The organism is Runella sp. R5_40 (assembly GCF_057652295.1).
Map to the genome: position 1 here is coordinate 1 of NZ_JBYFCH010000012.1, position 57,671 is coordinate 57,671.

The window sequence follows — 57,671 nt, forward strand, 5'->3', positions numbered from 1 at the left end:
AAGATAAAAATGACTACCCAGCGGCCTTGAAAGCCTACTCAAAAGCATTAGAAATCAGAGAACGGCTCGCCCAAAGCAATCCCGAGGCGTATGAAATAGAACTTTGCAGAAGTATTGTGTTATTGGGCTTACTTCAAAAAGCAGATTATCAATCTGCTCGTCAAACAGAAATCAATGGTTATTTGGGGAGAGCCAAACAGATACTGCCCAAGTATCCAGATATTCCCCTTGCCCAAACGCTCATGGAGTATGTGAATGATTTGGAGGGCTACTTCAAAGCGGTGCAGTTGTACAATGAAATACAAACGGTTCAAAAGCAGTTAGCTACTCTAAAATCAAACTTAGAAAAAATCAAAATCAAAGAGCAAATCATTGAAAAATATCGGTATCTGGTGGCCAATGGATATCCAAAATTTGCCAATGAGTTGGGGAGTAGTTTGAGTAGCTTGGCATGGTATCAACTCTTTGAGAAGCAATTCAAAGTAGCCGAGCAATCCGCCAGAGAAGCCCTCAATCCCACTACTTTCAAGAAAACCGAAGATTACGATAACAAAATAGAATGGGCAAATACCAACTTAGCTTTAGCCTTACTCTTTCAAGGCAAATACACTGAGGCGGAGCAAATTTACCTCGCCCTTAAAGACAAACCCTACAACAAAGCCACTTACCGAGAAACCTTCTTGGCAGATTTAGATGAACTTGAAAAGGCGGGGGTTACGCATCCAGATGTGGCTAAAATTAGAGAATTGTTAAAGAAATGAGAACATGAAAAAAGCAATCTTATTCATCAGCATCATTTGTACTAACGCTTGTTTGGCACAAAACAACAAGCTCAATGGTTTTGTGGTAGAGCAAAGCAGCGGTTCTAAGCCCGTTTCACAGGTTAGTATTTCCTCTAATAGTGCAAACGTAACCCAATCTGCTACCGATGGGCGGTTTATCTTGGCTTACCAAAGCCTTGATGCGGGCGATAACATCAATATCAGGGTACAAAAAGAGGGTTGGGAGGTAGTCAATGAGAAAGAACTACAAACCGTCATCCCTTCCAATTATGTCGTTCGTCCACTCAAAATTGTGCTTTGCAAGGCGGGCACTATCAATCAAAATCGAATCAAATATTACAATGTTTCGGTCAACTACATCACAAAACGCTTTGAAGAAGAAATAACAAAGGCCAAAAAAGAAAATCAGAATTGGCAAGAGAAAGTACAAAAAATAGAAAAAGACAAAGAATTTCTTCTTTCACAAGCCAATGAGTTGGCAGAACGATACAGCCGAGTGAACTTTGATGATGTGAGTGCCATCGAAAAACAGGCATTTGATTTGTACCAAGAAGGCAAAATCAAAGAAGCCATTGCCCTCTTAGAAAGTGTGGACTCGGAGGCACTCATCCGCAAAGCCAAAGAAGCCAAGCAGAAATGGCTGAAAAATAAAGGCTCGACTATCCGCCAAGAAGAAAGAATCAAACCCATCCTGAAAGCAGACTCAACTCTCAAAAACAAACAATAATGAAAAAGGCACTATTGATTTTTTGCTTGTTGAGCAACTTCAAAACCATCGCTCAGATACAATTTAAGGGCATCATCACTGAACAAAATAGTGGCAAAAAGCCTATTGCGTTGGCAAACGTAAAAGCTGAATTTGCAAACCCTATTCAAAGTGACTCCAAAGGCAATTTTAATCTTAGGTTTCAAGGCAAAAACTTTGGTGATGAGGTTTCGATTCAAGCACAAAAGGATGGGTTTGAGGTAGTCAATTTCAAAGAAATGGTTGCCAAAATTCCTAAAAAGCAGGTAGCACCCTTCAAAATCATCATGTGCAAAGCGGGGTTAGTTGCCCAAAACCGAGTAAAATATTACGGAATTTCGGAGAAATACATCACTGAAAAATATGAGAAAGAGTTAGCTAAACTCAACCGCAGTACTGCTGGTTGGGAAGCCAAAGCAGAAAAATTGGAGAAAGATTTTAGAGCCAATCTTGAATTTGCCAAAGAACTCGCCGACAGATACAGTATGATGAATTTGGATGATGTAACCGCTATCCAACGCCAAGCCTTTAAGCTATTTGAAGAAAACAAAGTAGAAGAAGCCATCAAACTATTGGAAGGGGAAAACTACCAAGAGAACATCCAAAAAGTAAAAATAGAGCAACAAAAGATACAAGAAAACGCCCAATTGGCCGATGAAGAAATAGCCAAAGCCGAAGAAATTATCCAACAACAAATCAGCAAACTGATGTTCCAAGCTGACCTCTATACCCAAGATTTTCAGTTTGATAAGGCGGAGAGGACTTATGAGATTGCGGTGGAGGCTGATACGAGTCGAGCTGAGAACACTTTTAAATTTGCCGTTTTTCTTCAAAAACAAAACCAATATGACAAATCTATTCAATATTTTCAAAAAGCATTAAGATTAGTCAAAAGTGAACCCAATGTAGTTATGATTCAAAACAATTTAGGGCTTTTGTATAAAGATAAAAATAGCTACCCAGCTGCATTTAATGCCTATTCCAAAGCCTTAGAAATCTCTGAACGCTTGTCCAAAACCAATCCTTCTACTTACAAGCATTTGGTGGCGAGGACTCAAAACAATTTAGGAACTTTGTTTCAAGCTAAAAATGACTATCCAGCCGCTTTGAGTGCTTACTCGAAAGCCTTGGAAATAATAGAACGCTTTGTCCAAACTAATCCCGATACTTATGAGCCTTTTGTGGCCACTGCTCAAAACAATTTGGGGGTTTTGTATCAAGCTTCAAATGATTACCAAGCCGCTTTGATTGCCTTCACCAAAGCCTTGGAAATAAGAGAACGCTTCGCCAAAACCAATCCTGCTACCTACGAGCCTTATGTGGCTAATACTCAAAATAATTTGGGATTGTTGCATCAGGATAAAAATAATTACCCAGCCGCTCTGAGTGCTTTCTCGAAAGCCTTGGAAATCTATGAACGATTAGCCCAAACTAATTCTGCTGCTTACGAGCCTAATGTGGCCATTACGCTAAATAATCTGGGGGCTATGTATCAAGTTAAAAATGATTATTCATCGGCTTTGAAAGCCTACTCGACAGTATTAGAAATATATAAACGATTGGCCAAAACCAATCCTGCTACTTATGAGCCTTTTGTGGCCACTGCTCAAAATAATTTGGGGGTTTTGTATCAAGATTCAAATAATTACCAAGACGCTTTGAGTACCTACACCAAAGCCTTGGAAATTTATGAACGCCTTGCCAAAATCAATCCTGCTACCTACGAGCCTGATGTGGCGAGGACTCAAAACAATTTGGGGCTTATATATAATGAAAAAAATGATTACCCAGCTGCTTTGAGTGTCTATACCAAAGCCTTAGAAATTTATGAACGCTTGTCTAAAACCAACGCTGCTATCTACAATCCATATGTAGCAGCTTCTCAAAACAATTTTGGGGGTATGTATAAAGGCCAAAATAACTTCCCAGCCGCTCTGAATGCTTATTCAAAAGCTTTAGAAATCTATGAACGCTTGTCCAAAATCAATCCTGCTACTTACGAGCCATATGTAGCTACTGTTCAAAACAATTTAGGGGTTTTGTATAAAGCTACTAATGAATTATCCGCCGCTTTGAGTGCCTATTCCAAAGCCTTAGGAATCTATGAACGCTTCGCTCAAATCAATCCTGCTACCTACGAGCCTTACATAGCAAAGACTCAAAACAATTTGGGTGTGGTATATCAAGCTAAAAATGACTACCAAGTCGCTCTAATTGCATGCTCGAAAGCCTTGGAAATCTATGAACGCTTGTCCAAAACCAGCCCTGCGACCTATGAACCACACTTGGCTGGTACTCAAAACAATTTGGGAGTTTTGTATCAAGCCAATAATGACTACCCAGAGGCCTTGAAAGCCTACTCGACGGCCTTGGAAATCTATGAACGCCTCGCCAAAACCAATCCTGCGGTCTTCGAGCCTGACGTGGCTGTTACTCAAAACAATTTAGGGGTTTTATTTAAAGCTACAAATGAATATTCTTCAGCTTTGAATTCTTTCTCCAAAGCTTTAGAAATCCGTGAACGCTTGTCCAAAACTAATCCTGCAACTTATGAGCCTGATGTGGCGGGTACTCAAAACAATTTGGGGGTTTTATATAAAGCTACAAATCAGTATGATGCTGCTTTAAATGCTTTCTCCAGAGCTTTGAAAATATATGAACGCTTAGCCAAAACCAATCCTGCTACTTATGAGCCTTATGTGGCCACTTCTCAAAACAATTTAGGAGGATTGTATCAAGCTAAAAACGAATTCCCACCCGCTTTAAAAGCCTTCTTGACTGCTTTGGAAATCTATGAACGCTTAACCAAAACGAATCCTGAGGCTTATGAAATAGAACTTTGCAGAAGTATAATGTTATTGGGCTTGCTTCAAAAAGCAGATTATCAATCAGCATGGCAAATACAAATCAATGACTATTTGCAAAAAGCCAGACAAATTTTACCTAAATACAATGATGTATCACTTGCAAAATCTATTTTAGTGTATGTAGTTGATTTAGAGGCATATTTTAAAGCCTTGAAGTTGTACGAAGAAATACAAGCTGCTCAAAAGCAGTTATCAGCCCTCAATTCAAATTCGGAAAAGATAAATCTTCGAGAAAAAATCATCGACAAATACAGGTATTTAGTGGCTAACGGTTATCCACAAATTACTATTGAGTTGGGAGGTAGTTTAAGTGGTTTGGCTTGGAATCAACTTTTTGAAAAGCAATTCAAAGCAGCAGAACAATCAGCCAGAGAAGCGCTCAAACCCACTACTTTTAAGAAAAGCGAAGATTACGATAACAAAATAGAATGGGCAAATACCAACTTAGCTTTGGCCTTACTCTTTCAAGGCAAATACGCTGAGGCCGAGAAAATCTACCTCGCCTTCAAAGACAAACCCTACAACAATGCTACTTACAAAGAAACCTTCTTGGCAGATTTAGATGAACTTGAAAAGGCGGGGGTTACGCATCCAGATGTGTCGAAAATTAGAGAGCTTTTAAAAAAATAACCCATGCAAAACATAGACGTCTTCATCTCCCGCAAAAGTGCTGATGCACCCTACGCTCAAAAGCTGTATGAGTACCTCACGACGCAGGGTTTAACGGTTTTTGAGTCTGATAATACCCTCAAACAACTCGGCAATGCCGATTACATCAAAGCCATTGATGAGGCATTGGTCAGTAGTACGCATATGGTGGTGGTCGGGAGTTCTGCCGCCAATATCCAATCGTCGTGGGTAGAGGCGGAGTGGTTGTTTTTTCTCAATCGCAAGCGGTCGGGCAAAACATCGGGCAATCTGCTCACGGTGGCTACCAGTACCCTCAAATTGGAAGAGGTGCCACCCAGTTTGGCCAATTATGAGGTCATTCCGTACAACGAAAAGAACTTTCCTATTATTTACAATTACGTTCGTCAGCCCAATACGCCTGCCAAGCAAGCTCCTAAAAATCCCTTTCCCGCCGAGCGAGAAAACAAAGTACTACGTTGGGTCATTGGGGGTTTGGTGCTGTTGTTGGTAGCTGTGTTTGCTTTTTATTACGTCCAGCCCTACGATGCTACCTTCATTCTCCAACCATCCACCAATCTCCAAATCAACCGAGCATACCCTGCCTTCAACGGAGGCAAGCTCGCTGTGGTAGTCAATAATGAAGTAAAAAAAAGCCAAGTATTGGCCAATGGCGAAGTGATTTTTAAGCAACTGCCCTACACCACCAAAGGCGAGAAAGTAGCCATACGATTGGATAACCCCCACTGGAAAACCCAGCAAGACAGCATCGAACTTGATAAATCGGTTCGTTTGGCGATTGTGCCCAATGGCAGTTTGGGCGTTTTTAGAGGGCAAGTACGGCAAGAAGGCAGTGCCATCGCCATCCCTTTTGTGAGTATTCAAATTGACACCGATACCACCATTACCACCGATGCCCAAGGGGTATTCAATGTGGTATTGCCTCCCAAAATGCAAAAAGAGCAGTACCGTTTGCGGTTTTCTAAATCAGGTTTTGAACCCAAAGACACCTACCAAGATTCAAGTAATTATTTCCCAAACTCCAACGAAGCTATTTATACGTTGAGAAGAATCAAGTGATTGTCTGCAAAGCCCCTCAGCGAATACTACTGTCCCCAATCAGGGATTATCGAAGTGCGGATTTTTGAACAAAATACTTTTATACGTGGCTGAATCGTAGTATTTTTACCTACTTTCAGCCACGTATCTTTTAATCTGTATGAAAACGACCCTCATTGGACGAGAAAAAGAGCAAGCAATCCTACTCAAAGCCCTGCAATCGGACGAGGCCGAGATGGTGGCCATCGATTGACCGAAAAACGACCAACTGGCTCGATGCCTTTCAGTTGCTGATTATGTGCCTGGAAAAGAAAAACAAGGCGGGCCGCATGGTGGTTTTCATTGACGAATTGCCCTGGCTGGCTACGGCAAAATCGGGCTTTTTGAGTGGATTGAGCTTTTTTTAGAACAGTTGGGCTTCCAAAAAAAACATCGTGGTGGTCATCTGCGGTTCGGCGGCTTCGTGGATGATCCAGAAAGTGGTGGACGATAAAGGCGGCCTTCACAACCGCATCACGAGGCGGATTGACTTGCAGCCCTTCAACCTCTACGAAACCGAGTGCTATTTCAAAAGTCGGAATATTTTGCTGGACCGTTACCACATCGTTCAGCTCTACATGGCGTTGGGCGGGGTGCCGCACTACCTCAAAGAAGTAGAAGCGGGCAAAAGTGCCGCCCAAAACATAGACCAGATTCTGTTTAGACCCTCGGCTATTCTCCAAAACGAGTTTGAGCGGCTCTATCCCGCCCTTTTTGAGCATGCTGACAAGCACATTGAGGTGATTCGGACTTTGGCCAAAAAACGACAGGGCATGACCCGCCAAGAAATCATCTCGGCCTCTACCCTGACCGACGGCGGGGGTATCTCACGCATTTTGGAAGAGTTGGCGGTGTCGGGGTTTATTTCGGTGTATTTTCCTTTTGGCAAAAAACGAAAAGACAGGGTCTATCGCCTCACCGACGAGTTTTCGTTGTTTTATATACAGTTTATGGAAAACCGAGGCAACCGAGGTGCAGGCATTTGGCAGGAGTTGAGCCAAACGCCCGCCTACAAAAGTTGGGCTGGCTACACCTTTGAGAGTATTTGTATTAAGCACACCTCCCAAATCAAAAAAGCCTTGGGCATAGCGGGCGTATATACCGAAGCAAGCGGGTATGTGGGCAAGCGTGAGGGCGAAAAAGGCATTCAGATTGATTTGGTACTGGACCGCAAAGACCAAAGCATTAATATTTTTGAAATCAAGTTTTACCATACGCCCTGGGCCATCACCAAAGCCGAAGCCGACGAACTGGCCTACAAAAAAATGCAGTTCAAACGCCTAACCAGCACCCCGAAGCAGGTATTCCTGACGCTCATTTCGACGTTTGGCATACAGCCCAACAGCCACAGCATCGGGCTGATAGACAATAGCCTCAGCATGGACTGCCTCTTTGAGCCTGAGTGAGAAGGAGGAGTTTGATTTTTTGATAATTTGTAGAAAATATTAATCTAAACCGATATTATCCCATGAGCAACATCGAAGAAGCCAAACGCCGTATTAGAAAATGCCTTGAAAATCAGGAGACCGAGTTGGATTTGAGTAGTTGTAGTATTGAGTTTTTAAGTGAAATTCCCGACATTTTCAAATGTACTCATATAAGAGGTTTAGATCTTTCATTTAATTTCATTAGTAACATTGAACAAATTGGCTTGTGTAGTAAACTTGAAGGACTAATTTTGAATAACAACAGGGAAGGTTTGGATTTAAAAGGCATTGAAAACCTTTCAAATTTAAGTGTACTATCAATTTTTAATTGCAATGTTACAAACCTATTACCATTACAGCATTTAACAAATCTGATTGACATAAATGCAATTGAAAATAGGATAAATGATGTTTCACCAATCGGAAATCTTATAAATTTGAAACGTATTGAGCTTGCATCAAACTTAGTTGATAATATAAACCCCATAGTTAATTTGCCAAATATTGAAGTTATTGATATTAGGGGTAATCCAATCAAAGATTTTCGAGTACTCTTGACAGCAGAAAGATATAAAAATGGGGAACTGCACATAAAAGCTTATAATGGTGAAACATATTTAATTTTTGATGTCTTGCGTTCAGTTAGGGAGGGATACCCAGCTCTCAAAAAGTATTATGATACCATCAACCGAGAAGGTATAATCCAAAACGACCAACTCAAAGTCATCTTGCTGGGCAACAGCACGGCGGGGAAAACATCCTTGGTAAACTATTTGGATGAGGAAAAGAGGATATTCGATGAAAAGCAAACCACTACACACGGCATTTACACACCCAAAAACTTTCGGCTCAGAGAACAAGACCAAGAGCCTAAATTTAAGGTAAACATCTGGGATTTTGGCGGGCAAGACTACTACCACGCCACGCATCGGTTGTTTGTTACCCGTGAGAGTACCTACGTGCTGGTTTGCAACAAACACCTCGAAGACAAACCCGCCCAGGAACTCACCACCGAGTACATGCAAGTAGGCGAGGAAGTGCAGGCCGTGGAAGTCCCCGTGCAGCACTATCCCTACCGCTACTGGCTCCAAACGCTGGCTTTTTTGACCCAATCGGGTAAAATTGATGACCCTCAAAACCAACAAAAAGATAAAAGCCAACTGCCCAAGCTGTTTTTGGTAGAGAATAAATGCGGTATCGAACACGAACAGGTTAAGCATAACCAACGCATGAGGTTGGACGAAAAACTATCCCAAACCCTGCCTTTTGAGTTAGTGGGCGGGGATTTTTATCACATAGACATTGAGAAAGCGTACCAGTACCATTCTGGTAAAGATACCAGCGATGAGGCTAATGCGTTTCATCTGGCGTACAAGAAGTTTGAGAAACAACTCCTCCAAACCCTCCGTACCCAAATCGAAAACAACCGTTACGAAGTTCACGCCAATTTTCCCAAAATCAGGGACATTCTGGCTTCGATGGCGGCCTATATGCAGAATACCGAACCCTCAGATGAACTAAACGAGTATTTGTCAGCCAATAAAATCGCCCCTATCGAAAGTTACCCAAAACTGCCCGTGTGGATTAGCTACGACGAGTACCGAGACCTCGTAGAACGCAACAGTAAATCCAAATTTAAGGACATCGAGGGCTTTTTGCACACCTACCTCCAAAACCTCTGCGGGCGTATTTTTCATTTCAAAGACATTCCCAGTTTGGCCCACATCGTATTCATTGACCCCAACTGGCTGCACCAAACAATTTACAAAGTCCTGAACCAGAAGGTACTCGACAACAAAGGCGAGTTCACGATTCACGATGCCGATGCCGTCATTGATGGCAACATCATAGATGCGGCTACTTTCTTGGATGCCATGAAAGCCTTTGATTTAATCTTTGAAATACCCAACCAAGACCCCCAACGTTTTGTAGCTCCGCAGTACCTGCCCGAGGTATGTCCGCTGCACACGGCTGGTTTGTACTCCTTGATTGAAGACAACTACGACTTGGCCCTGACGTTGGAGTTTTCGTACTATTTACCCAGTTCGTTGATTTCCAGAATTATCAGCAAAAAAGGCCACCTCATCAAAAACCGACAGCAGTTTTTGTGGCGAAACGGCCTCCTCTACACCGACGAAAACCAAGTGAGTGTGTTTATCGAATGTAAACCCACCCAACGGAGAATTGACATCTCACTCAACAAAAAAGACAAAAACAAGGTACAGCAAACCCTGCGGGAACTGATGACATTGCTGGAAGAGAACTTCTCGGATGAGATAGCGGATGCTTACATTGTTTTGCCTACCATCAAAGCCAAAGCCAAGTGGAAACACCTTTTGAAATCGAAAGAAGGCAGGCAAAACAAAGTCAAAAACTACGATGAACAGGGCGAGTTGGTGGATGCGGAGCCGTTCTGGTTTTTGTTTCGGGAGTTTGAACGGAAGCCCCTCAACGTTTTTGTGTGTTACAGCCACGAAGACCAAACCGAGATGGAGGCGTTCACCCATGAACTGACCAAACAGCTCAACTCCTTTGAAAAACAACACGGCATCAAAATCAATAAGTTTACCGACCTCGAACTCAAAACGGGGATGTTGTGGGATACGGTTTTGCAAGACCGCATTGCTCAAAATGACGTGTTGATTTGTTTGTTGAGTCCTACGTTTTTTACGTCTTCGTACATCCAAGAGAAGGAATACGGTAAAATGAAGCAACTCGCTCAGCAAAATCCCAACAAATTGATTGCTCCGATTTACGCCAAATCTTGCTATATTTCGGAAGACAACGAAATCGCCAATTTGCAGTTTTACAAGCCCAAAAGTGAGGATTTTGGTTTGGAAAAAATCAAGAATTTTGCATTCAGCAACCTCCTTGACAAAGACAAAACCTTAATTCCCAACTACGTTTCAGCCTTTATCGAAGATATTGAAGCGAAGATGTTAGAGATTTGGAAAAGAAAATAATAATTACCCATGCCCCCCACCCACTACGACGTTTTCATCTCCCGCAAAAGCCAAGACGCCCACTTTGCCAAAGAACTCTATGACTTTTTGACCAGTAAGGGGTTGAAGGTTTTTGACTCACTCCATTCTTTACCTGAACTCGGCAATGCCGACTACCAAAAAGCCATTGATTACGCCTTGGATGCCTGTATACACATGATTGTGGTAGGTAGCTCAGTAGAAAACATTACCGCCTCTTGGGTAGAAGCCGAATGGCGATTGTTTATCAATGAAAAACGCTCAGGCTACAAAACTGGCAATATTTTATCAGTGGTAACCCACAATGTGACCATTAGAAGTTTACCCGCCAGTTTACGGTACTATGAAGTTGTGACATTAGAGAAAGCCAATTTTGAGCGGGTGTTGGCGTATGTGAAAACGCAAGAACAGCAACCAGAAAAGCCCCCAATAACTCCCAACCCAACAAGTAATCCACAAAAGAAGGAAAAAGGTTTTTGGGAAACGCTATTCTCTAATGATAATGACAATCATAATCCTCCCAAAACTGAGGTAAAAAAATGGGCTGATAAAGGTCGGGAAGCTCACTCAAAACAGGATTATGTGGAAGCCGTCAAGTGGTGTCGAAAAGCTGCTGAACAGGGTCATGCTACAGCCCAACATAATTTGGGGGTGATGTATTTCAATGGCAGTGGAGTAGAAAAGAATGAGGTGGAAGCCGTCAAGTGGTATCGAAAAGCTGCTAAACAAGGTTATGCTGGTGCCCAAAATAATTTGGGAGTGATGTATAAAGATGGTCGTGGCGTAGAAAAGAATGAGGTGGAAGCCGTCAAGTGGTATCGAAAAGGCGCTGAGCAGGGTGATGCTAACTCACAATTTAATTTGGGTTTGATGTATGCCACAGGAAGTGGGGTAGAAAAGGATGAAGTAGAAGCCGTAAAATGGTACAGAAAAGCAGCAGAGCAAGGAAAAGCCGATGCCCAGCATTTATTAGGATTAATGTATTACAATGGCAGTGGAGTAGAAAAGAATTACACAGAAGCCGTAAAATGGTACCGAAAAGCCGCTGAGCAGGGAAATGCCACAGCCCAATATAATTTAGGTACAATGTATTACAATGGCAGTGGAGTAGAAAAGAATGAGGTGGAAGCCGTCAAGTGGTATCGAAAAGCGGCAGAGCAAGGGTATGGAGGAGATGCAGCTGCCCAACATAACTTAGGATGGATGTATGCCAATGGCAGAGGCGTAGAAAAGAATGAAGTAGAAGCCGTCAAGTGGTATCGAAAAGCCGCTGAACAGGGCTATGCCAATGCCCAAAATAACCTAGGGGCATCGTATGAAGATGGAACAGGTGTGGCTAAGAACTTAGCCGAGGCTATTCGGTGGTATCAGTTAGCAGCCAGACAAGACGAAGAAACCGCTCAAATCAATCTCAAACGCCTCAACCAATCTTGGTAATCCCTCTATCTCCAACCCTGCTCTGCTTGCAACCTTAGAACAATAAAACAATAACTTCACCCAATTATGGTAGGTTTTGTTACAAAAAATCAGTAAAATAACCTATGTTTTGTTACAAAGCCCTATCTTTGTAACAAAAAACAGGCAACCATGACATTAGAAAGAAAGGTATTCAAACAGCTCTTGTCCTGGAAAATAGCCCCAACACGAAAACCATTGATTTTGAGGGGGGCACGGCAAGTGGGCAAATCCACTTTGGCCAGAGAATTGGGCAAAACCTACCCTCAGTTTATCGAAGTAAATTTAGAAAAGCAGGAAAATTTCGACCTTTTTGAAACCATTTCACTCCAAGATATCGTCGAGATTTTGTTTCTGAAAAACAATTTTTCGAGAACAAAAGAAACCTTGATTTTTCTGGACGAGATCCAAGAAAGCCCCAAGGCAGTACAACAACTACGGTATTTTTATGAAGAATTTCCTGAGATTCACGTCATTTCGGCGGGGTCGTTGTTAGAGTTCGCCCTCCACAAAATAGCGTCATTTCCAGTAGGTCGGGTAGAGCAAATAGCCATCCATCCTTTCGATTTCGAGGAGTTTTTGATGGCAATAGGGCAAACCGAAGCCCTGAATCAATGGCATAAGGTGCCGATCAATCATTTTGCTCACGGGGTGCTGCTGTCGCTGTTTCACCAATATACCATTATCGGTGGAATGCCCGAAATCGTGAAAAAATTTGTGGAAGACCAAAGCTACTCCAACCTCTCACCGATTTACAATAATTTATGGCAAGGCTACAAAGATGATGTCGAAAAATACGCTCAAAACGCCACCGAGCGGAGGGTCATCAGGCATATTCTGGAAACAGCACATTTTGAAAAAGATAGGATAAAGTTTGAAGGATTTGGCCAATCAAATTATCGGTCGAGGGAGGTAGGCGAAGCGTTCAGGTCTTTGGATTTGTCCAGGGTTATTCAGCTAATTTATCCAACCACTGCCACGGGTATCCCCATCTTGGCAGATTTGAAACGAAGTCCAAGGTTACAATATTTGGACACAGGGATTCTGAACTTTGCCATGGGCATTCAGGCCGAACTCATTGGTATCAATGATTTTAGCGATTTGTATAAAGGAAAGATTATCCAGCAGGTAGTGTCGCAACAATTACAAGCATTGCACCAAGAATTGCACTACAAGCCAACATTTTGGGTAAGAGAAAACAACAGTGGAAATGCCGAAATTGACCTTATTTATATTTTTCAAAGCGCAGTTTTTCCGATAGAAATAAAATCTGGAAAACAGGGAAAATTACGCTCTTTACATCAATTTGTTGAGCAAGCCGATTTTGGTTTTGGCATCAGAATGTGTGCCAACAATTTTTCGGTCGAAAAGGCTACCACGGCAAATGGGAAAAACTATACCCTGATGAATTTACCCTATTATTTAGCAGGAAAACTACCCGAATATTTGACGTATTTGATTGATAATGAGTAGGTTTTTCTAAACGCTACGACGAGTACCGAGACATCGTAGAACGCAACAGTAAATCCAAGTTTGAGGACATCGAGGGCTTTTTGCACACCTACCTCCAAAACCTCTGCGGGCGTATTTTTCATTTCAAAGATCTGATTGATGACATGCGGAGATAAAAGTAGTCCGAGAATTGGGTAAAAGAATCATTGCTATTCGCCCCAAAAGGAGCAATTACGTACCGCCTTTCATTAAAAAAGCCAATCCCGAATACATCTCCAATGACATTAGAACGGTGTATAAGGCTTTGAAGAAGTAGAAACAACGTTAGATTGAATAGACCATATTCTCAGAAAGCCACGAAACAGTCAATGCTACGAATTCTGAGAAGGTAAGTTCATCCATTGTCCATTTTAAGGAAGTACACAGTTCGGGTAAATCTTGCTGAAATCGTTGATAGTTCTCAAAAATGTAGCTACCGTGAGGCAGACTTCGGGTAGTATGCTCACTCAGCCAATCACGCACCGATTGAATCAGTTGTAGGCTGTCGTTGCGGTGGCTTTTGATGTCTTGTCCACCCAAATCGGAGATGAATTGTTTGTAGCGGAAGCCATCTGTATCTAAAATCAGGTATTTTTTCTCCTTATGTGATTTTCCACCGAACTGTTGGCAACCCATGAATAGCCCCAGTTCGAGCGGCATATTGAAACGAGGAAGCCCTTGGGCAGTTTCGATACGAGATAAGTCGTGGATGCCAAGTTTACATTCCCCCATCATGCGGACGATTTTTTGAATACGAATGTCGTTGGAATTATTGGATTCAAGAGCGCAACGAGCGATAAATCCACAGGCGTGGACTCCAAAAATCAGGGACTCAAAAAGGGGGTTATAAGTGGAATCAAATGGACAGTTGATAAAAACGCTCAGTGCGTAGTTAGGATTGGCTTTTTTCATCAAACACGTTTCTTCGACAAAGCCACTATCGCTTTTTCTACTTTACGAGCGAGGCTCTTTTTAACGGAGGGATTAGCTTTGTAAGGGTTACGCTCAACAGCAACGCCACTGAATGGTTTCCCATCGGTTTTGATTTCGATAAACTGCCTTGAATCCGCATCTCTCAGAATATAATGACCCGTGGCAGGGTTTAAAATCTGGCTACGACGACTTGTTGTTTTGGCTTTGACAGTACTCATAAAATCGCTTCATTTATTTTTACTAAAGATAACATTCGTTTTGCGAATAATATTTTAATTTGGTGAGAAATTTTGCAAGAATTGACTCTCGCACCCATGCCACCCACCCACTACGACGTATTTCTCTCCCGCAAAAGCCAAGACGCCCACTTGGCCAAAGAACTCTACGACTTTCTGACGGACAAAGGGTTGAAGGTGTTTGACTCTGAACACTCTTTGCCCGAACTCGGCAACGCCGATTACCAAAAAGCCATTGATCATGCCTTAGATTCCTGCAAACACATGATTGTGGTGGGTAGCTCCGTAGAAAACATTACCTCTTCCTGGGTGGAAGCTGAGTGGCGATTGTTCATCAATGAAAAGCGCTCAGGGTATAAGGCAGGCAATATTTTATCCGTGGTGAGTAAGAGCGTTTTACTTCGTGCATTACCTGCCAGTTTACGCTATTATGAAGCTATTTATTTAGAGAAAGCCAATTTTGAGCGTATTTTGGCTTATGTGAAAGCACAGCAACAAGCAATGACTGCAACCACAAAAGAGAAAACAGAGCCGCAGGAACTACCTATTGTGACAATTAATTCAGAACCAACAAAGAAGGAATTGGAAGAATGGTATGAGAATGGTTGGGATGCTAAATCTAAGGAGAAATATGGCGATGCTGAAAAATGGTATTTAAAAGCCGCTGAACAGGGACATATCTATGCCCAATATCATTTAGGATATATGTACGAAAACGGAACAGGTCTAAAAAAGAATTTAGCTGAAGCTGTGAAATGGTATAAGAAAGCCGCTGAACAAGGCCATATCTATGCCCAATATTCTTTAGGTTGGATGTATAACAATGGCAATGGCGTAGAAAAAAATGGAGTCGAAGCTGTGAAATGGTATCGAAAAGCCGCAGAACAAGGATATGTAATTGCACAATACAAATTAGGACGGATATATGAAAATGGTTATGGTGTTGAAAAAAATGAAGCTGAGGCAGTGAAGTGGTATCGAAAAGCTTCTGATCAAGGAGATGTAGATGCCCAAAACAATTTAGGAGAAATGTATGCTAGTGGCCGAGGTGTAACCAAGAATGAAGTCGAAGCATTAGATTTATATCTAAAAAGCGCTGTAAAAGGCAATTTCAAAGCACAATACAATTTAGGAGAGATGTATTCCAATGGCAGAGGTGCAAAAAAGAATGAAATATTAGCCATTAATTGGTATCGCAAAGCTGCTGAACAAGGATATGTCGTTGCTCAATTCAATTTAGGACATATGTATGACAATGGTATCGGGGTTGAAAAAAATAAAGCTGAAGCCGTGAAATGGTATCGAAAAGCTGCTCAACAAGGATATAAAATTGCCCAATTTAACCTCACATGTCTCAACGAAACTTGGTAAAAATCCCATGCACATCAAACAAAAAAACAACACCCTCATCCTCGGCGTTACGGGTCACCGAGATTTGTTGGAAAAAGATTGGAAGGTAACAATCAACGGCGATAAAGTCGAGGTGGCGGGGGAGTTGTTGGGCTACGTCAAGGCCAAATTGCAAGCCTTAGAGCAAGAAACGCCCCACAAGCGGCTACTACTCCTGAGTGGTATGGCCGAGGGTGCCGATTTGCTGCTGTGCTACGTAGCCCGTCAGCTCAAAATCGAGTACATCGCCGTGCTGCCCTTTGCGCCCGAGAAATACCTCAGTCAGTTTGCGTCGGAGGCGCAGAAGGAGCTTTTTCGGGAATTGCTCCAAACGGCAGAGGCCGTGGAAGTAGTCACCCAATCGGAGGGCCAAGACCCCTACCGCGCCGTGGGCTGGGAGATAGCCCGCCACTCCGATGAGCTAATTGCTCTCTGGAACGGCGTGGATACGGGTTTAGCAGGTGGCACTTGGGAGGTGGTCACGATGGCCCGCACAGGCAAAGATGCCGACGGACGGCGGTTGAGCTGCCTCCGCGACAAGCACCGTCAGGCGTTTCGGTTGCACCATTTACTCACACCCCGCCAAAAAAGCCCGTATCCAATCCCCCGTTTTTTTGATACTACTTCCATCAATGCGTTGTTGCCACTCGGAACGGCCTATTCGTGGATAACGCTTACGGGCGGAATGCCCAAGGAATTGTCATGGTGGGGCAAAACGTGGCGCTGGTTTGTCGAATACCGTTACGGGTTCTTCAAGTATTTTATGACCTTGCTTTTATTTACGGCGACCATTGTAGTGGGAGGGATTGGTATTCATAGCTATGCCGAACACGCCGCTCACCTACCCAACGCTACCGTACACCACATAGCGTGGTGGGAGGCATTTTACAAAGCCATCAAGTTCAGTGCCATTTTCCCACCTCCTTTCGATTACGAGGCAAGTGCCTATTCGCCTACGTATGTGTGGGGCAAAGTCTTAGGTTTGATTTTCTTTATGTATTCGGCCAGCGTGGCGGTGGTGCTTCTCATGGGTGATACTGCCAGAAGAATAATAGTTCGCTGGCTATTTGGTCGGGTTTTTCGTCCGTTTAACTTGATTTTGGGTCTCAATGAAAAAAGTTTTGATGTTCTCACCGACCTACGTCTTCGCCGAGAATGGGTAGTAGCCCTCGAACACGACCATGATTCCCCCTACTACGAAGACAGTCAGCAGCAAGGAGCTATCGTCATAGGCGATGAGCCACAAGTGCCCGTCAAATTGAAAGACGTAGGTTTTCAACGGGCCAAAGAGGTCTATATCTTTGGCGACGACGACAGCGAGAACCTCCACTTGGTTCAACAAATGGACAGGCTGTTGGTGGAGCGTCAAAACCACTCGTCCCAAAGCACTTGGTACGTGCAGGTGCAAGACGCGGGCAAGCGGCAGTTTCTCAATAAGTTTACGCACAAGTTGCCCAACGTCAATATTTATTCGTTCAATCTCTACGAAAACATCGCCCGCCGTTTGCTGATTCAGTATCCCATTGACCGTTTTTATCATAATCCTACCAACGACACCAGCCACGTTTTTATCTTTGGATTTGGGCATTTGGGTCACGAAATCCTGCGTAGCTGCCTCAAAATGGGGCATTTTGGCAAAGGTAGAAAATTGGTGATTCACGTATTTACGGAAGATTCTGCCGACAAGCAGGCCGCTTTTGCCACCCTCAATCCTTGCTTGGCCGCTCTCATAACCCCTGATGCCGTTCCTGCGGCGTTTGACAACCTGCTGGGGCGTGAGTTGTTGGACGAAGTCTTTGGGCATATTTCGTTGCATTTTCACAAACTGCCCCAAAATGATTTTTCCTTGCTCCACGATACGCAGCCCCTCTACGATGCTTTGCGGCCCAATGGCTTGGTGAGTATTTATTTTACGTTGGAAGATGAGTTTGCTTCGGCGGCACATTTGAGTAGTTTGCTCGAACGCCTCAACGCCCTCCAACAGCAGCCGCTCAATGGTCAAAGTCGCTGCGATGTACAGGTGTTTTGTTACTACAATTTCCCCAATGAAGGCGAAACGGCCTTGGTGGAGCGGCGGTTCAACGAGTTGGCTCCGCACGTACCCGTGGTGTGTTTTGGTAATTTCCTCAACGAATGTTCGGCGCGCTCCATCCGCGACCGCGCCTTGGACCAACTCCCGCAGTTGGCCGCGCTCTACTACGACGAGGTCATTGACAAACAACAATCGTGGGAGGACGAAGCCCCCGCAGCCATCATCGAACGGGCAAAAGTGAACTGGCGTAGTAAAAAAGAAATGGACAAAGAATCAAACCGCCTTTTTGCCGACCATGCTTTTGTAAAAATGCGCCTCGTGTGGGAAACCATGCCCCTGGTAGAAAAACAACAGGCCACCGATACCACGACTTCCATTGCCCAAGAACTGCGGGAATGGCTGCAAAAAGGCTTGAAAGATTACCAAGAAGTAGCTGATTTGGAGCATCGTCGTTGGTGTGCCGAAAAACTTTTAGACGGTTGGATACCCCTCCTGACCGACCCCGCCGAAATTGCCGAATGTGTGCAGCACTGGAAAAACGACAAACCCTTTAAGACTTTGGCCCGCTCCCAAAAGCAGCACTTAGACCTCGTACCCACCGCCCGCCTCGCGCAGATTGAGGTAGAAAAAGATACGAAGCTGATTGAGGGTATTGCGGCGTTTATTGGGGTGTTGAGGGGAGCAATTTAGATAAAATAAAGCACCAGCCTCATCGGTTTTTATCCAAAAATTGTTTGACTTTAACAACCAACTCTTGGATTGGATTTGGATATATCTCTTGATAAGCCAATATATTATGTTTATCTCTGATCTGAGAGTAAAGCGTAGGTTTGATGTCAAATTTCTCTGGTTGATAACAAATAACCTCTTTTCCCTCATCAAGAGCTGTTTCGAGTTCACGTCTTACAATTAGAGAACCTTGACTATTTTCAGTAAGTACTAACACCAACATTTTCAAGGCTTCATGTTTGATTTTGGCTTCAAGTTGTGGCTCCCAATCCCCTACCCTCATATCCCAAGGAGCCATGAACACCGAAATATTCTTATCTTCCAATTCTTTCTTGATTTTTAATGCTAAATCTCGATCGGTTGAAGAATGACTAAGGAAAACTTCATGAGTTGTTTTGTCAAAAATTTCTGGTTCATTGTATAAAAAAACTTTATCCGATTCTATTTGGGGATTAAAAACGGTAAAGCCATCAACTCTAACTTTAAAAAAAGTCTCAAATGAATACTCATCATCTTTTACTCTTTCTTTCAAAATTCTAAAATTATTCAAAGTATCTCTATCGGTGTCATCATCAAAAACTTTTGAAGCTCCTAATACGCCCAAAGTATGAATTCCATGAATCATTACTACTCTGAATTTTGACTCATCATAATCATTAGGGAATGCTGAAAAATAGCCATAATCGAGTACCAAACTTTTAGATAATTTACCCTGTTCATCAATGATATTCTGATATTCAGATGTATATAGGTCGTTTTTACAAATCAAACTCTGAGCATCATTGGTATATCTAATTTTAGTAGGAGGGCTAAAATCGCTAAATCGCCTACAAGCATGATTATTAGGGTCTTTTATTATTTGATCCAATGAGGCATTATAATACTCATCACCACCTGGTCCACCTACAATAACCAAATTTTTTCTAAAATTATAGCCTCTTATTTCTGTATTATGAGATAATTCTAAATGTATTCTTGCATTAGGATATCTTCTGGAAAGTAGTAGACCAATATTAAATATAGCATCTCGATCTCCCATCCCATCAATCAATGCTAAATTCTCATAATTTATCTGACCTCTTTTCAAGTCCTCAAAGTCCGTAGCTCCTATTATGGTGATTTCTTGGGTATCTTTTGGAAACCAAACCTTATAAAAAATCTCATGTAAGTTTTCCATAATGTCAATATCGGGTTCTAATAAGACCTTTAAAATATTTTATATCTTTTATTTCATTTTTGATAAATACTGTATTGTCTGGCAAATCAGTTCTGAGGATTTCACCAGCGGAAACATAGCAATTTTGGCCAATATGTATACCTCCCACCAAAATTGCATTAACACCCACTATACTGCCTTCCCCTATTACAGGCGATGGTTCATCAGTAGTATTCCAATCTCTGGTTGGATTATAATGACTATGAGCAACCTCCCCCATAAAAGTCACTCTATCCGCTAAAATACATCTTTCAGGAATATGGCCACCAATTATACAATCGTTACCAATCATAGACTTTCCATATATTTTTTTACCATATAACAATTTTACATTATTACCAATTCTACAATTTTGATACACAGTACAATAATCATCCATTTCAAAATTATCACCTATGATTACGTCACCTTCAACGATACAGTATCTCCCAATTTTTGCATTATCGCCAATAGTAGTAGACATTTTTTCATCTCCAACAATTGAGAAAAAACCTATGGATTTAATGCCTAAAAAATGGACTTTTTCTGTGATGTATGGATTCATGATTAAATTGATTTTAAGATTTTCTTGTAAATAAAAAAATGATTAGCCTTGGTATCGGGGTGTGTTAAGTCATCATCGCCTACCACCGCAAAACCATGATTTGCTTTTGGGACTTCTGTAAGTTTGATATTATCGTAACCTGAAATACTTCTTAGAGTAATATCAATGGGAACTATTGTGTCATCTTTGCCATGAAAAATATGTATTGGAATATGACAATTATTGAATTCATCTTTTATATCAAATATATTTGCCTCATTAAGCATTCCAATACCATATCCAACATCTTCATTTAGTACCCCTGTTTTCTTTATTTTTACTAAGTCTTCATCTGTTAGAGTACTGAATTTATCAAAAAAATGAGCTTTTTCTTTACCTGTCACTTCAAACATATAGTCTAATACAGGGGCCATAAGAAATGCTTTTTTTATCGGTCTTTTAAAAGAATTCAACCACTTTATTAATATACCACCTCCACAGCTTGTACCTACCACATACAATGCCAAATCTTCTGTAAAACTGTTTCTCAATTGCCAAAATGCGCTTTCGATATCATTTACAAGAGCTGATATAGTTAGATTTTTAAATTTACCCTTTTGGCTTTCCCCATTATATCTGAAATCAAACCTAAATGACGCTATTTGATTTTCTTCTAAAAAAAAAGTTAAATCTTTGTAGAAACCCCACTCATCTTTATCTGATGGAATTCCGTGGACGAGCAAAAATGCTGCTTTTATTTTTCCATTTGGAATAGTTAAAATACCAACCAAATTAGTTCCATCAAAACTTTTAAACTTGATTTTCTTTTTCATTTTTTTGAACATTTAAAGATTTGCTAATTTGTATGTTTGCATCATAGAAATGGAGTCACGTTTATCGTAATAGAGTTTGTGTAGTATATTGATACCTTCTTTATAGCGATTGAGTGCCTGTAATCTATACGTAAATAGTATCTCTCTTTTAGATGTAACAGTACCCTCTCTTGTTCTGTCATAAAAATAGATAGCCTCCTCAATAAAGTCAAGTGTACTTATACCTTTGAGTAGTAAATATCGTAAAAAAAAGTCTGTTAGCTCTGCATAAAGAAAACTCTCATCGAAGCCTCTCAGTTGGTCAAAAGTTATCTTGTCAACCAACTGCGGCTGAATGGAAATAATATTGAGCAAAAAAGGGTCTTTTTCAGTACGAAAGTATTTTTTGGCCTCCTCAAAATAGGGTTTAGGCTTGCGGCGAGTTACTGTTCCATTTTCAAATACGATGCACTCGCCTATCACCATTGTACATCTAGCTGAATGTACTATCAACTGTTCGATACAGTCGGCTGCCAGAGTGTCATCGTCGTCCAACCACACCAACCATTTGCCTTTTGAGGCTGCCACGGCTCTGTTTCGGGCTGCTGAGATACCCCTATTTTGGAGATTAGCAGTTAGTACTATGGGCATATTTTGGTGGTTGTGGCATTTGGCCAACAATTGCTCTGTTGCCGTAGTTAAGGGTAAAGTCGAACCATCGTCGCAAATCACGATTTCGATGGGTGTATAGGTCTGGTCAAATACGCTTTGGAGGGCTTTGGCGAGTCGGTCTAAATCATACTGATAGGTAGCAATAATCACCGACACCAAGTCACCTTTGGGATTAGTGCGAGACATACTGTTCTAAATAGTCAAGGATTTGGTTAATGGTCAAAAGCTGTTCGATGTTAGATTCATCTATATGAATTGGAAAGTGTTCTTCAAGTGCCACCATGATACCAACATGGCCTAAACTATCCCACTTGTAATGGCGGCCCAGACCTGAATTTTCGTCCAAAGTTTCGGGCTTACATTCCAACACCACTGCAATGATTTCAATTACTTTTTCTTTCATTTTTCAAACAAATATTCGATGGATTGGATCAATTGTTTTAGGTCTATTTTACTACTATTGTTATAGCTGAACTGCTCTTTGGCTATCATCAAGTTTGGAATATAGTATGGGGGTAGTTTCTGAGTTAGATAAGCCATTATCTGTGCTTCGTCAAAATTATCTACGACTACAAAAGAAATAATTTTATTCCGATAAAAAGTGCTAATACTGGCATGGCAACCAAAATTACGGAGTTCGTGGTCTATTTCGCTCAAATCTACCCGATGCCCCATAACTTTGATTTGAGCGTCTTTACGACACACAAAGTACAAATTTTCGTTAATTTGTTCTGCATAATCACCTGTAAAATACGCACTGTATCGTTTACTTTCGTTTTGAATTGTTCCAAAAGCTTTGTTTTCAGGATTATTGAGATAGCCTTTGGCCAAGTAATCGCTAAGAATAATGATTTCTCCTAAGCTGTTGTCTTCGTTAGAAGGCTGTAAATGAAGCCTATAACCCTCAATAGGGTTACCAATTGAAATTGTATTGTTGGCAAAATCTTTATAGTTTTCCTTTGTCAATTTAATGAATGTAAAAAATACTGTCCCTTCTGTGGGACCATACGTGTTATATATCAACAAGTTTGGGTTAGCCTCAAAAAGTAATTCCAATTGCGAAGGGAATAACTTCTCACCGCAAAAAGTAATGGTTTTAAGTGAACTTAATGTTTCGGGTTTGAGTTGTTTGGCTTTACTTAGTACATCCACTACACTTGGAACGGAGTGCCAAAAAGTAATCTTTTTGTTTTTGATAATGTTACCTGGCAAAAGTTTTTCGGCAGGAGTTGCTACGGGTACGAGGCAAGCCCCCTTGCAGAGAGCGGTAAAAATATCGCATATACTCAAATCAAAACTTAAATTTGAGTATTGCCCCCAAACGTCATTTTCACCTACGGGATATTCTGTGGTACTCCATCGTAAAAAATTATCCAATCCTGTACGTTTCACCATAACACCCTTGGGAGTTCCAGTAGAGCCAGAAGTAAAGATTACATAGGCTATTTCAAGGTTTTTGGGCGACAGTAGGTGTCCAGATTTTTCTAAACCTTTAAAAAAAGTCTGAGGAGCTATTTGAGTCGTCTCATGCCTAATAGTTACTTCCGCAAAAATCAAATCAGGCTGAAACTGCGATATAAAATAATGTAATCGGTCTATTGGAGTCGTAATACTCACGGGACAAAAGGTAATCCCTGCGGTATAGGCTGCCCATTCGAGTACATAGGCGTAGTATGATTGAGGAAGTGCTATTAAGATTTTTTCGATTCTCTTTTGTAAGAAAAATGCTTGGGCGTTTTGCACATCACGCACAAACTCTTGATACGTCCAATCTCGATTTCTTTCACTGACGGCTACTGATTGGCTATTTTGCCTTAGTAATAACATTTGAATAAAATCAGGTATCATGATTTTTTGATTTGACGGAATGAATTAAAAAGGGAGTTTTTTTTGTAAGTTCAACAGCAATAATATCTGACGAGAGCGTTCCCCAATTGGCTGATTTTAACCAAAGTTCATACTCATCATTTGGGCTTGTAGTCAAGCAAGTTTTTGTCAATTCAGTTTCCCAAGCCATCCATTGATTAAGAACTGGGTTGGGTTGAACGAGGTGGCTAAAAGTTTGGAAAGCATGATGAACTCTTATTTGATCGAAGTCATTTGGACTTGTCCGATTTAGTACAGTTAGATCTTGACATAATTGAGTGAATTGGATTTTTGCTCGAATAGTACTAACCCAGTTTGTTCCATACCAAACTGACTGCTTATCTATTAACAAGAGATTAAATGGCTTGATAAGTGAAAAATCAAGGTAATCAAGATTTTGAATAGCGTCTTGTATGGATATAGCACCCTCTAATGCTTCTAAAACCACAAATGCCCGAGTATTGAGTTTTAGATTAATTGGAAATTCACGATTGATAATTATACCCATTAGGTGCTCTGTGTAAGCTAACCATGTACCACCACTTTCAATATCTAAATAGCCATAGCAATGGGGGTAGTTGGGCCAGTGCATAGCTACTTTTTTCCATTTTTTTGAATAGATTTCTTCTCGATTAATAGCAATAAAAAAAGAAAAGGACGGGTTTTGGGACTTTTGAATAATAGCTATACACATGCTTTGTGTTAAATTTCTATGTTAAGCGACTACTTTTGGGAGATAAGATACAAAAAACTCTATATATGATAGTATGAGTCGTTCAAAAATTTCCCCTCACACTCGCTTGGCTCTGCCGAGTGAGAAATATTCAAAGGCTTCAAACCGTCATGATGACTTTGAATCATCATCACTCGCCAAGAGGCGAGCGATTACGGGAGATGTAATATTTTGATTTTTCAACTTCAAATCTACAAGATTACCCACTTTTTGGGTTATGCCCACCCATCATTACTATAATAATACCTTCAAAAGGAATTAAAGTACTTCATGCTCAAATGCTAACTTAACCAAGTGTGTTGAATTTTTAGCTTTAAATTTTTTCATAAGCATCATTCGATATTCTTCAATCGTATATTTAGATAAATTCATTTCGGTGGCAATTTCATTAGAGGTAAGACCGTGTGAAATTAATTTTAATAACTCTTTCTCACGATCAGATAAAAAAATTTGATTTTTACGTAGATAATCAGATAGTTGAGGGGATACAAATAAGTAAATTGTATCAAAATTTCTTATGTTCATCGAAAACACTTCATAATTCTGCAAACTCGGTGGTAATTCATCAATTTTAAGCGTATTTGTTACTACTGTCAACAAATTTCCCTTTGCCTGCCCCGAACGCTTACGATTCAAGAAAAAACGCCATTCTGCTTCGACCCAAGGTGAGGTGATATTTTCGACTGAGCTGCCCATTACTATCAAATGTTGCGTATTAACCAAAGCATCGTCAATAGCACGGCTATAATCCACATTACCCATTTCTGGTAAGCTATGGTCAGCGTCAAACACCTTCAATCCCTTATTTGTCAAAAAATCATAGAGATCTTTGGCTAAGTGAGCATCCTGGCTTTTGCGAGCGATAAAAACATCATATTGAACAGGTTTGTAAATATTATTTCTAATTTTATTAACTTTTGTAAACAAAATATCTCGATTAGTAAATAACAGTTCCGTGTCTTGTAGATCATTTGCAAGTAATAACGAAAGGTTTTCATAAGCATAACCTATACCTGTGGTGTCATTAGTGCCTTGCTCAATAACTGGAAGCTTCTCACCAAAACTAAAATAAGGTATATAAGGTATTTTAAAGAATTCAATAAGGGCTTTAAACCTGATTGGAGTGCCGTATTCTTCTGGCAGCCAGTCTTCAACCAAAGGGAGCAAGTCTTTGGAGAATCTTTCTAACCATTCTTGCCCTATCTTAAATTCTGTCAAATTTTCAAATCTGCTTGGAATTGGCAAAATGGAAATGTGGTATCGTTCAACGGGAAGTTTTTTAAGGGATGCGTTGATTTTCTTCCCCACTCGTAAAATTCCTTGTAAACTTTGTTCCGTTGCTGTAAAAAGTAGAACTACAATATCTGGGAGTTGTACCGTACATACGCCTCCAATATCAGTTACCCCCGTGCGGCTATCTACTAAGACAAAGTCGTAGTTACTCTTCCACTGTTCCCGTAGGGTTTCAATGTATGCTCCTCCTTCATGTTCTGTATAAAAGCTATTAAAATCGAACTTTCGGACATTGGCAAAATACTCTTCGTGCCTCAACCCAGCCGTAATCAAATCAAGTCGCCCTTTTTGGTTTGACTCAAAGGGGATGTTTTGAACAATATCATGCCAATCAATAGGGCTATTTTCAGTATATTTTAACAATAAATCTACTATACCTTCTTTTTGCTGGAACTCTTCCAATGAAATATAATCTTTGAAAAAATTTTCCAATCCAGGCGCTTCTAAGTCCCAATCAAGTATAAGGACGTTGTAGCCCCAACGCTTCATCAACACAGCTATATTGGCCAAAGCCATACTTCGTCCAACGCCTCCTTTATACGAATAAAATGTGATGATTTTCCCTTCCATATTACATCTAATCGATTGATGGACAAGCCCAAGGTTTTATATTACAAATGGATTTAACTACTGGAATATGGCTTTCAGCTTCGGTTATCCAATGCTCGGATGCCAAATCGTCCTGCCATTCTGGAACGTGAGCCAATCGCTCAAAAACTTCGTTAGCAAGCTTTTTAATTTCTTTTTCTAAACTACGCGGAGGTTTACCACGGGGGATAGATAAATGAGGTTCGAAGTTGATATATTGAAGATAAGATGTAGAAGTATATTCGCCTCGTAATCGTATTGGAATCACAAGGCTTTTTTCAACTCCTAAATTGAGTCTTTTCTGTCTGTAATCTATAAAAGCTAACTCTTTTAAGCCATAAGAATCTGGGCTGAAATACTTAGGAGTCCAAAAAGAAATCATTAATTTAGAATGTAGCAAAGCATCTCTAATCTTTGATTCCCAATGAGTTCCTGAGAGGATTTCGGAAGTGTCAATAAATATAATTCCCTGTTCTTTTTGAAAAAGAGACTCAAAATGATCTTTGAATGTTTGTAAAAACCATTTGTGAATCCAGTCTCTGGATAGGCTTTCGTGGCGGTAACTTATGAATACTTCGTATTTGTAGGCCATTGATTTTTAAATTTAATCGAAACAAAATTCCAATACTTTTAATACCACCCGTGCTGCTTTGAAAGTAGTTTTTTTGACCGATTGATTAGATATTTATATGTTATTTCAGAGGTTTCTTTGATTACGATTTTGAGGGCTAATCCTCGTCCCTTTACCGCTCCTTTCCGATGCCCTTTATTGGTGTTGGTTGCTATGATAGAAAATACATTTAAAGCCTAAATATACATTTTTTTAAAAACGGCGATTAACTGAATCCTATTTTTAAATGCCGATCAGCGTACTTTTTTGTCCAATCCCTGTGAGTTGTACGTTTTCGATGGCGCGGGTGAAGGCTACGTACAGCAAAGCTCGCTCTGATTTTAGGTACGTGTCTTTTTCAGCGGGTTCCCATTGGTCAAATTCAGCTGGGAGTTTGGGACAGGTGCGGTCGTTGACGTCGGTCAGAAAGACGTGTTTGAATTCCAGCCCTTTGAGACCGTGGAGGGTCAGGAGACGGATACCCTGACGGTCGCCTTTGGTTTCAAAATAGGGGATTTTGAGGCGGTGCAGGTAGCTCTTGATGTCTTTGATGCCGTCTTTGGTACGGCTTGCTACGCATACATCCGCGTAGCGGTAGCCCTGTTGCATCAATTGCTGAATGGCTTGCCCGATAAAATCCGTCTCTTCTTCTTTGGTTTTGAAAAGCGCGTATTGAGGATAAAGCCCATGATACAGTGAGACGTACCCGCTTTTATCTTCCGCTTCGCCGTCGAAGTTATCAAAAGTACAATTTTGAAGAATGGACATTGCTGCTTTTTTGATCTCTTCGGTCGTACGATAGTTGAGGCGGAGGCGCTTGCTGCGCTTGCCCCTGACCTGAATACCTACTTTGGAGAAATTGATCTTTTTGTCATAAATCTTTTGGAGCGGGTCGCCGACCAAAAACAGGTCGTTGGGCTTTTTAGCCACCATCGCCCGGATGACGCGCAGTTCGACGTTGGAAAAGTCCTGCAACTCATCCACGATGCAGGCATTGAACGGATGCAATGATTTTGCCGTCAGGTAATTATACAGCAGGTTGTAGATTTCTTCCTTGTAATAGTAATGGCGCTCAGCCTTGTAGGTTTTGAGCGTTTCCAGCAGGTCCCAAACCTCTTTCCGTTGCCTTCTGGAGAGGGCTTTGCTTCGCCCGATGCGGGAGGTTTGGAGGTATTGCTCAAAGGTTTGGACGTTGTTCAACAGCACTACGTCTTCGTATTCTTTCATCAGAAAAGCTTTGTCGTAGCCGATCAATTCCGATTCGAGCATCTCTTCCCAGACGTCTTCCGCATTTTTGACCGCGTTGAGACCAAAGACCCGGGCGTTTTCTTCGACCAGTTGATGCTGTCTGACCAACCCAAAGGCCAGCGCATCTATGTTTTCAATCCAAATTTTGTTGGCGGGAATGTCAAGATCTTGCGCCAGCTCTTTGAGATTTTCGGTAAGGGCTTTAGTGAAAGTGGTAAACAAAATCGGTTTGTCGGCGGCCGAGCTTTGGGCGGTGAGGTACTTGAGTCGGTGCAACGCCACGACGGTTTTTCCCGTACCCGCACCGCCCGATACTTTGACGGGACCGTTGAAATTCCCGTCCACCAAGCGCCGTTGCGAAGGGTGCAGGTAGTATTTCCACTTTTGAAGGGTACCCGACAATGCCTCGTTGAAGAGTTGGTCGTCGGTGAGTTCCACAAAACTGCGTTGGTTGTTGCGACTTTGGGCCTGCTCCTCGGCGGTGTCCGCTTCCGATCTTCCTTCCTGCATTTCGGCCATCAACAGTTCGATGTTGGCTCCGTCGGTCAGGTAAAATAGGTTCTCAAAGGCATCGGCGGGTAGGTAAGGCTCCAGTTTTTCGAGATCATTGAGACTCAGTATCTTTCGCACGGAGGGCAATAGCACCTCAGGCACGGCAATGTTCAGCAATTGGGCGTCCGGCCAAGCATCAAACAGCCCTTCTTCAGTTGTGGTCACGTCAGGCAGTGCTTTGTCGATGGCTTTTTCTACCACTTCGGGAGCTGAAAAGACCTGAATTGATTGCGTATGTTCGTTCCATTGAAACAACTTATTGGCAGCCCAATCCATGGCTTCGTCGTGGTTGTCTACCCACAGCAGGTAGTAGGCATCACCTGTGGCAGGGGCTTTGATGATGGCGCGGTATTTATCGTCAATGCGGGCAGTGCGCAGCGACGGGTCCCGAAAGGTCGAGATGGGCTCTAAATGAATGGCGGCCGATTTCGGATTATCTTTAAACTTGCGCTGAAAATCAACCACTTTTTTCTGGGTCGTTTTATTCAGTTGCAGAAAAGCATCCCAGAATTTATCGTAAAAAAACAGTTTCATAGGTTTAGGTCGGTTAGGTCATCCATAGATTTAAGTTGATAGCCTTTTTCGAGAAATATCGTTTCGTCGTCAGGTGAATACGGGTGAATGGCTATTTTGAGGTGCGGAATGATGAGCTCCGCCCCCGCAATTTCGTTGTCTTCTTCATCCAACAATGCATTTAATTGCACCTCATCACGTTCGGTTTGGACGTAATTAAGCGCAAACAACTGTCGAATAATGGGGTGCAATGCATCATCGTACAAGCTCAAAAAGGATTCATTGGGGGCAAGCAGCGTCGATTCTTCAACGTTAGGCGCTGCCGCTCCCACCGATACAAACCGTACTGGAAAGAACTGAATGCAGTTGAAATAGGTCCAAAATTGATTCCAAAGCCCTTTGTCGATCACCGATGAGTCATGCAGCAGGAGTTCACTTTCCACCCGGTTTTGGTGAATGTTTACAAAGGTCTTGGCCTCAAAAAAAGGATTGGCTGCCACGCCCTGAAATTTCACCCAGCCATCCAACGTCTTTTGCTCAACGCAGTAGCGCATCGGTGTTGCGTCTCCGAACAACTGCTCCGGCATCCACGTGGGTGGGTACGACGGAACAAGCAATTTGGCCTGAAAGAGTCCTAAAAAGGTGGCCCAATCGTACCGAAACGGCGCATCGTCGATGGGGTATTCCAGAAATTTGAGCAGGCGTTCCAAGTTGTTCTGCGCTTCGCTGATGTTGATGCGCAGGTTTTTAGCGCTTTTCAACAAAGCTTTAGCGCTGTCGCGAAAGCCTTCTTTTTGAAGCTGTTGGCTCAACCCATCTGCCCGATTGGGTTGCGGACCGGCTTCCGACAAGCCTTCATCAAACCGTTCTATGTCTTCCCACGTGAGAGTCCAGGTGACGAAGGCGGGGTTTTGCAAAATGGCGCGTCGCTTGCGGAGGTCGTTTTCAAAACGGTTGTTTTCGGAGGAGGCATGGTACTGATAGCCATCTAGGTAAATCGCCACTTTGGGAAGGCGGGTGTCGTAGTGGGTATTCATGACCTGTCCGTCCAAAAGGGCTTCGGTGCAGATTACCATGAAATCGGTGCGGGTGTGGTACTCTACACCGTCGGCGGGACCCAGTTCCACCTGAGGCCGAATTACGTAACTGAACCGATGGCGCTCATTTCGATACACCAGCGTGTAGGTCACCATGCCGTCGTCGTTCGACTGTCCGAAGGTCCAGTCGTGGCGCGGCGCGGCAAAGTGGCGGAGGCTACGTACAAAACGGGATTCCAACTCCGACTCTTCGATCTGTCCGTCGTTGGTAAGGCTGCCTAGGCCCAACGGCTGCGACTCCCAGCCTTCATTATATCCCCTTAAATTATAAACTGCATATTGTATTCTTAGGATTTGATTTTTGAAGTAGATAGAAGTAATCATTGTCATTATAAACCTCAAAATGGGGGGAAGGGAATTGTTTATGTTAAAAAGGGAGATTTTTGAATAATAAAAATGAATTTATATCGTATTTATTTCGTTATAAAAACAAAAAATTATAAATTATGCCTAAATTAGACCGCTCAGATTTCAAATACAACGCCAAAGTCTTTGAAAAAACCTGCCTTTGGTGTGGAACTATTTTCTTTGCCAGCCGTTCTACTGCTAAGTATTGTTGTGGAACATGTAGGGGGTATGCTAATCAAGCCAAACAATCTGAAGAAGCTGTGCCTTATGATGAAACTGAAAAAATGATTTCGGCACTGCTTTCTGAAAATGCTTACCTAAAAGGACAACTCCAAAGATATGTAACTGAAAATGAAGAATTAAGAAAACAGCTACAGCCCCCAATAAAAAATAAATAACAAGCTTGGGATTATGCGACAAACCCCAAGCCCATTTGAGCCAAACCATAAAAATGTTGAAAAGTGACATCTACTTTTTGAGAAAATACCAAACGGTCGTAGCTGGGTTCAGGAAGATGATGCCCTAAAATCTGTTGGATTTCCCATCTGACCTTTTCTTGCGTGGCTTTTTCTTTGTGCCATTCCTGAATCAGGATTTTGTTTTTGGCATCAAATAGTTTTTCTAATAGGGTCTTAGCGGCAAGTTTCACACTTTTTTCCTCTTCCTTAGTGAGTTTTTCTTTCTTCAACAAATCAAACAACTCTTGCTCCGCTTCCGTCATTTCATTTTTGGCGGCGCGTTGCTGCTCTTCATTTAAGGTTTCTGCCTGTTTGATGAGTGCCTCGTAGGCTTCTTCAATGGAAAGGCTACCTGAGTTGTAATCGTCAATAACCTTTTGGAAGTTGGCCAGAAACGATCCGCGTGTTTTATTTTGTGCGAGCATCTGTTTGAGCTTGATTTCCAACAATTCCCGAAGGTCGGCAAATTGAATATTCTTGTGTTTCTTTTCGGGAAATTCAAGGCGCAATTGCTCAAAATTTATTCGACTCAAATCAATTTGTTTGGAATCGTCGATGGTGTATTCTGCTCTACTTTCATTCACTAAATCGCCCTTGCCAACGACGCTCGAATCCAGCAATTCGTCAATTTTCTTTTTGGCCCGCTCAACGGCCTCGTCACGATCTACATTTCGTTCTACCACGTCTCTCAGGTATTGAAAAACATCACGGCCTTTTTTAAGAACGGGATATTCGTACACTTCGGGTTTGGCCGAATCGTACAACGACGTAATGGTATTTACATATAGTCCTAACTGTTTGCGATGTTCGTCTTTGGCTAAAATCAGGTTGGCATACTCCTGAAACAGCTCAATTTCCTTAAATCCTTTTTCTCCAAGGGTCAGGATGCGGTCTATATCGGCCCCCAAGTTTTTACAGTAAGCTTTGGCTTCGGAGATGGATTGTTCCAACAGTTGCAAAAGCTCCTCAAACTCTTTGGCAGGGTATTCCTCTTCGTCCTCCGTTTTAGGAAGTTTCCCTTTAGACCCTTCGGCATAGGCAGCCAAGGCTATTTTGAGGTTACGAAATACGCCGAAATAATCAATCACCAAGCCGTTTTTCTTGCCTTCAATCACCCGATTGGCCCGGGCAATGGTTTGCATCAGGGTATGATTTTGGAGAGGTTTGTCCAGATATAATGTCGAAACGGAAGGAGCATCAAAGCCCGTCATCCACATGGCGGTGACGAATACAATTCGATACGTATTGTTTTCGTCTTTGAAATAATCCTCAATGTTGCGGCCATCGTCGTCGGGATGGTCTATCAATGCGCGGTGCGGTTTGATGTTCAGTCCCACATCGGCAAATGCTTTTTCTTCTTCTTTATCGCTCCCTTCCTGACTGATGACCACCGCCATTCGGGTTTCCTGCATAAAAGCCAACGCCCGAGAATAGCGGTTTTTAAGTTCTTTGTACCTTTCAATGGCTATTTTTTTACGCAGTAATTTGATTTCTTCCTTTAGGTGGTATTGCACTTTGTCGTACATCCTGACGGCCGTAAATTTGTCAATGCTGATAACCATAGCCTTCATGGGCTTGCGGTTTCCTTCGTCATCGTCCACGTCCAATCGGTAGGGAAAATGCTGAACGATGTGCTTGGCGATTTCTTCCAGACGGTCGTCGCGGCGTACTACGTTCAGCAGCGTCGAATATTCCCGATCTAGTTTTTTCTTCTGTTCTTCGCTGAGGTCTTCGTCTTCCAAAATCGCGGCGGCTTCTCCTACCAAATCAGGATTGATTTGCTCCACACGCGGCACACTCTTTTTGTAATAAATGGGCACCGTAGCACCATCTTCGATACTTTGCGCAAAATTGTATTCCGATACGTACGGCCCAAACCAATCTTTGGTAAGCTCACTGCGGAGCAAGGGCGTACCTGTAAAGGCAATGTATTGGGCGTTGGGCAGACCGATGCGCATGTTTTCGGCCAGGCTCTTGTATTGGGTGCGATGAGCTTCGTCCACCATCACAATCCAGTCGTTACGGTCAGTGAGTTGTTGGAAGGTTTTACCGCTTTCAATGCCGAATTTGAAAATCAGCGTGAATACGTAGGCGCGGTTGGATTGCAGATACTCCCGAAGTTTTTCTTTGTCGGCAGGTCGGAAATAGTTTTCTTTTTGGTCTTTGGTTTCAACAATGGTTTCGGTTTCGTTGAAATTTCGGTAAATCTGACTGTCCAAATCCCGACGGTCGGTTATAATCAGAAAAGACCAGTTGCCCGTGATTTTTCGGTGAATCTTTTTGGAGAAAAAAATCATCGAATACGATTTGCCTGACCCCTGCGTGTGCCAGAAAACGCCCAATTTCCCTTTGTTGGTGTCTTTGGCTTTCAGTCCCGCAATGGCATTATTTACGCCGAGATATTGGTGGTTTTTGGCAATGATTTTTACCTTGTTTTTGTGGTAAAGTACAAAGTTTTCAAAGTAATCAATGAGGGTATCTTTTTGGCAAAGGCCCTGCCCAAACAGTTTGAGGCTCAGGTGCTCGCCCGTCTGCTCGCTTTCTTTTTCGATTTCTTCTTTGGTGGGTTGGTCGTGGGTGATGGCGGTGTCGGTCAACTTGAGCCAACTGAAAAAATGGTCCCAAGGGGCATTGAAGCTACCGATGCGGGTTTGGATGCCGTTTGAAATGCAGACAAAGAGGTTGTACCAAAACAATTGAGGAATGTCGCGGCGGTAATCGGTCAGGTTTTTGTCATAGCCCGTTTTTACTTTTTCGGTCGCGTTTTTCAGTTCAATCATCACCAATGGCAGGCCGTTGACGTACAACAGTAAATCAGGGCGCCGCGTAATGGCCTGAGTCTGTTGGTATTCGATACTTAGCTGCGATACCAGCAAAAAATCGTTTTTGTTGTCGGCGCTGAAATCAATGATGCGGACGTAATCGTTGACTTCGCGTCCTTGTGCATTTTTATAGGCAACGGGAACACCGTTTTTGATGAGTTCATAGACTTCTTTGTTGGCCAACAGCGGCGTGAGCGTGGCGCGGCTTTTGGTGATTTCGCCAATGGCATACGTGAGCGACGATTCGGGAAGGTGTGGGTTCAGCACTTCCAGTTGGGCTTTCAACCGGTCTTTCAAAACCACTTCTTTGAGGCTACTTCGCCCCAACAGCTGTTTTTCCCAGGCGTTGATGTGCGTGTAGCCCAGTTGATTGACAAAAAAATCAATGTCGGCAACTTCAATGTGTGATTCGTTGAGATAAGCCATTGGTTATTTTATTGTTGCATTAATAACTGTATCCATCCGTTTTGTATCTCATGTATAAATTTATGTTTTTTTATACATGAACTACCGAACGTGTATAAAAAGAAGCGTTTTTTATACATGAAAACAGGTTCGCTGATTCCTTACTCGTACCATTCAAACAGGTATTTTGCATCGTATGGTCTGACACCCCATTGACAATGATTGGTTTTTGATTTTTGCCTTTGATAATGCCCGACATGTATTTGAAAACTTCTTCCCGCCAAGGTTTTTGTAATGGTTACAATCATATCACCCCGTTGGGGTTGTTAATACGTGGTTTTACATTTCATCTATAATCTTGGCATCCCTTCGGGATTCATAACCCCAACGGGGTAACAGGATTATAGAAAATACCAACACAGGCAACCCCAAAACCCCAAAGGGGTGATATGATTAATTGTTGTGACACTGTCGCAATAATTGAAATCCCATAATTTCTCCCTATGAGTGATGATAATCTCCCTCCGCTTCCGCTGCCATTGGCCACGGGTCCGCATTTTGCCCAATTACATATTCCTTTGCCTCAGCCAACCCCTCCACACTCAGTTTGCCGCTGATGAGCCTCGGCAATAACAAATCGCGGGTTTGCTGGAGAAGTTGGTTTTTCTGCTGAAGAAGTTTTATTTCTTCAAATAAAGGCTCTTGAATTTTATTAAATGAATTCAGTAAATCTGCTGCTGGTTGTGTAAAATTTATTCTTTTGATTATTTCTTGGCTTAAATTCTGTTGAGCAGCACCCATACTCATATTGAAAAGTTGAGTGCGAATGGATTTGAAAAAGAAAAAAGAATAAAACAGGGAGTATCTATTTTGATGAATTGGAGTAAAAACACAAACTGCCTGATTAGCTGATGAAGCCTTAACCGATATTCCTAATTGTCCAATATTTACACCATACATTGCCATTAGAAGCGTATTTGGTGGGAATAACTTCGCAGACGAATTTTTAAGGCCTATTTCGGTAATTTTTTCTTCAGATTCCTGAATAAATGTATCTTTCAATTCGCCTGTTTTAATCCAATCTATTGCTCCACCGTAGTATTCTGACTCTTTTTGTCTTGATGGGGTTCCACCGGAAGAAGTCTTAAAAAAATCTTCTACTTTCCCATTCTCCCACCCCTTCGGCAAGCCATCCACAAACTCCGTATTTTCATAATTGGGAAAGCGCAGGCGCACAAACCACTCTTTGTAAATCTCCTCGGCCATTTCTTCCAACAGCTTGATACGCTGCTTGTTGTTTTCAATCAACTCGTCATAGGCCGAGAGGATGGAGGCGATTTTTTGTTGGGTGGGGAGAGGGGGGAGATGAAGCTTCATCTTTTTTGCAACACCAACGTTAAAATGTTGTTGCGCTACCCCTACAAGACTTCCAAATATTGCACCTTTACCAACAGGCGAATTTATAAAATAGCAAAGGTAGTGTGAATCTATCCTTTTATTGTCAGGTCTTACAATAACTAAATCGGCGCAGTTGACATCTTCAATTCCTTCAGGTATAACACATGCTGTCCCAGGATAACCCGTACGTACAATAGCTATATCTCCCGAATACAGCTTTGATTTACTTATTTTTTTATCAAACTCCTTTGAGATAAATTTAATCTGAGTGGGATCTAAATTTAAGGTAAAAGGTAATATATTTTGAGAGCGCAGAAATAGAACACCATTGTCTACATATTCATCAGACATTGTTCCAACATAACCAACTGTAATATTTCGACAAACTTCTTGTAGCTCAATTTGGGGCCAGTTATTCATATAAAGCTTTTAAATTTTTGTCAATACTTTCCTCAATTTTCATTGAAATGATATTTAGCTTTATTAGTGCTTCATGTTTTTCACTAATGGACAATTTAAAATCGTTTTCACTAATTTCATCACCTTCAATCTCCACCCCCACATAACGCCCCGCATTCAGCGAATAATCCTGTTCTTCGGCGTATTCGGTTTTGTTGGCAGCTTTGCAAAGCCCTACAATGTCCACGTATTTGGCTTCGGGAAAACGGCTTTGTAGCCAATCCATGCTGCTGTGCCAATAGGTCAGGGTATCGGTGGCGGTTTTCCAGTGTTGGTACAGCTCGTCGATGGCTTTGGGGAGGTTATTGAGTTCTAATTCAGGCCACGTTTTATCATTTTTGATTTTCAGGCTTTTATCGGCTTCGGCCCATAGCTCGCTGAGGGTGTCTTTGTGGGTTTTCAGAAGGGCATCGGTGGCTTTAAGGGCCGTGAGGTACTCGCGCAGGGTTTTGGCAAATGCCAATTGGGCAGCGTTTCCTTCGGCTTCTTCGGCTTCGCTCAACGAACAATCGGGTAGCGCAGCCACGGGCAATGATAAGGCCGTGAGTTTTTGGATAAGATCAGCCACGGCTCCTTTGGTTTCTCCAAACAGCCCACCGTCTTTGGCCGTGCGTTTGGCTTGGCTGTCAGCGGCGTATTTTTGGAGGTTGGTCAGACCCGTTTGCAGTTTTTCTTGCAGCGCTTCAAAAGCCGTGGGAACGGCCGCTTGCGCTTCTATGGCCTGCTGGACGTAGTGGCTGATGAAGGCGAGATAACGGTCGGTTTCGCCCCGATACAGGCGCACGATGGCGGCAAGGTTTTGAATTTGCTCCTCTTTCCATTCGCGGTGGGCGCGGTCTATTTGAGTATAAACGTTGCGGGCATCCAAAAACAAAATCGTGTCTTTGCGCTCGGTGTGGGCTTTTTGTTTGTCAAAAAACCAGAGCGTCGCAGGCAGTGTCACCGTAAAAAACATGTTGGAAGGCATAGATACCATGCAGTCCACAATACCGCTGTCCACGATACGTTTACGAATGTCGTACTCCGAATTGCCTGCGTCGGAGGCCGAGTTGGGCATCACAAAGCCCGCGCGTCCACGGTCGTTGAGCGAGGTCGCAAACAACGATACCCACAGGTAATTGGCATCCGTAATGCTGTCGTCGGTGTTTTTGCCTTTGTTTTTGGGTAAGCCAAACTGATAAAAACGCGGGTCGTTTTTGACGGTACTTTCTTTCACCGATTTTACGTTAAACGGTGGATTGGCCATCACAAAGTCAAACTTGCCGAGGCTGTGGTAGGGGTCGTTTTCGTAGGAGTTGGTTTCCGTAATCTCACCCCGTATGTTATTGACCATCAAGTTCATTTTGGCCAACCGAGCGGTTTCGCCCATATACTCTTGGCCATAAACGTAGATGTCGTTGAGGTCGTGTTTAGCTTCCTGAATAAACTTGGCACTTTGCACAAACATACCACCCGAGCCGCAAGCGGGGTCGTAAATTTTGCCCGCAAAGGGTTCAATCACTTCCACAATAAACCGCACCACCGACGTAGGCGTGAAGAATTCGCCGCCTTTTTGGCCTTCGCTCATGGCAAACTCACCCAGGAAATATTCGTAGATTTTACCGAACACATCGCCTGAGGCATCCTGTGGAATGTCCGAAAAAGTTTTGAGCAACTGCGGTAGGATATCCGCTTTCTTTTTCTCAATTTCAAAATACGCCTCTTTGGGTAGCACGTTTTTGAACTTCTCATCCTGATGTTCCTCAATGCCTTCCATGGCTTTTTGCAGTGCTTTGGCCATGCTTTGGTCGCCTGGCAAATCGAGCAAGTATTGGTAGCGGGCGTAATCGGGCAGGTAAAACCCGCATTTTGACAAAGCAATGGATTCTACGGAGCGTTCGAGGCGCGTACCTTGGGTGCTCTCGAATTCTGTCAGTATTTCGGCTTCGTACTGACTGTATTTATTTTCGCAAAAACGCAGAAAAATCAATCCTAACACGGGTACGGCGTAGTCGGCAGCTTTGATACCGCCATACGCTCTTAATGAGTTGGCCGAAGCCCAGAGGTCATTTTCTAATTTTTTGAGTTGTTCGTTCGTCATGTTAAATAATCAGCATTATTGACATTAAGGCTCCTTAGTCCACTATTGAAATAAGGCTTCCATTGTCAATTCGTTTTGAATAATTGAAGTCGAGTATTCATTCGGTTTAACGCCAAACGTAGTGAGCATGGTTAGGAAAATAGATTTTTTTGTCGCCGTTTCTTCCCTGAATGACTCGATTTTTTGTCGTAGTTTGGCATCATACTCTTTGGTAATCACAAATTCATTGATTGAAAATTTTATCTCAAACAAATTAATCACTTGGTCTCTTCTATCAATGACTAAATCTATTTGACTACCTTTCTTTTCAGCGTCGCCTTTGGTGTGCCAAGAATACGTATTGCTCAACACTCCACCTATGTTTAAGGCCCGTTTTATTTGAGAAATATGGGTAAAGCATAGTTGCTCAAACGCCAAACCTGACCACGCTCTAAAGGATGGATTATCTATCTTATTCAACCAAATATTGGGTTCATACTTGCCTGCTGAACTGATAAAGCGAAAATAAAACAACGTGTAAAAATCGGATATACAGTAGAGCGAATTGGCCGTTTTATTACCAAATTTCCCCAATTTAGCAATAAAACCACTTTCTTCTAATTCATTGAGTGTCTTTGTGATAGCTCCACCTGTGGTCATTTTCGTGTATTTCAACAACTCATCCCTGGTCAAAGCACCCCCCTTTTCAAAAATTGTTTTTAGTACCAACTCGTGCTTTTCGGCGTTTCGGAACAAAGAAGAAAATATGTAACTAAACTCCGTTCTTAATTTACCATCATTTCTAAAGCACAAGTCTTCAATGTTCTGCATAGCACTTTTTCCTGCCTCAACTTGATCCAAATAATACGGAATTCCCCCCATGACCATGTACAATTGAATGATTTGGTAATGGTCTAAAACAATGTTTTTTTGAGCAAAATAAGCCTTGGTTTCTTGTAAATCGAAGGGTTCAAGTTTGATTCTTTCCGTTACTCGATTGTACAATCCACCCGTATTTTTTATTAGATTATTGAGCATCCACGAAGCCGCAGAACCGCAGACAATCAACAACACGTCGTTTTGAGCACTTGCCCAAGCATTCCAAAAAAATTCCAGCCCCATCATGAAATCCGACTTTTTGGTATCCATCCAAGGCATTTCATCAATGAATATCACTCTTTTTTTTGCCGACTTATTTTTTTCTAACTCTTTGATTAAAAGGTTAAATGCTTCCAACCAGTTAGAGGGAACTTCATAATGATTTGAAAAATAATTATTGAGAAAAATGGTGAAATTGGTCAATTGCTGTTTGGTATTACCTTTAGCAAGTCCCGTAGCATAAAAGTCAAATTCATTTTTGAAGTAGCTTCTAATCAAAAATGTTTTCCCAACTCTCCTCCTACCATAAACTGCCAAGAACTCAGATTGGCTCGAAGCTACAAGCTTATCTAACTTTTGAATTTCTCTGATTCTACCAATTAATTTCATTTGTTAATTCTTTTATTATTAGCCAAATTTACACAAAAAATACACTTTTGGCCAATTATGTAAATAATTAGTGGCCAAAAATAAGATATTTATTCAATTATGGCCAATAATTGAATAAATTTAAAGGCTATTATCCACTTTAAGAATGCGTTTAAAAGTATTAAGTGTAATAGTCAAGACCGCTGAGATTTAAATAAAAAAAGGCAATCTAATCTTGTGGCCAGAATATTCAATTCTCAGGCGCTTTTAAAGTCCTAATTTAGTGGCAGCATTGTGTTCCTTGATGTCTTCGATTCGGGTGTACCGTTGAATCATCAAACTCGTTTTGTGTTTGGATTGTCGCATAATTTCCGAATCGTCTGCGCCATTGATTTTGGCAATAGTTATGAAAGAAGCTCTCAACGAGTGCGCAGAATAGCGTTCCCCAAAATATTTCTTAACTGTCTCATAAACAGTCATATCGTTCAAACGTTCGTCCGTGATTTTATCACCTTTACGCACTCTCACAAACAAAGGGCCAGTGGAGTTTTCTAAACGGCTTATCCAATTTTTTAACGTTCGGATGGGACAAAAGTCGGCTTCGGGGCTAAAGAAAAAAGCTTTTTCCTCTGCTTCCCCATACTGATTGGTTTTACTTTTAGATAAAGAGATAATCGCGCCATCATCACTAAAATGTACATCCTCGATATTTAGGCTTACCAACTCCGAGCGTCGATAGGCCCCTGCAAATCCCAACAAAATCAAGCACTTATCACGTAACCCTGCATTGGTTGTAGTATCAATTCCGCGTAAAATATTTTTGAGTTCTTTCATCTTAAACGCAGGTGCTTGCTTCTGACGCACCCCATTCGTTCGCTTGATGCCCTCCATAACAGCACGAAAAGCCCTGTCTTTAGTCGGTAAATCAAGGTTATTTAATTCGTGCAGTTTACGAATAGCGGATAATTTTCGGTTGATACTCGCCCATTTGTGCGTATCGGCCAAATGAGAAACATATGCTGCCAATGTAGCGGCTGTGGCGGGCATTTCAACTTGGTTAGTTTCAGCACACCAACTTCGGTAATACTTGAGATCAGTTTGATAAGCTCGTTTTGTATTAGCTGCTCCGTCTAGCCCTTTACGGGCATAGTCGGCTACTTTTTGGGAAAGTATTTTGCTAATTGGTTGCGCTGTATATACCTCTATTTTAGCTGATTCACTGTCCATCTTCACTACTTTTTTTAGAATCATTCCATTTTTCCCAATCATTCGGACGCAACAATTTTTGAATGAACTCATCCATGCCCAGGTCACGGCGTTCCATCACATGACGCCGAAATGGCCAAGCAGTTTTGGCCGCTTCAAATCCTTCCTTCTCAAAAACTTGTCTAGCATTGTTGGGCAGCCCCTCAAGCCAATCCTCAAAATCCTCCAGTGTCTCTTCCCCTTTTGCGAGGCTCATGTATCGATACGACGCATTTCCAAAATTGAACAACAAAACCAAAAAATCAAATTGGTCCGCTCGGCTTTTCTCCAAAGCCTCAATCTGATTCTGTCGGATTTGCTTATTTGGATGTTTGACATAAATGAGCTTTTCTAGTTCTTCCTGCGACATGATTTTAGGTTTTTACAAAAATACACATTACTTATGATAATTAAAGCTTATCATAAGTAAAATACATACAAAATTAAAGCCGAAAAAAATAACAATGAAATTCATAAATTATTTATCTTTCTAAAGATAAACTATATAACTCTTTACTGACACTTTTGTAGGTATTGATGCTTACAAGGCTTTAAGTAATATGTTACAAACTTTATTCAAATTTTGCCAGTATTTCACGTGAGCTATTTACTTGAAGTTTTTGATAGATGTGTTCCAGATGTTTTCTAACGGTTTTCTCAGAAACAAATAATATTTCCGCTATTTGTTTTACAGTTTTGCCAATTTTTAAATTCTCTAAAACTTCTTTTTCTCTTATAGTGAGGAGACTACTATCTATTTCTCGTTTATTATTAAAGGAGGCAGGTTGTCTCATTAAATTGAGTGCTTTAGCTGCCATTTGAGGCGATAAAGCCCCACCACCCTCCATCAATTCACTTATGGCGTTTATTAAACGTATTGGCTTTTCATCCTTTAGGAGATATCCAGATGCACCTGCTTGTACTGCTTCAAAGAGTTTCTGTTCATCATCAAATACCGTTAGAATAAGTATGCGAATATGTGGATAAAGGCGCTTTACTTCACGGGTAGCTGTTATACCATCCATCTCATCCATCTCAATATCCATTAAAATAACATCTGGAACAGCAATAGATTTAAGATTTTGAAGTAATATTTTCCCATTGGATGCATGAAAAATCAACTCTAAATCATCACTTAAAGCCAATTTCTCTTTGATTGACTGTGCCAGTAATGGGTTATCTTCTGTCAATACAACTGTTGTCTTAGACATATGATGATACAATATATTGACAACAAATATCAAGAATTGTATTCTATGAAACAATACGTCAATTGACGTATTTTTCCATAGAATGCTGAGATAGATTTAGAATGATTTGTATAGAGGTTCCTGTATTATCAGAATCAATAACAATATCAGCGTTAATGTCTTTTGCACGGTTTTGGATATTACTCAATCCATACCCGCAACTATTATATCCATTTTTTATACCTACACCATCATCGATTATATTAATGGAGATAATATTTTGATTAACTTCAAAATTAAGCCAAATATTATTTGAATGAGCATGCTTTATAGCATTTGTAACACTTTCCTGTATAATATAAAATAACGATGAGGCTATAACAGGAGAAATATTGAGCATATGTTTGCAATCCATATCCATAATTAATTGAGGTATATCTCTACCTTCCGAAATACGACTCAAATGTAGTAGTAGTCTTTGCCAAAATTCTTCTACTGAAACCTCATTTTGATTTAAAATCCATAATGTTTCACGAAGCTGCCTATTGGTGTCTCTTACAAAATCACTTAACTTGTTTAATGAAACAACTTCACCTCCCTTTATTGCTAAAATATCTAATTGACCAGCAATATGAGTCAAATTTGTACCTATTCCATCATGAAGATCTCTTGCCAATCGCTCTCTTTGTCTTTGAAGTGCTTGACCCATCTGTAGTGTTTTTTCATTATCTATTTTGGCTATTTTTTCATTTTTTAGCTTTATAATTTCAAGTTGTTGTCCCTCCTTTGTAATAAGACTATTTTTATAAATCCACCCGACAATAAGCAAAAAAGCATCTAATGTCATACCTATACGAAAAAATATCATATCAGAAATATTGCTATTAATCATGCCACTCTTAACGAAGAGTACAAAGAACACTAAGAACAGAACAGCAATCAAATAAATCCAAACAGGTTTAAAGTCTCTACTAATGGCATCAAAAACATAGTATGCCCAAATACCAAAATAGCTAACTAGTATGAGAAGTCTAATAGTTGATAAAATATTAAAAAATTGAACTTGATAATGAAAGCATAGAGTAGAGATAGTCAGTACCAATACCATCAGACAACCCAATAGAACTGGTAGTAACTTTCCTTGCCAAATTGTTTTATTTCTCGATTGTATTTCTAAAAATTCTCTACTAAATAACAAAAACAAAACAATACCACCATTGAGGCAATGAATTAAAAGATTATGGTCATCAAGCCTGCTGAAGGGTTGAGGAATATACGTTGCCCAGCCGTCATTAATGAAAGCATAAGCAGTCATACAAAATATATATCCAGAATAGTACAAGAAAATTTTGGATGGAAAGAACAGGAAATTAACGAGGCTGATAATTATAATGACTATCATTATTCCCAAGAAAAGAAACCAACTCCAACTTGAAAAAGAATAGTAGAATAGAAAATTATCTAGCCCCCATACTTTAATAGGAAGTTTTATAGCATCTCCTTTAAGATTAAACCCCCGCACATATATGATAGTACTATGGGCATTAGGAATTTGAAAAAGATAATAGCGATGTTGAATAGGAGAAGAGGTTGAGGGTAGATGTTTGTAGTCAGTGTTGATATGATAAATAGTCTTGACATTTTCTTGAGCCCAAATAGCCACACTGTCAATAAAATGATTTTGAATTTCAAGAAAAAATTTTGAGTTAGCATTAGAATTAACTTCAATTTTCACCCAACCATACCCGCTTCCCCTTCCAAACTCAGGGGTTTTTACTAACTCCCAGCGCTCTTGTGGAATAGCCCTAATTTGATCAATAGTCTTAAATTGAAGTTTTTTTGTTAATTGATAGATTTTAACAGAATCATTAGCACAGGCAGGCTTAACACAAAAGATATTAAACCCAATGATGAGTATTTTTATTAATCCCAAAAAACGAATGATATTTAGCCACATACAGTTGAAACTTTGTGGCTCAAATCTAATTATTTGTCAATTGTTTAATTGAAAATCTATAATAAAACTGTACTAATATTTATCAAACGGTATTTAGACAACTTTTAAGATTGTTTTTGACCCTTTTTTTGTGCAAGCTCCTGCCTCAATGATTCATTTTGAGCTTGGATAGCCTTAATTTCATTTTGTAATCTTTGATAGTCTATTTCCAACTTTTCTATCAATGTGTCTTTTTGCCTTGTCATTTCTATTTCTTGTACACGGCTCAAATATCCATTTAAAATAGAATGATGAATAGGCTTGGGGTACATTCCTTTGATTTTATTAATCCACTCATAAAAATCCATCATTGATTTTTCTTTCACATAAACATTATACTGTATCTGTTGAGCAAGTGTATCGACTTGGAGTAATTGTATTCTAAAACTCTCTATTTGTACTGTTGACAACAATTGAGATTGGCGGTAAATGTTAGGAATTCTTACTAAACCCCAATAAAATACTATGCCCGTTATTATCACAAACATCCCAAGAGTAATAGCAAATTGACGAATTTTTTCTTGCCTTATCTGTATATTTTCAGCTTTCATATTTTTATAAGGTTAAAATAACTTGTTTCAACATTTGATTTTCTGTTTTCAGTTCTTCCCTTTTAGCCTCTCCTAATTTGATAGCTTCTTGAATATTTACCGCTTCATCTGCTGTATCAAGTTTCTCTTTTAAATTTACTTTAAAGTTGGAGATTCTTTGTTCATAGTTTTTAATAACTATCTCTCCAACAGAAGACAAAACTGCGTTTTGACGGTGATTTTGCCTAAAAAAGACAATATGATTTTTCCATTCAATATTTATCTTCACGATAGTACTTTTATCCTTACTGTAAACGGCTTTTCTGAGTTGTAGTAACAATGTATCTAATCTTTGAACATCTTTGACAAACTGTAGTTCTTCGGCCTCAGAGACAATTGCTTCTTTTTTGATTGCTACCTTGGTTGCTGAACGATACCCTGCCCAATAAAAGAAAACAAAAAGTATCACAATACAGGTGGATACAAGTGTCCAAAAAAAATTTGATTTTATCATTTGCTTAACTTTTCTATTTATCCACCAATAAGTACTGTTGGTAATCCAAGCGCTATTATTCCACCATGAGCAGTCATGTCACCCATTCGTACGGCAGGAGTACCACCTATCAATACGGTAGCAGAACCCATCACGGCGACATCGGGAGGCCCTACGCATACACACATATCTCCCACATGGGCTGCTGGCATACCACCGATTAAAACATTTGGTACACCAGGCCCTGCAATTGGCCCTCCAACATGAGGAACGGGGGGTAATCCAGGTGTTACCATAGGACATGTGTGCATGTCTCCAACTCTTGCAGCAGGCTTACTCATATTTTATTCTATTTTATGTAAATATCAAAACCTCCTTGGTTGCCAGCATAGTTTAGTGTCAAGAGTTTTTGATAAAAAAACTCTTGGAAGTCCAGCAAGCGGACAATATTGTCAAACAACAGAGTACTATCATTGTGATTATACTCATTTACTAAAACATTATCAATCAACGCATCAATATATGATTTAGAAGCTGAAGGAACAGAAGTTTTAAATACATTGGTCGTTCCTGCTATTGTATTTTGAAAGTAATTAAATAATGCTGCTGAACTCAGTTCAGGAAGACAATCTAAGGCAACTCGAAAACATCTTGCCATCCTCATAAAGTATTCTGCCATATAAACAGGTGGAAGACTTCTAACTATAATGCGGTAATAATCTAATGACTCAGCAAAAAAGATAATTTGCTTTTCTAATACTCTATGTAAATCAACAGCTATTGAACTTCTCTTCTCCATACCTCCAATTTTGCGTACAATTTGAGTCGCTGTTTGTTGAATATTGTTCATCAAGGTACCACAACTCTCATAGTACCAAAGTAAGCCTTCTCCGTGAATGTCGGTACATGGCGGTAAGTATTCGTGATCTATTGAAAAACGCTGACTCTCAAATCGAATTCTACAAACAGGAAAACTATATACATCTGATAACATATCATGAATGGAAAGTAAGTCAAGAGAAAGAGTAGTAGCGACAAAAGGTCTCCTACCATTATTCTCTTCAACATCATAGTCTCCTACTTCTGAAATAGAGAATGGATTTGCTTTAATCACTACATAAAAAAGACCTGCCATTCCCACTTTACTTTTGTAATCAAGCAATGATAATTGTAAGGCGGGTTGTTCTTTGGAAGCCTTCCAATCAAAGCGAACACCTCCTGGAGTTACCCCTCTACAAGATGTTATTTCAATTACATCTCCCGTCAAATTAGGTGGTGATAAACTTGAACTTATACCGTCTTCGGCAGCGACTAAACCATAATTATAATTATTCAGCGATAAAGCCGTAGAATCACGGACAATATCTCTCATAGCGTTGTCATGTTCAGCAAAATGCTTCTGGGTAATTTTCATCCCATCTCGCCAATTTACAAAACGATATCTTATCTCAGGAAGTACCATACTGTAAAAAATATCAAAAGTTGTATTTCTGTCAAATTGAATTAATCTGTAAAACCCTGGGCATAAATCGTATCACTCTCAATTATTTTGTTTTGCTTTAGCGAGAGCTCCATGTCTAAATAGACAGATTGGCCAGCCGTATTTTTTTTATACAAAACCCAACCAATCGGTAAATCACCTTGAGTATAAGGAATCGGATTTCGCTTATAATCTCGGTGTCTATTGTTATGAGAATAAATAAAATAGTGAAATAATGTTCCAAGAAGAATATCACTTGGTAGTTCGACCCAATACCCTTCGAAATTAGGGACTGACTCATTTGGTATTTTCGTAAACTGTATATTGATTTTAATAACATTAATAGGCTCTAAAACGGGCAAAAAAGCGGTAGGATTATAGTACCATCTACGATACTTTAAACGCGGTATAGATAGTGCATATTGATAACTTTTATTTAATATAATTGGAATCAACATAGATATTATCCCAGCAGTAGAGTTTGTAGCAAACTGATTAGGATTAGATGAAATAACACCAAATACAGTTATAAAACTCAATGAACCGACAAAAATCCAAATCAATGTAGTAGCTGATTCAACAAATCCATCCTCTTTGTGATACCACTGAAATACTTGTTGCCCTTTCCAAACGAGGACTAAACCTTCTAAAAAAGCTGCTAATGTTATTATCCAAAAAATCAAAGGAAGTGATGTGTTTTTGGACAAAACAAGACCTAATCCTCCAAACAAAAGGGTATTCCCCATAATTCCCAAAAATAATCTTACAGTAGATATTTCGGCCTTCTTTAAATACCATGTCACTCCTATGAACACAAAGGTCAAAATTGAATAAATAACAAGGATAAGAATATTATTATTGAGAAATTCCATTTGATATTTTTATTTATATTTATAAATTAGTTGTAAATCCAAGAACTGCCTCTTGGCCCAACTTAAAGCCTTTACTTTCAGGTCCTCTAATAAGTTGCATTTCTACTTCAAACTCCACGGGAACCAATAAGTCACACAACGTCTTAAATAATTTTTCACCTTGTTGGTGAGGAAAGTATTTATTCATTCGCTCATAAGATAGACCTTTCAAAGTTGTTGTTTCATCTTCAATTTGGCTGATTTTAAAAATTAATTTGCCTTTTTTAGATAGTCGTTTGGGCACCAATACTGTATTAACTCCTAAAAAACTATCGCCAAGGCATGCAAATTCATCATCTACAGCTAAATCAAACATTGAATTATTTAACTCAATTTGTACTTTATCCTCAAGCATAAAACTAAACGCCTCTTGCATCCATGTGATATTTGAAGATATTTTATGTGCCATAATCGTCAGTTGAAAAAAACGAACTTTCTGGTTTTCACTCAACCTCAACGCTTCAATCTGTGGCCAAAATATTATCAGTATTTCATGTAAAAACTGCTTATCTGTGCCAAACAAAGTATGGTTTTCAAATTGAGCAGCTTTGACTTTTTGATGACTGAGTGCATTGTCAAAAGGCCATAATAATTGTCTTGCATCGGCTTCTTGTTGAGTCTCTTCTGCTTTTATTTCTTCCCATTGAGCCTCATTGCGTGCACGTGAGACTGGCTTATTAAAAAGACGCTCGGGTAGATAGTCGTAAAATCCACTGTTGGGTGTGTTGAGTTTCCACCATTTTCCGCGATGAAAAGGATCTAACTCTTCAATTCCAGTAACATCACGATCAAAAAAACGAGAAGAACTCTTTTGAGGTGCTATTACTAATTTTTGTGCTTCAACCCCATTCATAAATAACTCTTCTGCAATCACCTCAAATCTCAGGCGCTTGGTAGGTAGATTGGGCAGAATGTTATTTATTTCTTCAATCGTCAACATAATTGTCTTTAAATTCGTAAACGAAGTGCAAATCCCGTTTGAGTAGGTAATATAGTTATTTTTTTATCAACTTTTCGTTTCGTCAAAAGCAAATAGGCTTCATATCCAGCCGATAATATTGCAATACCTGTTAACCCATAAAATATACCAGATTTTTGAGAAGACTGAACACGGTTATAAGCATTATCCCATAACTCCTTATCAGATTGACTCAATAACTTACCATTAATCTGAGGTAAAGAGGTATTTAATTCATTCAACTGTGTCAGTTGTTTATCAAAGTTTTTACGAATGATAAAAGCGGTCCCACCAGATGCCAAGCCTAATGCACCAACACCCAATTTTAAACCAATCGGGTGAGGTTCCAGATTAGGGTCAATAGGTTTTCTATTTCCATTTTTTCCAATTGTCTCTTTTTTACAACTTTTTATAAATAAATTGAAATCAATTTGTCCATCAACAAAAAAATTATCGGCTTTATAATCCCATAAAATTTGGTGGAAACCAGTTTTAACCTCCTTCAATTCCCCTTTAATGGATTTGGGTTTTATTTTTTCATTTGTTGCCAATACAACTACTTCTATGGAAGTAACTGTTAAACATTCATCTACCGAACGTACTTGATATGTGATAACTATCTGATCGTTGACAATTTTTACATTTGTTGGTTTCATAGTTTCTTGACTCAATAGTTCACAAGGGAACCAAAACAGGCCAACAACCATACAGAGCATGAGAGATTTATATTTTTTGTTCATAGCAGTTGAGGAAAAATTATTGATATTTAAAAAGAAGCACATCCACATTACCCTTGTTAACAACTTGTTTGTTTCCGACCATTAAAGACGTCCGAAAAGTTCCTACACCTACAACCTCATTACCACGATACATCATTATTCCTCTCCCCTCTTCGTCGCTACTTGAGCTTATTTGATCGAGGTTTAGAACTGAACCATCACTCCCAAGCATACAAATGAAAATATCATTACCACCTTTGTTTTGAAGATTTATTTTACCATTGCCTTTAGGACTTGATAATACATTACTTTTAAAATACCCAATGGCAAAGACGTTTCCATTGTTATCTACTGTTAAGTCAGTCCCTACATCAGTATCTGACCCTCCCAAAGCCTGAGCCCAGATTATATTTCCTTCTTGCGCATTCAGTTTTAAAACAAAAGCATCCTCTTTTCCCGTAGAAGTTAAATTCAACGCAGAAATATTAGCTTGCCCTGCATTTGCATTTTGCCCAAAATAACCAGTCACATATACTGCTCCATCGACCATAATGAGGCTTGTACCTAGGTCATCCCATATACTACCATAGCCCTTATCCCAAATTGGAGCACCATCAGTACTATATTTAATTACGAAAATATCATTAGAGCCTTCACTTGTACCTGGCGCTCTTCTTCCCCAAGAGAGCCCTGTTATATACACAGCACCATCGTTATCTGTGACTATGTCTAAACCCACGTCACTACCTGTAGAACTAGTGGGGCTATTGGCTTCTTTAGCCCACCGTAGCTCTCCATTCGACGTGAATTTAGCTGTTACAATATCGGTATTTGCGACGGTCTTACCACGGGGGCTAAGTGGAGTACTTTTACCCGCTGTTTGTGCATCGTAAAAATTAATTTGCAAATCAAAAAACGAACCTGTAAAGTAAACATTAGAGTTCTTGTCTGTCGCAATACCGTATCCTTCATCATCACCAGTTCCACCCACGTTTGTTGCCCACAGCAAATCTCCATTGGTTGAATACTTTGCTATAAATGCATCTTTTCCACCCTGTGAATTAATAGTTCGTCCTATAACTCCATTACCATTAAAAAAAGAGGCGCTGGCCCTGATAGCGCCAGTAATAAGAATATTTCCACTTGGGTCAATAGCTATTCCATTACCACTATCGTCAGAGCTACTACCGATATTTGCCACCCATTGTACCACTTGATCGGCGTTAAATTTGACCAAATAAATATCTTGCCCTCCCCTAGAAGTTCGAGATGACTGACTTAGTACTCCTGTAAAATTGCCAAGTATATAGATGTTATTTGCATTGTCAGAAACTGTTTTGGAGACAGTGGTGCTTGAATTTCCAGAGAAGCTCCAACTTTGGGTTATCGCAAAAACTGACTTATTCTCAGGAATAGACCAATCACAGCCTCCTATTGTTATCAACATAAAGAAACAAAGTATAACTCTCATATTACAAGTGATTAATGATGATTCTTATCGGTAAAAAAAATGAACTTTGTATCTCAATACTCTTCAATAATTGGTATTTGTACTCCTCCCACTGCTCAATAGCTATCCCTTTATTCTGATTAGGCCAAAGGCAAATATCAAGCGTCTGCTGGACACCATCGTATTGCCCTGGCCCTACCATAAAACCTTTTTTTATTTCAACCTTTTGGATTTTATCACCGAGCTCTGCCCAGCATACCGCTTTGTAATCTTCCACCGTAACTATTCTCCCTCGTGTCAATATTACTTTTCGAAACTTTGGAAGGTATTCATCGTCTTGTATGGGGTTTTGCCCGCCTGTGGTAGTTGTCAATAACGCAAGTTCGTCCGTAAAAGCAAGGTTGCTTCGATCTCGGTTCAATTTAGTCCCCCAAGCAATTCCATTGGCAGCTTCTGCTTTCGTTGTCCAAAAACGCATATGAACTCGGCCTGATTTTTCGTTTGTTTTTAAGTGTATATACCAAGGTGGAATCAAGTCTTTTCTGAGGTCTTTCGTGATGCGTTCCAGTCTTTTCCGAATCTCCTCAATATCGCTCTCCAGTTCGCTCTTACCCAAAGCCATAAACATCGCACTTTCATCTCGTAACAAGTCGGTTACGTAAGATATCATCTCAACCGCATCCCGCTCATCGAATCTGGTTATCCCACCTTTTCTTAATAAATATTGATTTGGACTCGTTCTTGTGAACTGTTGTACATTATTGAACTCAATGCCTGTTTGCGTTTCTACTTTTAGCATCCCTAAAAAGTAATCGCCTTCTTCTACCTTGACGGGAAAAACATTTAAAATGGGTCTTAGTTCAAACGCTGACGGGGTAAACACACGCCGATTTACGACAGGAAAAGCATTGGTTTCTATTTGCAATCTGCTTAGTACCTCTGGCGATAAGCCCCCTGAAAATCGAAGTTTAAGCCAAAATAAATCATGTATAAAAAACTTAACAAGCTCTTCTGGGCTTACCATTTTGGCAATCTCCTGAGGATATTTTCGTTTCTCTAACTTAATATCTCGATAGGTACGACGGCTACGACTGTTGATACTTATAAAGTGATTTTTGTAATAGTGCTGAATAGTATTTTCTAAAGTTGTTTGTGAATTAACACTTGTTGACTCAAAGTCAAATGGCCTACGATTCACCAAACCTGTAGTAACTTGCAGCTCGTCTTGCTCACTAAATACCCTCAAGTCTCTTAGACGATTGAGATGCGTATAGCGGCCAGGGTCGTTGCGCCAATCAAAAAACAAACTCAAACCCTCAAATTCCGTAAGTTCTTCTGTGTCATTATCGTCTTTTTTTAGCTTCAATCCTATCCATATTTCGTTGGGGGGAAGCATTTCATTCATAAAGTTTTCTTTGGGGGTTGGCCCACTCATATCCTTGATCCTACTCTGTACGATGACCGTAGCAATCTTGGTCTTATGCAGCATATATTGGCCCACCGACGAAAAAAAACACTCCTTTCCCTGAACCGTAGCACTAAATGCGTTGTCTGGTGTGACTTCATACTGTGAATCTACGATTGTAGCCCTCATCACTGCATGAGCAGGCTGCGCCCCAGTCAATACATCTGGTACAAGCACACCCGCCAATTGTTTTACGATGCGAGTACGGGCGTTGTCTATTTCATGGTGCACATTCTCCAGGCCAGTTGCAAACGCCCCAAGCAACATCGCAATCAAGGGATCAAAACTCTCAAGTGCTACTCCATCCTCTTCATAATCCCACAAACGGGTTATCTCCCGAATCATTTCGTTTCGGATGTATTCTCGGGTTTTGTATCGGCGTGCGTCGTTGTACATTTATGAATACCTTACCAATCTAAATTTCATATCTTTGAGTGGCTCGTTGGTGCGTACCAACGTACTCGAAATCGTCACGATGATGTAGCGACATAGTCGCGGGCTTTCTCCTTCAAGGGTCTCTTGTACATCATTGACCTCAACCCCTACATTGCTCACCCTAATTCTCTTTTCATACCGCTGTAAATACTCTAAAATTGACTTCCGAAGTTGGTCTCGGCTTGGGGTTTCGGTGATTTGTCGGAAATCGAAATTATGAACTATACAGCCAAAACTGGCGTCAAATGCATAATCTCCTGGCTTGGTAGAAAGATACAGCATGATGTTTTGAATAATAGATTTCTCCACTGGCAGCATATCTATCACCGTACCTTGAAGCATGTATTCCAAAAAATCCTCAAAGTCTATTTGACGTGTTACTTCTTCAAACTCTAAAATCCGACGTTCAAGCATCAACTTCTTCACCATAGCGTATTTCTCAACGTCGCGGGCGGTATGTCTGCGCAATAGCTCCTTGTAATTGGAGAACTGCCGAATCTCTTCGACAAAGTTTCGTTCATCGCCCTGCCGTTTCATCAGGGCACCAAAAGAGGGAGGTATTGGGTAGTAGTTGGTCATGTTAGTTGATCATTACCATTGCTCCTTTGAGGGTGGCCATTCCGCCGCCATCAAGTGCGAGTTGTGCATTTGCCTTTACCGTAGCTTGGGTCTGAGCATTGATATCAACGGTCATACCTTCCACTTTTACACCCGTTTGACCACTTACTTCCACCGCTGTACTGGCCGAAATCTTCATGTCGGTACCAGTACTTACTTGCATGCCTTGGTCGTTGGCGATTTGGGTCTTTCCTGCCTTTACATCCCACTCGTCCGAGGCTTCCATTTTGATTTTGGGGGCTTTCAATTGAATCCCCTTGGCCGCTTCCAAAAAGATGGTTCCGTTGCTTTTGGCTTTGATACTCGACCCACCATCGAGCGACAACTCTATTTCGTTTTTGCTTTCTTTGTTATATATCCTAATTTTTTCTTTCCCATCGGTATCATCAATGATGATGTGGTTACCCCCTTTGGTGATAATGCCCTTGATGTTGTTGTCTTTATTGAATAGCTCACCTGGGCGGTTTTGTCCGTGGTACATACTGCCCGTGACAAAAGGAACGTCAGGGTTGCCAAATTCAAAATCTACAAACACGACTTCCCCAATTTCAGGAATAAAATAAACTCCTTTGTCCTTGCTCGCCATGGGGTTGACTACCCGCAACCACGGCGTCATTTCGTTGTCTGCTTTTTGCCACGGAAACTGTACCTTCACTCGGCCCATGTTGTCTTTGTCATCTACCTTCATGACCACCGCAGGCTGTGGCTCGGCGTTGGTTTGTACGATTCGGTAGTCAACTGGGGCAAAGTCGGTATCTTGGGGTACTGCTTCTAAACTGCACTGATATACCCCGCGCGAATCTAAGTAATGACTGAGGCGTGTGACTACAAACGTCCCGTAGTCCGTTGTTTCTTTTTTGTTGCTTTTGTTGGTAAAAGTATCTTCTACTTTTATTTTTCCGCCGAGAGGAATCTGCATCTCAGAGGTGCGCCCCGTCAATACGGCAAGTTTGTTGGTTTGCTCGCTTTTTTTGAGCTTAATAGCCTGCATGAGAGGATTATTTTCTCGGTAGTTTTGATAACCTATTTCAATAAGCTCATCGTTGAAAACACTCTCCGACTTTTTTCTTCCCAATTCGGCCAATGTGCCCAATCCATTCACTGAGACCCCAGAAGAAGGTGCTTCGTAGGTTTGGTCGTTGTAATAGTCATAATAGACTCCTTTGAGATTGAGGGGGGTAGCCCGTACGCTGTACTGCATATCAAAGAAATTTTCGCCTTGGATAAGCTTTACTTCGGGGTTGGACTCACGGCCATTTTTACCAAAAACCAATTGAACACCATCGTAGTACATCCACTCACCGTAATCCTCAGCCAAGCGCTGCAAAAAATGGAAGTTGTCTTCTTCGTATTGCGTGACGTAGCGGATAGGGCTGCTCGTAGTAGGCGATACTTTTTTGGCTAAGCCACCTAAGGGGGAGAGTACTTTGGTTATAATTTGTTCCAATGTCTTGTCCGTAAATGAGCGCGTGGTACGGCCAGTACTTAGCAAAGCCGTTGGGCTTACGCCCGACACCACCAGGGTGTTGGCCGTAGTACTACCTCTACTCAGGCGCAGAGAAGTGGCGATGCCCTTGAATATCCGCGACTGTACTTCCTTGTTATCCTTATCTCCCTGTTTTAGCGTGATCGTTACTGCCTCGCCCACTATCTTATCCGACAAGTCCTTCAAATCCACTTTCTCGGGCTTATCGGGATGCATATCGAGGGTGAAGCTCACTTCAAAGCTGTGGTGGTTTTCGAAGGGTTGATTGATAGAAACACTGCTGATGCGCGTAAGGGTAAGCGCACCCAGCTTGATTTCTATGCTTGCCAGTAGTTGGTTGGTTGAGGGCATAAATGTTATTTTTTAGGGATAGGAATTACACAAAAGAAATAATGCTCTGCTTCAATTTATGAATCCTTTAACTATCGAAGAGTAATCTTTTAATATGACAAAAAGTTTTTTTAAAGTTAAAAAAATGGTTGAAGGAGCATTGATGGCGTAATATTATATCTGAAATTTTGAGTGTCATATGTTCTTAGTATTTGTGTTACCCTATCAGGGTCAGTTTCATATTTATAAATCTTTTTTATTTCATCAAGAGTAAAAATCAAATCGTATTCTTGAAAAGTAGTACTAAGATAAGGAAACTTATCACGTTCCTCCGGAATCAATTTTGCTGGAGGAAAATGAAATAGGAACGACCATAGATTTTTTGTATCATAAATATGGACTTTTAAAGTTTGTTTTTTTTCATAATACATAAAATCGCAAGTGCAAGACCCTATAAATTGAGCTGGCGAAAATCTTCCATCTTTTAATATTTCATTTAATATCCCACTATCATCTCCATTAAAAATTGAAAATTCAAAAACATATTTTTTTGGAATATCCTCGCGTTTTCCACTTTGGTAATTTAGTAGGCCCAAATAGAATATACCAACTATAATTTTCATCATATTTGTATTTTTAAGATTCTCAGAAAATGGATGGTTTGGGTCAAAATATGTATGGCGATTCCCACTCATACCATGCGCAAAATCCCAAAATAGCTTCCCCATAATTTTAAAACTACTATCATAGTCATAATCTCGCTGAAATTCAAAATTTTTAAGTACTACCTTTTCACGAGCTATATAGCACATGTCTATATCTTCCCCTACCAAAGACTGTTCTAAAACGTCCTCTCTCCTGCATAATTCAAACCTTTCTTCATTTGTCAGTCCCATATTTTTGTATTTTAAAATTTGCGAAAATATTAAAAATTGTCTTTTTACAAAGAAATCTTATGGTTGGAAAAAGTTAGATTTAAGCAAACCTATCAGACCCCAAATTTTCAAGCACTAATAAAGTAATCGGTGCACTTTTTTCTAATAAAGTCATGAGTTCCCTAAATTCTGCTGTATTTGGAGGTACAATGCACCCATCGCTTCCATAATAACCAGCCCCGTGAATCAAAAACCCACCTCTATTAATTTTTTTTAATAAAGTCGCCGTTTGTCCTGTGGGTGTAAGCCTTGCTCCTATTCCATTTATAGATTTTATTTTTTCTGGCTTAGCAACCGAATAAACTCCTGGTGGAATAGGTCCTCCACGCTGGGCAGCTTTTTCAACACTTGTACGCTTTTTCCCCCAAGAATAGGGGTTATTTACTACTGTACTATCAGTGATTTTCCCTTTTGAGGCACCTCCTCCCCCAGTTAAAGCTTTGCATGAAACGTATGTACCGTCAATTCGTCCTACTAACACACCTTCAAAAATTGAGTATGTCAGATAGTTGGAAAGAGGTGAGGCAGATAAAATGGCATCAGAACTTGGCTCTATCATGGTTTAAAAAGTTTATACGTACAATAAAAAGTATTAAAAAGTAGAAATAAGCTAAGGCTGAGCAACAACGAAGCAAGGTTTTTTCAGAGATTTATTCATATTTTTTAGTATTTTAGAAAAAATAAACTTTAAGTATTTTTACATTAAAGCCCTACTTTCTCCCCGTTTTTATTTTTTCCATCAAAATATAAAAGAAGCCTATCGCCTCTAATCTGGTAATCAAACAATTTTTGATCTTTGTTTTTTGGTATCTTAATCCAAATCTCTCTATTGTTTTTAGTATATAACCTTGCCCCCATTGCATTAAAATTTTGAATCCAAGGTATCGGTTCATTGTTTGATTCACCACTAACGTTAGTGTTACTTTGACCATATCCTGTCATAAAAAAACTATTTTGGCTGCCTTGCAACTGGCCATCCTCCGTTATTCTCCAATACTCAGTGGTTTTAGTGTTCGATCGAGATTCTTCAAACTTCCATGTACCTACTATATTTTCATGTACTGCTGCACCTGTGTTACCCCCTGAAATCTTTGGTTTAAAAACGGCATTCAAGTAGAAAGTCTGGCCATTGTATAGATTCATGATTAAATTTGTTCCAGTTTTCTGAAGTACAACCGTAAGTCCTGGTTGATTATCTATATAACCCAAACAAGTAGCTGAACTTGAATTAGTTAGAGATCCTTCAAAATAAACCTTGACCAAACCATTCATTTGAGTTTCAAAAGAACCAGTTACATACCGTCCTTTTACATCAATTTTTATATTTGCAACACCTGTAATACCAGCAACACTCTGTGCTTGACCAACCCACTTTCCATTGATTTGGGCCATGCTGTTCAACACGACTAAAAGTGAAACGAAGAATGATATAGATTTCATTTTTTATAGCTTGTTAAGGATATTCATGGATATTTGCCACAAAATTCTATCATCTCTAT

At 40.6% G+C, this 57,671-nt stretch carries 47 protein-coding genes and 1 pseudogene (1 of these 48 running past the window's edge); 11 read left to right on the plus strand and 37 right to left on the minus strand.

Translation table 11 applies throughout. The features are described from left to right. The 8 genes from AC23N5_RS19375 to AC23N5_RS19410 all read left to right on the plus strand — a co-directional run. Positions 1–761: hypothetical protein (locus AC23N5_RS19375; RefSeq protein ID WP_487756852.1), on the plus strand; the 761-nt coding region annotated here is incomplete at its 5' end. Positions 762–765: 4 nt separating this feature from the next. Further along, complete coding sequence (locus AC23N5_RS19380) at positions 766–1,509, plus strand: hypothetical protein (RefSeq protein WP_487756853.1); 744 nt, start codon at positions 766–768, stop codon at positions 1,507–1,509. Then, entirely contained in the window at positions 1,509–5,024 is a 3,516-nt protein-coding gene (locus tag AC23N5_RS19385) for a tetratricopeptide repeat protein (RefSeq protein WP_487756854.1), read from the plus strand. The genes AC23N5_RS19380 and AC23N5_RS19385 overlap by 1 nt, the downstream gene beginning before the upstream one ends. Before the next feature lie 3 nt (positions 5,025–5,027). Next, on the plus strand, positions 5,028–6,101 hold the full coding sequence (locus AC23N5_RS19390) for a toll/interleukin-1 receptor domain-containing protein (RefSeq protein WP_487756855.1): 1,074 nt from the start codon (positions 5,028–5,030) through the stop codon (positions 6,099–6,101). Between the two features lie 413 nt (positions 6,102–6,514). Then, entirely contained in the window at positions 6,515–7,525 is a 1,011-nt protein-coding gene (locus AC23N5_RS19395; RefSeq protein WP_487756856.1) for an AAA family ATPase, read from the plus strand. A gap of 653 nt (positions 7,526–8,178) precedes the next feature. Further along, entirely contained in the window at positions 8,179–10,509 is a 2,331-nt protein-coding gene (locus AC23N5_RS19400; RefSeq protein WP_487756857.1) for a COR domain-containing protein, read from the plus strand. A gap of 9 nt (positions 10,510–10,518) precedes the next feature. After that, on the plus strand, positions 10,519–11,964 hold the full coding sequence (locus tag AC23N5_RS19405; RefSeq protein WP_487756858.1) for a toll/interleukin-1 receptor domain-containing protein: 1,446 nt from the start codon (positions 10,519–10,521) through the stop codon (positions 11,962–11,964). Positions 11,965–12,114: 150 nt separating this feature from the next. Continuing rightward, positions 12,115–13,455 carry an ATP-binding protein gene (locus AC23N5_RS19410; protein ID WP_487756859.1) on the plus strand — a complete coding sequence of 447 codons (1,341 nt, stop codon included), beginning with the start codon at positions 12,115–12,117 and terminating at the stop codon, positions 13,453–13,455. A 303-nt stretch (positions 13,456–13,758) separates the two neighbouring features. Here AC23N5_RS19410 and AC23N5_RS19415 read toward each other — a convergent pair whose 3' ends face one another. Together AC23N5_RS19415 and AC23N5_RS19420 are read right to left on the minus strand one after the other, a co-directional pair. Then, entirely contained in the window at positions 13,759–14,385 is a 627-nt protein-coding gene (locus AC23N5_RS19415) for a hypothetical protein (RefSeq protein ID WP_487756860.1), read from the minus strand. Then, a complete protein-coding gene (locus AC23N5_RS19420) occupies positions 14,385–14,624 on the minus strand; it encodes a hypothetical protein (RefSeq protein WP_183978460.1) in 240 nt (79 codons plus the stop codon). The genes AC23N5_RS19415 and AC23N5_RS19420 overlap by 1 nt, the downstream gene beginning before the upstream one ends. Before the next feature lie 96 nt (positions 14,625–14,720). Between AC23N5_RS19420 and AC23N5_RS19425 the strand changes: the two genes are divergently transcribed. Together AC23N5_RS19425 and AC23N5_RS19430 are read left to right on the plus strand one after the other, a co-directional pair. Continuing rightward, entirely contained in the window at positions 14,721–16,013 is a 1,293-nt protein-coding gene (locus tag AC23N5_RS19425; RefSeq protein ID WP_487756861.1) for a toll/interleukin-1 receptor domain-containing protein, read from the plus strand. A gap of 7 nt (positions 16,014–16,020) precedes the next feature. After that, the gene (locus tag AC23N5_RS19430; RefSeq protein ID WP_487756862.1) at positions 16,021–18,753 is read left to right on the plus strand and encodes a hypothetical protein; all 2,733 of its coding nucleotides are present in this window, start codon (positions 16,021–16,023) and stop codon (positions 18,751–18,753) included. A 19-nt stretch (positions 18,754–18,772) separates the two neighbouring features. Here the strand turns inward: AC23N5_RS19430 and AC23N5_RS19435 are convergent, their stop codons facing one another. The 11 genes from AC23N5_RS19435 to AC23N5_RS19485 all read right to left on the minus strand — a co-directional run bounded on the left by AC23N5_RS19435 (position 18,773) and on the right by AC23N5_RS19485 (position 30,839). Further along, positions 18,773–19,969: a toll/interleukin-1 receptor domain-containing protein gene (locus AC23N5_RS19435; protein WP_487756863.1), complete on the minus strand. Its 1,197-nt coding sequence runs from the start codon at positions 19,967–19,969 to the stop codon at positions 18,773–18,775. A 4-nt stretch (positions 19,970–19,973) separates the two neighbouring features. Further along, entirely contained in the window at positions 19,974–20,552 is a 579-nt protein-coding gene (locus AC23N5_RS19440) for a DapH/DapD/GlmU-related protein (protein ID WP_487756864.1), read from the minus strand. Between the two features lie 2 nt (positions 20,553–20,554). Then, positions 20,555–21,364 (minus strand): alpha/beta hydrolase, encoded by an 810-nt coding sequence (locus AC23N5_RS19445; protein WP_487756865.1) that lies wholly within the window; start codon positions 21,362–21,364, stop codon positions 20,555–20,557. Between the two features lie 12 nt (positions 21,365–21,376). Then, on the minus strand, positions 21,377–22,201 hold the full coding sequence (locus tag AC23N5_RS19450; protein WP_487756866.1) for a glycosyltransferase family 2 protein: 825 nt from the start codon (positions 22,199–22,201) through the stop codon (positions 21,377–21,379). Next, positions 22,188–22,418, minus strand: a complete 231-nt coding sequence (locus tag AC23N5_RS19455; RefSeq protein WP_487756867.1) for an acyl carrier protein — start codon at positions 22,416–22,418, stop codon at positions 22,188–22,190. Before AC23N5_RS19455 ends, AC23N5_RS19450 begins: the two co-directional genes overlap by 14 nt. Next, complete coding sequence (locus tag AC23N5_RS19460; protein WP_487756868.1) at positions 22,415–23,863, minus strand: AMP-binding protein; 1,449 nt, start codon at positions 23,861–23,863, stop codon at positions 22,415–22,417. Before AC23N5_RS19460 ends, AC23N5_RS19455 begins: the two co-directional genes overlap by 4 nt. Continuing rightward, positions 23,853–24,575, minus strand: coding sequence for an NRDE family protein (locus tag AC23N5_RS19465; RefSeq protein ID WP_487756869.1), 723 nt, complete (start codon positions 24,573–24,575; stop codon positions 23,853–23,855). Before AC23N5_RS19465 ends, AC23N5_RS19460 begins: the two co-directional genes overlap by 11 nt. A 297-nt stretch (positions 24,576–24,872) precedes the next feature. Beyond that, positions 24,873–26,477, minus strand: coding sequence for a KGGVGR-motif variant AAA ATPase (locus AC23N5_RS19470; RefSeq protein ID WP_487756870.1), 1,605 nt, complete (start codon positions 26,475–26,477; stop codon positions 24,873–24,875). Between the two features lie 7 nt (positions 26,478–26,484). Then, positions 26,485–27,087 carry a toll/interleukin-1 receptor domain-containing protein gene (locus tag AC23N5_RS19475; protein WP_487756871.1) on the minus strand — a complete coding sequence of 201 codons (603 nt, stop codon included), beginning with the start codon at positions 27,085–27,087 and terminating at the stop codon, positions 26,485–26,487. Positions 27,088–27,348: 261 nt separating this feature from the next. After that, positions 27,349–29,439 carry a UvrD-helicase domain-containing protein gene (locus AC23N5_RS19480; RefSeq protein WP_487756872.1) on the minus strand — a complete coding sequence of 697 codons (2,091 nt, stop codon included), beginning with the start codon at positions 29,437–29,439 and terminating at the stop codon, positions 27,349–27,351. Beyond that, the gene (locus tag AC23N5_RS19485) at positions 29,436–30,839 is read right to left on the minus strand and encodes a hypothetical protein (protein WP_487756873.1); all 1,404 of its coding nucleotides are present in this window, start codon (positions 30,837–30,839) and stop codon (positions 29,436–29,438) included. Before AC23N5_RS19485 ends, AC23N5_RS19480 begins: the two co-directional genes overlap by 4 nt. 122 nt (positions 30,840–30,961) lie before the next feature. Between AC23N5_RS19485 and AC23N5_RS19490 the strand changes: the two genes are divergently transcribed. Then, positions 30,962–31,261 (plus strand): hypothetical protein, encoded by a 300-nt coding sequence (locus AC23N5_RS19490; RefSeq protein WP_487756874.1) that lies wholly within the window; start codon positions 30,962–30,964, stop codon positions 31,259–31,261. Positions 31,262–31,272: 11 nt separating this feature from the next. Here the strand turns inward: AC23N5_RS19490 and AC23N5_RS19495 are convergent, their stop codons facing one another. The 24 genes and pseudogenes from AC23N5_RS19495 to AC23N5_RS19610 all read right to left on the minus strand — a co-directional run. Further along, positions 31,273–34,569, minus strand: a complete 3,297-nt coding sequence (locus tag AC23N5_RS19495) for a type I restriction endonuclease subunit R (protein WP_487756875.1) — start codon at positions 34,567–34,569, stop codon at positions 31,273–31,275. Positions 34,570–34,744: 175 nt separating this feature from the next. Beyond that, positions 34,745–34,843, minus strand: a pseudogene (locus tag AC23N5_RS19500) (IS200/IS605 family transposase); the annotation flags it as partial. 206 nt (positions 34,844–35,049) lie between these two features. Next, complete coding sequence (locus AC23N5_RS19505) at positions 35,050–36,366, minus strand: restriction endonuclease subunit S (RefSeq protein WP_487756876.1); 1,317 nt, start codon at positions 36,364–36,366, stop codon at positions 35,050–35,052. Further along, the gene (locus tag AC23N5_RS19510; protein ID WP_487756877.1) at positions 36,359–38,485 is read right to left on the minus strand and encodes a type I restriction-modification system subunit M; all 2,127 of its coding nucleotides are present in this window, start codon (positions 38,483–38,485) and stop codon (positions 36,359–36,361) included. Before AC23N5_RS19510 ends, AC23N5_RS19505 begins: the two co-directional genes overlap by 8 nt. 42 nt (positions 38,486–38,527) lie before the next feature. After that, a complete protein-coding gene (locus tag AC23N5_RS19515; protein ID WP_487756878.1) occupies positions 38,528–39,952 on the minus strand; it encodes an AAA family ATPase in 1,425 nt (474 codons plus the stop codon). Positions 39,953–40,198: 246 nt separating this feature from the next. Then, positions 40,199–41,200 (minus strand): tyrosine-type recombinase/integrase, encoded by a 1,002-nt coding sequence (locus AC23N5_RS19520; protein WP_487756879.1) that lies wholly within the window; start codon positions 41,198–41,200, stop codon positions 40,199–40,201. Continuing rightward, entirely contained in the window at positions 41,148–41,546 is a 399-nt protein-coding gene (locus tag AC23N5_RS19525; protein WP_487756880.1) for a hypothetical protein, read from the minus strand. Before AC23N5_RS19525 ends, AC23N5_RS19520 begins: the two co-directional genes overlap by 53 nt. Before the next feature lie 202 nt (positions 41,547–41,748). Further along, positions 41,749–42,387 (minus strand): response regulator, encoded by a 639-nt coding sequence (locus AC23N5_RS19530; protein WP_487756881.1) that lies wholly within the window; start codon positions 42,385–42,387, stop codon positions 41,749–41,751. A gap of 58 nt (positions 42,388–42,445) precedes the next feature. Beyond that, a complete protein-coding gene (locus AC23N5_RS19535; protein ID WP_487756882.1) occupies positions 42,446–44,323 on the minus strand; it encodes a sensor histidine kinase in 1,878 nt (625 codons plus the stop codon). A gap of 104 nt (positions 44,324–44,427) precedes the next feature. Continuing rightward, positions 44,428–44,913 carry a hypothetical protein gene (locus tag AC23N5_RS19540; protein WP_487756883.1) on the minus strand — a complete coding sequence of 162 codons (486 nt, stop codon included), beginning with the start codon at positions 44,911–44,913 and terminating at the stop codon, positions 44,428–44,430. Positions 44,914–44,917: 4 nt separating this feature from the next. Then, positions 44,918–45,406, minus strand: a complete 489-nt coding sequence (locus AC23N5_RS19545; RefSeq protein WP_487756884.1) for a hypothetical protein — start codon at positions 45,404–45,406, stop codon at positions 44,918–44,920. A gap of 17 nt (positions 45,407–45,423) precedes the next feature. Then, on the minus strand, positions 45,424–45,726 hold the full coding sequence (locus tag AC23N5_RS19550) for a PAAR domain-containing protein (RefSeq protein WP_487756885.1): 303 nt from the start codon (positions 45,724–45,726) through the stop codon (positions 45,424–45,426). 8 nt (positions 45,727–45,734) lie between these two features. Continuing rightward, positions 45,735–46,799 (minus strand): type VI secretion system baseplate subunit TssK, encoded by a 1,065-nt coding sequence (gene tssK, locus AC23N5_RS19555; RefSeq protein ID WP_487756886.1) that lies wholly within the window; start codon positions 46,797–46,799, stop codon positions 45,735–45,737. An 89-nt stretch (positions 46,800–46,888) separates the two neighbouring features. Then, positions 46,889–47,737, minus strand: a complete 849-nt coding sequence (locus AC23N5_RS19560; protein WP_487756887.1) for a TssN family type VI secretion system protein — start codon at positions 47,735–47,737, stop codon at positions 46,889–46,891. Between the two features lie 19 nt (positions 47,738–47,756). After that, the gene (locus AC23N5_RS19565; RefSeq protein ID WP_487756888.1) at positions 47,757–48,716 is read right to left on the minus strand and encodes a hypothetical protein; all 960 of its coding nucleotides are present in this window, start codon (positions 48,714–48,716) and stop codon (positions 47,757–47,759) included. Between the two features lie 8 nt (positions 48,717–48,724). Beyond that, positions 48,725–49,474, minus strand: a complete 750-nt coding sequence (locus tag AC23N5_RS19570) for a hypothetical protein (protein WP_487756889.1) — start codon at positions 49,472–49,474, stop codon at positions 48,725–48,727. Positions 49,475–49,490: 16 nt separating this feature from the next. Next, positions 49,491–50,900: an SBBP repeat-containing protein gene (locus AC23N5_RS19575; RefSeq protein WP_487756890.1), complete on the minus strand. Its 1,410-nt coding sequence runs from the start codon at positions 50,898–50,900 to the stop codon at positions 49,491–49,493. Positions 50,901–50,925: 25 nt separating this feature from the next. Next, complete coding sequence (locus tag AC23N5_RS19580; RefSeq protein ID WP_487756891.1) at positions 50,926–52,713, minus strand: type VI secretion system baseplate subunit TssF; 1,788 nt, start codon at positions 52,711–52,713, stop codon at positions 50,926–50,928. A 51-nt stretch (positions 52,714–52,764) separates the two neighbouring features. Further along, positions 52,765–53,382: a GPW/gp25 family protein gene (locus AC23N5_RS19585; protein ID WP_487756892.1), complete on the minus strand. Its 618-nt coding sequence runs from the start codon at positions 53,380–53,382 to the stop codon at positions 52,765–52,767. A 1-nt stretch (position 53,383) separates the two neighbouring features. Then, on the minus strand, positions 53,384–55,258 hold the full coding sequence (locus AC23N5_RS19590; protein ID WP_487756893.1) for a type VI secretion system Vgr family protein: 1,875 nt from the start codon (positions 55,256–55,258) through the stop codon (positions 53,384–53,386). 116 nt (positions 55,259–55,374) lie between these two features. After that, positions 55,375–56,133: a hypothetical protein gene (locus AC23N5_RS19595; protein WP_487756894.1), complete on the minus strand. Its 759-nt coding sequence runs from the start codon at positions 56,131–56,133 to the stop codon at positions 55,375–55,377. Positions 56,134–56,212: 79 nt separating this feature from the next. Further along, a complete protein-coding gene (locus AC23N5_RS19600; RefSeq protein WP_487756895.1) occupies positions 56,213–56,731 on the minus strand; it encodes a hypothetical protein in 519 nt (172 codons plus the stop codon). A 143-nt stretch (positions 56,732–56,874) separates the two neighbouring features. Further along, positions 56,875–57,612 carry a hypothetical protein gene (locus tag AC23N5_RS19605; protein ID WP_487756896.1) on the minus strand — a complete coding sequence of 246 codons (738 nt, stop codon included), beginning with the start codon at positions 57,610–57,612 and terminating at the stop codon, positions 56,875–56,877. A gap of 3 nt (positions 57,613–57,615) precedes the next feature. After that, a protein-coding gene (locus AC23N5_RS19610; RefSeq protein ID WP_487756897.1) for a hypothetical protein crosses the window boundary here: on the minus strand, positions 57,616–57,671 show its final stretch. It continues 433 nt past the right edge of the window; 56 of the gene's 489 nt are visible here — the last part of the coding sequence; its start codon lies off the right edge, out of view; its stop codon occupies positions 57,616–57,618.

Coding starts and splice junctions, on each gene's coding strand:
- AC23N5_RS19430 (WP_487756862.1), top strand. CDS start 16,021: ATGCACATCAAACAAAAAAACAACACCCTCATCCTCGGCGTTACGGGT.
- AC23N5_RS19505 (WP_487756876.1), bottom strand. CDS start 36,366: ATGAATAACTGGCCCCAAATTGAGCTACAAGAAGTTTGTCGAAATATT.
- tssK (WP_487756886.1), bottom strand. CDS start 46,799: ATGAAAATTACCCAGAAGCATTTTGCTGAACATGACAACGCTATGAGA.
- AC23N5_RS19415 (WP_487756860.1), bottom strand. CDS start 14,385: ATGAAAAAAGCCAATCCTAACTACGCACTGAGCGTTTTTATCAACTGT.
- AC23N5_RS19490 (WP_487756874.1), top strand. CDS start 30,962: ATGCCTAAATTAGACCGCTCAGATTTCAAATACAACGCCAAAGTCTTT.
- AC23N5_RS19465 (WP_487756869.1), bottom strand. CDS start 24,575: ATGTGTATAGCTATTATTCAAAAGTCCCAAAACCCGTCCTTTTCTTTT.
- AC23N5_RS19425 (WP_487756861.1), top strand. CDS start 14,721: ATGCCACCCACCCACTACGACGTATTTCTCTCCCGCAAAAGCCAAGAC.
- AC23N5_RS19390 (WP_487756855.1), top strand. CDS start 5,028: ATGCAAAACATAGACGTCTTCATCTCCCGCAAAAGTGCTGATGCACCC.
- AC23N5_RS19405 (WP_487756858.1), top strand. CDS start 10,519: ATGCCCCCCACCCACTACGACGTTTTCATCTCCCGCAAAAGCCAAGAC.
- AC23N5_RS19475 (WP_487756871.1), bottom strand. CDS start 27,087: ATGGCCTACAAATACGAAGTATTCATAAGTTACCGCCACGAAAGCCTA.
- AC23N5_RS19565 (WP_487756888.1), bottom strand. CDS start 48,716: ATGTTGACGATTGAAGAAATAAATAACATTCTGCCCAATCTACCTACC.
- AC23N5_RS19590 (WP_487756893.1), bottom strand. CDS start 55,258: ATGCCCTCAACCAACCAACTACTGGCAAGCATAGAAATCAAGCTGGGT.
- AC23N5_RS19575 (WP_487756890.1), bottom strand. CDS start 50,900: ATGTTGATAACAATAGGAGGCTGTGATTGGTCTATTCCTGAGAATAAG.
- AC23N5_RS19385 (WP_487756854.1), top strand. CDS start 1,509: ATGAAAAAGGCACTATTGATTTTTTGCTTGTTGAGCAACTTCAAAACC.
- AC23N5_RS19540 (WP_487756883.1), bottom strand. CDS start 44,913: ATGAAAGCTGAAAATATACAGATAAGGCAAGAAAAAATTCGTCAATTT.
- AC23N5_RS19495 (WP_487756875.1), bottom strand. CDS start 34,569: ATGGCTTATCTCAACGAATCACACATTGAAGTTGCCGACATTGATTTT.
- AC23N5_RS19605 (WP_487756896.1), bottom strand. CDS start 57,612: ATGAAATCTATATCATTCTTCGTTTCACTTTTAGTCGTGTTGAACAGC.
- AC23N5_RS19570 (WP_487756889.1), bottom strand. CDS start 49,474: ATGAACAAAAAATATAAATCTCTCATGCTCTGTATGGTTGTTGGCCTG.
- AC23N5_RS19435 (WP_487756863.1), bottom strand. CDS start 19,969: ATGGAAAACTTACATGAGATTTTTTATAAGGTTTGGTTTCCAAAAGAT.
- AC23N5_RS19380 (WP_487756853.1), top strand. CDS start 766: ATGAAAAAAGCAATCTTATTCATCAGCATCATTTGTACTAACGCTTGT.
- AC23N5_RS19530 (WP_487756881.1), bottom strand. CDS start 42,387: ATGTCTAAGACAACAGTTGTATTGACAGAAGATAACCCATTACTGGCA.
- AC23N5_RS19455 (WP_487756867.1), bottom strand. CDS start 22,418: ATGAAAGAAAAAGTAATTGAAATCATTGCAGTGGTGTTGGAATGTAAG.
- AC23N5_RS19520 (WP_487756879.1), bottom strand. CDS start 41,200: ATGATTGGGAAAAATGGAATGATTCTAAAAAAAGTAGTGAAGATGGAC.
- AC23N5_RS19515 (WP_487756878.1), bottom strand. CDS start 39,952: ATGAAATTAATTGGTAGAATCAGAGAAATTCAAAAGTTAGATAAGCTT.
- AC23N5_RS19550 (WP_487756885.1), bottom strand. CDS start 45,726: ATGAGTAAGCCTGCTGCAAGAGTTGGAGACATGCACACATGTCCTATG.
- AC23N5_RS19410 (WP_487756859.1), top strand. CDS start 12,115: ATGACATTAGAAAGAAAGGTATTCAAACAGCTCTTGTCCTGGAAAATA.
- AC23N5_RS19445 (WP_487756865.1), bottom strand. CDS start 21,364: ATGAAAAAGAAAATCAAGTTTAAAAGTTTTGATGGAACTAATTTGGTT.
- AC23N5_RS19580 (WP_487756891.1), bottom strand. CDS start 52,713: ATGATTCGGGAGATAACCCGTTTGTGGGATTATGAAGAGGATGGAGTA.
- AC23N5_RS19485 (WP_487756873.1), bottom strand. CDS start 30,839: ATGATTACTTCTATCTACTTCAAAAATCAAATCCTAAGAATACAATAT.
- AC23N5_RS19545 (WP_487756884.1), bottom strand. CDS start 45,406: ATGATAAAATCAAATTTTTTTTGGACACTTGTATCCACCTGTATTGTG.
- AC23N5_RS19420 (WP_183978460.1), bottom strand. CDS start 14,624: ATGAGTACTGTCAAAGCCAAAACAACAAGTCGTCGTAGCCAGATTTTA.
- AC23N5_RS19525 (WP_487756880.1), bottom strand. CDS start 41,546: ATGTCGCAGGAAGAACTAGAAAAGCTCATTTATGTCAAACATCCAAAT.
- AC23N5_RS19480 (WP_487756872.1), bottom strand. CDS start 29,439: ATGAAACTGTTTTTTTACGATAAATTCTGGGATGCTTTTCTGCAACTG.
- AC23N5_RS19585 (WP_487756892.1), bottom strand. CDS start 53,382: ATGACCAACTACTACCCAATACCTCCCTCTTTTGGTGCCCTGATGAAA.
- AC23N5_RS19600 (WP_487756895.1), bottom strand. CDS start 56,731: ATGATAGAGCCAAGTTCTGATGCCATTTTATCTGCCTCACCTCTTTCC.
- AC23N5_RS19510 (WP_487756877.1), bottom strand. CDS start 38,485: ATGACGAACGAACAACTCAAAAAATTAGAAAATGACCTCTGGGCTTCG.
- AC23N5_RS19440 (WP_487756864.1), bottom strand. CDS start 20,552: ATGAATCCATACATCACAGAAAAAGTCCATTTTTTAGGCATTAAATCC.
- AC23N5_RS19595 (WP_487756894.1), bottom strand. CDS start 56,133: ATGGGACTGACAAATGAAGAAAGGTTTGAATTATGCAGGAGAGAGGAC.
- AC23N5_RS19450 (WP_487756866.1), bottom strand. CDS start 22,201: ATGTCTCGCACTAATCCCAAAGGTGACTTGGTGTCGGTGATTATTGCT.
- AC23N5_RS19535 (WP_487756882.1), bottom strand. CDS start 44,323: ATGTGGCTAAATATCATTCGTTTTTTGGGATTAATAAAAATACTCATC.
- AC23N5_RS19460 (WP_487756868.1), bottom strand. CDS start 23,863: ATGATACCTGATTTTATTCAAATGTTATTACTAAGGCAAAATAGCCAA.
- AC23N5_RS19470 (WP_487756870.1), bottom strand. CDS start 26,477: ATGGAAGGGAAAATCATCACATTTTATTCGTATAAAGGAGGCGTTGGA.
- AC23N5_RS19560 (WP_487756887.1), bottom strand. CDS start 47,737: ATGGAATTTCTCAATAATAATATTCTTATCCTTGTTATTTATTCAATT.